The 57,671-nt window shown below is 60.4% G+C and carries 46 protein-coding genes and 4 tRNA genes (1 of these 50 running past the window's edge); 19 read left to right on the top strand and 31 right to left on the bottom strand.

Going from position 1 to position 57,671, the window contains the following annotated elements; all coding sequences use genetic code 11:
* The 5 genes from I2H81_RS08975 to I2H81_RS08955 form a co-directional block, all read right to left on the bottom strand.
* Positions 1-1,556: the 5' portion of a glycosyltransferase family 2 protein gene (locus I2H81_RS08975; RefSeq protein WP_195645314.1), read on the bottom strand. 931 nt of this gene lie to the left of the window's left edge; only the first 1,556 of its 2,487 coding nucleotides appear in the window; its start codon is at positions 1,554-1,556; the stop codon falls past the left edge of the window.
* On the bottom strand, positions 1,557-2,624 hold the full coding sequence (locus I2H81_RS08970) for a glycosyltransferase (protein WP_195645313.1): 1,068 nt from the start codon (positions 2,622-2,624) through the stop codon (positions 1,557-1,559).
* Positions 2,625-2,636: 12 nt separating this feature from the next.
* The gene (locus I2H81_RS08965) at positions 2,637-3,755 is read right to left on the bottom strand and encodes a glycosyltransferase family 2 protein (protein ID WP_195234479.1); all 1,119 of its coding nucleotides are present in this window, start codon (positions 3,753-3,755) and stop codon (positions 2,637-2,639) included.
* A 74-nt stretch (positions 3,756-3,829) separates the two neighbouring features.
* Positions 3,830-4,870, bottom strand: coding sequence for a glycosyltransferase family 2 protein (locus tag I2H81_RS08960; protein ID WP_195645312.1), 1,041 nt, complete (start codon positions 4,868-4,870; stop codon positions 3,830-3,832).
* A 6-nt stretch (positions 4,871-4,876) separates the two neighbouring features.
* On the bottom strand, positions 4,877-5,980 hold the full coding sequence (locus I2H81_RS08955) for a glycosyltransferase (protein ID WP_195645311.1): 1,104 nt from the start codon (positions 5,978-5,980) through the stop codon (positions 4,877-4,879).
* A 112-nt stretch (positions 5,981-6,092) separates the two neighbouring features.
* On the opposite strand from I2H81_RS08955, the gene I2H81_RS08950 reads away from it, so the two are divergent.
* Together I2H81_RS08950 and I2H81_RS08945 are read left to right on the top strand one after the other, a co-directional pair.
* Entirely contained in the window at positions 6,093-7,208 is a 1,116-nt protein-coding gene (locus I2H81_RS08950) for an acyltransferase family protein (protein ID WP_195645310.1), read from the top strand.
* A 185-nt stretch (positions 7,209-7,393) separates the two neighbouring features.
* A complete protein-coding gene (locus I2H81_RS08945; RefSeq protein ID WP_195645309.1) occupies positions 7,394-8,413 on the top strand; it encodes a glycosyltransferase in 1,020 nt (339 codons plus the stop codon).
* 24 nt (positions 8,414-8,437) lie between these two features.
* Here I2H81_RS08945 and I2H81_RS08940 read toward each other — a convergent pair whose 3' ends face one another.
* The 5 genes from I2H81_RS08940 to I2H81_RS08920 all read right to left on the bottom strand — a co-directional run bounded on the left by I2H81_RS08940 (position 8,438) and on the right by I2H81_RS08920 (position 13,495).
* Entirely contained in the window at positions 8,438-10,234 is a 1,797-nt protein-coding gene (locus I2H81_RS08940; protein ID WP_195645308.1) for an AAA family ATPase, read from the bottom strand.
* 202 nt (positions 10,235-10,436) lie between these two features.
* Entirely contained in the window at positions 10,437-12,233 is a 1,797-nt protein-coding gene (locus I2H81_RS08935; protein ID WP_195645307.1) for a VgrG-related protein, read from the bottom strand.
* 128 nt (positions 12,234-12,361) lie between these two features.
* Complete coding sequence (locus I2H81_RS08930) at positions 12,362-12,781, bottom strand: HI0074 family nucleotidyltransferase substrate-binding subunit (RefSeq protein WP_055286557.1); 420 nt, start codon at positions 12,779-12,781, stop codon at positions 12,362-12,364.
* Positions 12,768-13,055 carry a nucleotidyltransferase family protein gene (locus I2H81_RS08925; RefSeq protein WP_022094823.1) on the bottom strand — a complete coding sequence of 96 codons (288 nt, stop codon included), beginning with the start codon at positions 13,053-13,055 and terminating at the stop codon, positions 12,768-12,770. The genes I2H81_RS08930 and I2H81_RS08925 overlap by 14 nt, the downstream gene beginning before the upstream one ends.
* Positions 13,056-13,063: 8 nt before the next feature.
* The gene (locus I2H81_RS08920; protein ID WP_195645306.1) at positions 13,064-13,495 is read right to left on the bottom strand and encodes an RrF2 family transcriptional regulator; all 432 of its coding nucleotides are present in this window, start codon (positions 13,493-13,495) and stop codon (positions 13,064-13,066) included.
* Positions 13,496-13,719: 224 nt separating this feature from the next.
* On the opposite strand from I2H81_RS08920, the gene sufC reads away from it, so the two are divergent.
* Genes sufC through sufU form a run of 5 tightly spaced genes read left to right on the top strand, consistent with a single transcriptional unit; the run spans position 13,720 to position 18,965 of the window.
* Positions 13,720-14,520 (top strand): Fe-S cluster assembly ATPase SufC, encoded by an 801-nt coding sequence (gene sufC / locus I2H81_RS08915; protein WP_117821353.1) that lies wholly within the window; start codon positions 13,720-13,722, stop codon positions 14,518-14,520.
* Positions 14,521-14,532: 12 nt separating this feature from the next.
* Complete coding sequence (sufB, locus tag I2H81_RS08910; protein ID WP_117854891.1) at positions 14,533-15,945, top strand: Fe-S cluster assembly protein SufB; 1,413 nt, start codon at positions 14,533-14,535, stop codon at positions 15,943-15,945.
* Entirely contained in the window at positions 15,945-17,216 is a 1,272-nt protein-coding gene (locus I2H81_RS08905; protein ID WP_195645305.1) for a SufB/SufD family protein, read from the top strand. Before sufB ends, I2H81_RS08905 begins: the two co-directional genes overlap by 1 nt.
* Positions 17,213-18,538 (top strand): aminotransferase class V-fold PLP-dependent enzyme, encoded by a 1,326-nt coding sequence (locus tag I2H81_RS08900; protein WP_229108148.1) that lies wholly within the window; start codon positions 17,213-17,215, stop codon positions 18,536-18,538. Before I2H81_RS08905 ends, I2H81_RS08900 begins: the two co-directional genes overlap by 4 nt.
* On the top strand, positions 18,531-18,965 hold the full coding sequence (sufU, locus tag I2H81_RS08895) for a Fe-S cluster assembly sulfur transfer protein SufU (RefSeq protein ID WP_006235557.1): 435 nt from the start codon (positions 18,531-18,533) through the stop codon (positions 18,963-18,965). Before I2H81_RS08900 ends, sufU begins: the two co-directional genes overlap by 8 nt.
* Before the next feature lie 659 nt (positions 18,966-19,624).
* Here the strand turns inward: sufU and I2H81_RS08890 are convergent.
* Positions 19,625-20,437, bottom strand: a complete 813-nt coding sequence (locus I2H81_RS08890; RefSeq protein ID WP_195645304.1) for a transposase — start codon at positions 20,435-20,437, stop codon at positions 19,625-19,627.
* 404 nt (positions 20,438-20,841) lie between these two features.
* On the opposite strand from I2H81_RS08890, the gene I2H81_RS08885 reads away from it, so the two are divergent.
* The 4 genes from I2H81_RS08885 (at position 20,842) to dinD (ending at position 25,403) form a co-directional block, all read left to right on the top strand.
* Positions 20,842-21,576: an iron-sulfur cluster assembly scaffold protein gene (locus tag I2H81_RS08885; RefSeq protein WP_006235554.1), complete on the top strand. Its 735-nt coding sequence runs from the start codon at positions 20,842-20,844 to the stop codon at positions 21,574-21,576.
* An 18-nt stretch (positions 21,577-21,594) separates the two neighbouring features.
* Positions 21,595-22,599, top strand: a complete 1,005-nt coding sequence (locus I2H81_RS08880) for a GGGtGRT protein (RefSeq protein WP_117800431.1) — start codon at positions 21,595-21,597, stop codon at positions 22,597-22,599.
* Between the two features lie 256 nt (positions 22,600-22,855).
* Positions 22,856-24,382, top strand: a complete 1,527-nt coding sequence (locus tag I2H81_RS08875) for an FAD-dependent oxidoreductase (RefSeq protein ID WP_195645303.1) — start codon at positions 22,856-22,858, stop codon at positions 24,380-24,382.
* A gap of 160 nt (positions 24,383-24,542) precedes the next feature.
* Complete coding sequence (gene dinD, locus I2H81_RS08870; protein WP_195645302.1) at positions 24,543-25,403, top strand: DNA damage-inducible protein D; 861 nt, start codon at positions 24,543-24,545, stop codon at positions 25,401-25,403.
* A gap of 260 nt (positions 25,404-25,663) precedes the next feature.
* Here dinD and I2H81_RS08865 read toward each other — a convergent pair.
* From I2H81_RS08865 to I2H81_RS08855, 3 genes are all read right to left on the bottom strand, one after another.
* Positions 25,664-25,739: transfer RNA gene (locus tag I2H81_RS08865), tRNA-Lys, on the bottom strand.
* 43 nt (positions 25,740-25,782) lie between these two features.
* Positions 25,783-25,858: transfer RNA gene (locus I2H81_RS08860), tRNA-Lys, on the bottom strand.
* A 22-nt stretch (positions 25,859-25,880) separates the two neighbouring features.
* A tRNA-His gene (locus tag I2H81_RS08855) sits at positions 25,881-25,957 on the bottom strand.
* A 166-nt stretch (positions 25,958-26,123) separates the two neighbouring features.
* Between I2H81_RS08855 and I2H81_RS08850 the strand changes: the two genes are divergently transcribed.
* Together I2H81_RS08850 and I2H81_RS08845 are read left to right on the top strand one after the other, a co-directional pair.
* The gene (locus I2H81_RS08850; RefSeq protein WP_195645301.1) at positions 26,124-27,305 is read left to right on the top strand and encodes a pyridoxal phosphate-dependent aminotransferase; all 1,182 of its coding nucleotides are present in this window, start codon (positions 26,124-26,126) and stop codon (positions 27,303-27,305) included.
* Positions 27,306-27,442: 137 nt separating this feature from the next.
* Positions 27,443-28,333, top strand: a complete 891-nt coding sequence (locus I2H81_RS08845) for an ROK family protein (protein ID WP_195645300.1) — start codon at positions 27,443-27,445, stop codon at positions 28,331-28,333.
* 114 nt (positions 28,334-28,447) lie between these two features.
* Here I2H81_RS08845 and I2H81_RS08840 read toward each other — a convergent pair whose 3' ends face one another.
* The 4 genes from I2H81_RS08840 to argS form a co-directional block, all read right to left on the bottom strand.
* Positions 28,448-28,897, bottom strand: coding sequence for a VanZ family protein (locus I2H81_RS08840; protein ID WP_195645299.1), 450 nt, complete (start codon positions 28,895-28,897; stop codon positions 28,448-28,450).
* A 7-nt stretch (positions 28,898-28,904) separates the two neighbouring features.
* Positions 28,905-30,305, bottom strand: a complete 1,401-nt coding sequence (locus I2H81_RS08835; protein WP_195645298.1) for a hypothetical protein — start codon at positions 30,303-30,305, stop codon at positions 28,905-28,907.
* A gap of 313 nt (positions 30,306-30,618) precedes the next feature.
* Positions 30,619-33,159, bottom strand: coding sequence for a transcription termination factor Rho (gene rho / locus I2H81_RS08830; RefSeq protein WP_271817514.1), 2,541 nt, complete (start codon positions 33,157-33,159; stop codon positions 30,619-30,621).
* A gap of 529 nt (positions 33,160-33,688) precedes the next feature.
* Complete coding sequence (gene argS, locus I2H81_RS08825) at positions 33,689-35,542, bottom strand: arginine--tRNA ligase (protein WP_117800437.1); 1,854 nt, start codon at positions 35,540-35,542, stop codon at positions 33,689-33,691.
* A 342-nt stretch (positions 35,543-35,884) separates the two neighbouring features.
* Between argS and I2H81_RS08820 the strand changes: the two genes are divergently transcribed.
* Together I2H81_RS08820 and I2H81_RS08815 are read left to right on the top strand one after the other, a co-directional pair.
* On the top strand, positions 35,885-36,370 hold the full coding sequence (locus I2H81_RS08820; protein ID WP_006235480.1) for a CarD family transcriptional regulator: 486 nt from the start codon (positions 35,885-35,887) through the stop codon (positions 36,368-36,370).
* Positions 36,371-36,725: 355 nt separating this feature from the next.
* Positions 36,726-37,484 (top strand): transposase, encoded by a 759-nt coding sequence (locus I2H81_RS08815; RefSeq protein WP_195645297.1) that lies wholly within the window; start codon positions 36,726-36,728, stop codon positions 37,482-37,484.
* 170 nt (positions 37,485-37,654) lie between these two features.
* Here the strand turns inward: I2H81_RS08815 and I2H81_RS08810 are convergent, their stop codons facing one another.
* Positions 37,655-38,254 carry an HD domain-containing protein gene (locus I2H81_RS08810; protein ID WP_195645296.1) on the bottom strand — a complete coding sequence of 200 codons (600 nt, stop codon included), beginning with the start codon at positions 38,252-38,254 and terminating at the stop codon, positions 37,655-37,657.
* A 171-nt stretch (positions 38,255-38,425) separates the two neighbouring features.
* Positions 38,426-39,712: a glutamate-5-semialdehyde dehydrogenase gene (locus I2H81_RS08805; protein ID WP_195645295.1), complete on the bottom strand. Its 1,287-nt coding sequence runs from the start codon at positions 39,710-39,712 to the stop codon at positions 38,426-38,428.
* Positions 39,713-39,824: 112 nt separating this feature from the next.
* Here I2H81_RS08805 and I2H81_RS08800 point away from each other — a divergent pair, with 112 nt between their 5' ends.
* Positions 39,825-41,243 carry an alpha/beta fold hydrolase gene (locus tag I2H81_RS08800; protein ID WP_195645294.1) on the top strand — a complete coding sequence of 473 codons (1,419 nt, stop codon included), beginning with the start codon at positions 39,825-39,827 and terminating at the stop codon, positions 41,241-41,243.
* 101 nt (positions 41,244-41,344) lie between these two features.
* Here I2H81_RS08800 and proB read toward each other — a convergent pair whose 3' ends face one another.
* The 5 genes from proB to I2H81_RS08775 form a co-directional block, all read right to left on the bottom strand.
* Positions 41,345-42,472 carry a glutamate 5-kinase gene (proB, locus tag I2H81_RS08795; RefSeq protein WP_195645293.1) on the bottom strand — a complete coding sequence of 376 codons (1,128 nt, stop codon included), beginning with the start codon at positions 42,470-42,472 and terminating at the stop codon, positions 41,345-41,347.
* A 79-nt stretch (positions 42,473-42,551) separates the two neighbouring features.
* Entirely contained in the window at positions 42,552-44,057 is a 1,506-nt protein-coding gene (locus I2H81_RS08790; protein WP_195645292.1) for a nicotinate phosphoribosyltransferase, read from the bottom strand.
* Positions 44,058-44,141: 84 nt separating this feature from the next.
* On the bottom strand, positions 44,142-44,600 hold the full coding sequence (locus I2H81_RS08785) for a hypothetical protein (protein WP_195645291.1): 459 nt from the start codon (positions 44,598-44,600) through the stop codon (positions 44,142-44,144).
* 64 nt (positions 44,601-44,664) lie between these two features.
* A tRNA-Ala gene (locus I2H81_RS08780) sits at positions 44,665-44,737 on the bottom strand.
* A gap of 147 nt (positions 44,738-44,884) precedes the next feature.
* Complete coding sequence (locus tag I2H81_RS08775) at positions 44,885-45,823, bottom strand: radical SAM protein (protein WP_006235472.1); 939 nt, start codon at positions 45,821-45,823, stop codon at positions 44,885-44,887.
* 523 nt (positions 45,824-46,346) lie between these two features.
* Between I2H81_RS08775 and I2H81_RS08770 the strand changes: the two genes are divergently transcribed.
* Positions 46,347-47,546: an MraY family glycosyltransferase gene (locus tag I2H81_RS08770; RefSeq protein WP_055310678.1), complete on the top strand. Its 1,200-nt coding sequence runs from the start codon at positions 46,347-46,349 to the stop codon at positions 47,544-47,546.
* A gap of 170 nt (positions 47,547-47,716) precedes the next feature.
* Positions 47,717-48,766 (top strand): tryptophan--tRNA ligase, encoded by a 1,050-nt coding sequence (gene trpS, locus I2H81_RS08765; protein ID WP_117716819.1) that lies wholly within the window; start codon positions 47,717-47,719, stop codon positions 48,764-48,766.
* Between the two features lie 393 nt (positions 48,767-49,159).
* Here the strand turns inward: trpS and I2H81_RS08760 are convergent, their stop codons facing one another.
* From I2H81_RS08760 to I2H81_RS08735, 6 genes are all read right to left on the bottom strand, one after another.
* The gene (locus I2H81_RS08760) at positions 49,160-49,480 is read right to left on the bottom strand and encodes an MGMT family protein (RefSeq protein WP_040359378.1); all 321 of its coding nucleotides are present in this window, start codon (positions 49,478-49,480) and stop codon (positions 49,160-49,162) included.
* A gap of 79 nt (positions 49,481-49,559) precedes the next feature.
* A complete protein-coding gene (locus I2H81_RS08755) occupies positions 49,560-50,414 on the bottom strand; it encodes a DegV family protein (protein ID WP_195645290.1) in 855 nt (284 codons plus the stop codon).
* A gap of 118 nt (positions 50,415-50,532) precedes the next feature.
* Positions 50,533-50,982, bottom strand: coding sequence for a MarR family winged helix-turn-helix transcriptional regulator (locus I2H81_RS08750; protein WP_022093866.1), 450 nt, complete (start codon positions 50,980-50,982; stop codon positions 50,533-50,535).
* Between the two features lie 170 nt (positions 50,983-51,152).
* Positions 51,153-51,872, bottom strand: a complete 720-nt coding sequence (locus tag I2H81_RS08745) for a B3/B4 domain-containing protein (RefSeq protein ID WP_138374922.1) — start codon at positions 51,870-51,872, stop codon at positions 51,153-51,155.
* A gap of 227 nt (positions 51,873-52,099) precedes the next feature.
* Positions 52,100-53,770, bottom strand: a complete 1,671-nt coding sequence (gene pckA, locus I2H81_RS08740; RefSeq protein ID WP_195645289.1) for a phosphoenolpyruvate carboxykinase (ATP) — start codon at positions 53,768-53,770, stop codon at positions 52,100-52,102.
* A 278-nt stretch (positions 53,771-54,048) separates the two neighbouring features.
* The gene (locus I2H81_RS08735) at positions 54,049-55,620 is read right to left on the bottom strand and encodes an L-lactate permease (protein ID WP_195645288.1); all 1,572 of its coding nucleotides are present in this window, start codon (positions 55,618-55,620) and stop codon (positions 54,049-54,051) included.
* Positions 55,621-55,800: 180 nt separating this feature from the next.
* Between I2H81_RS08735 and I2H81_RS08730 the strand changes: the two genes are divergently transcribed.
* Positions 55,801-57,375, top strand: coding sequence for a lipopolysaccharide biosynthesis protein (locus tag I2H81_RS08730; protein WP_229108147.1), 1,575 nt, complete (start codon positions 55,801-55,803; stop codon positions 57,373-57,375).
* Positions 57,376-57,671 lie beyond the last annotated feature (296 nt).

Below are 57,671 nucleotides of genomic sequence, written 5' to 3'. Positions count from 1 at the left end.
AAGTGACGCTGAAGCGCAAGGCGCCCGGCTTCAATAGCATACGGCTTGCTATCGGCAGAACCGTCGGCGGTCGATCCCGGATGCACGCGCCAGTGATACAGCACGTGCGCAACATGCTCAAACCGCGCGCCCGCCGCAAGGCAACGGAGCGTCAGGTCATAATCCTGGGCGCCCACAACGTCTTCTGGGGACGTACCAATGTGATCGATGAGCGCCTTCTCCACCACCAGGAAATGCGTCACGCAGTTATGGCTATAGAGCAGGTCGACGTTGAGCTGCGTCTTAAAGACCGGCTGGCCCCACTCCCCCGTTTTCTGGAACATGTCCTCGTCGCAGAACAGGACCTGGGGACGCTCTCCCTCGGCAGCCTTGTTCAGCGCAGAAACATAGTGGAATAATGCGTCCGGTTCCAGGATGTCATCGTGGTCCAAGAACGCGATGTAGTCGCCTGTCGCTTGCTCGATACCCGCGTTGGTGTTGAGCACAATGCCGCCGTTGCCGGAAAGCTCGATGCGGCGAACGCGCTCGTCGTTGGCGTCTGCCGCAAGAGTGGCCACCGCGTCCCATTCGGGCGAGGCATCCATGAGCAGCAATTCCCAGTTGTCATAGCTTTGGGCGAGCACCGAGTCCAGCAGCTCGCGCAGGTAGACCAGATCGGTCTTGTAGCACGGCACCACAATGCTCACGAGCGGTCTATAGGCAAAGGCCGCCGAAGCGACACGCTGGCACGCCAAATCGCCCGGCTTTGCGCGATGTTGCTCAAACCAACGTCGATAAGCTGCGTCGTCCGCACGCGCGTCCTTCATGCGGTTCCAACTGTCGTCGACCATGCCGTTGTACAGGCGACCATCCATGGCGCAAAACCCGCTCTGGATCTGCTCTGTGGGATCGCTCACAATCGCGACAAAATCCCGTATATCCCGAGGCATCTCAACGCTCAGATACGTTTTATTGACGCGGCATCCGTTCTGCTGCGGCACATCGACCTGCGATTCAAACACATGCACGGTGGCATCAATCGCATTCATATGCGTATCGAAGCTCTGGAACTCAGGGGAGCACTGGGGGTCTCCCGCCCAGGCAACCTCATAGCGCCACACCGCGCCGGCGTCTGTCGGCAAATAGCGAATGGCATCGATCTCGTAGCGACCGCAGCATTCGCCACGCTGCGCATCGCGGATAAGCGCGCACAGCGCAGGCTTTGCTTTGTAGTTAATCTTAGATTCCAGCTTGTCCACGCGGCTATCGAGGCGAATGGCGCCAAGCTTTTTGCCACCGGACACAAATGCAGCGTCGATCGCAGAGCCATCCAAAAACGGAAGCACCAAGACGGCGAGCTCGCGCTCGTAATCGGAAACGGAAGGGCAAAGCGCCAACACACGGCCATGATCGACTGGGAGCACCAGCGACGGCACACAAGAACCGCTCGTTGTCGCGTGGGCAAACGCTTGAGAACCCTCCCGTTCAATAAGCGCGGCGACATCCTGACCGGCAAAACGAAGCAGCACAAACAGACGGCCCTGACTGCGGCAAAGTGCCAAACGCTTGATACTCATCTACACTTCTCGCTTTCCCAGGGCGTTCGCTGCCATGCGTTTGCAGGCACCCAGGCGCCCAAACCTCAAGACGTCGTAATCGAACATGAGCTTTTTGCACAAACGAGCAGCAGGGGCCTTACCGATAAGTGCCGCGCGCACCATGGCGGCAACCGAAGGAGCACATTGTGCGAGCGCAGCATCGTTGTCCACGGCAGAACCGTTAAGCGCCGCGGCAACGGCAGCAAACACTTTGCCGCAGTCCGAACCCAGCAACCTCAGCGCATCGTACAGCACCAGATCACACAGGAAGTACGCCAGGTCATCAGCATGCTGTGCGTCGAGACCGTCGCGCTGCCAGTCAGCCAGCATAGCGAAGTAAATCTTCACGTGCTCCAGCAGACGTGTCTCGTCGTCGTAGCGCATGGTGTCCATGAGCGAACCCTTGCGAGCCACGCGATAGTCGTACAACTTGTTCGAGATAAGCGCGGTCTTGTGCGAACGACCGTACACGGCAAAGTCGAAGACCTGGTCCTCGCCATACTTAACGGTTTCGTCGAACACGATCCCGTTGCCCAGCAAGAAGTCGCGCTTGCAGGCGGTGCGCCATGCAAAGGGACGAGACGCTTCCTTAAACAGCAGGTCGGAGCTATAGCCCTCAAACGACACATCGCGCGGGCTAAGCACATAGTTAAGCCACGGATACCCCGCCTCCAGCGGATACGGGTTCGCGCCAAAGGTCAACACGTCGCAGTCCTCGCGCTCAAAGGCATCGACGATCACGCGGCATGCATCGGGCGTAAAGCGGTCGTCGGAATCCAAGAACGCGACAATTGGCGCCGTGGACGCGGCGATGCCTGCATTGCGCGCGCTCGACAGGCCCCCGTTCTCTTTATCGACCAACGTAAAGCGCGCGTCCTTTTCGCAATAGGCAGCCGCAATATCGCGCGAACCGTCCGGCGAGCCATCGTTGACCAGCACGCCTTCCCAATCGGGCATGTCCTGCGCAAGCAGGGAGTCCAGGCACCAGGCCAGGCACTCCTCCACCTTATAGATGGGAACGACAACGGAAATCTTGGGGGTAGTCATAGCCAAGTGCTCCTACTGTGCGGCCGGCACGTCATCGGGATGCGGATTATCGCCGTAGGTGCGCTGATACGTCAGCACGCGCCAGACCAGCGGCAGGCCGCCAATCTTAAAGTAGTGCTTAAACGTATTGAGCTTGCCGGGCTTCTTAAAGTCAAAGCGCGAATCGATATAAGCACGGGGCGACTTGACCATCAGGCGCAAGTCGGTCTCGCCGCGCGGATCGAACAGCGACAGATCAAAGCGACCGGCATCCCAATCGGCCTTGAGCTCGGGCGAAGCCTTCTCCCAAAACTGCTCGCGCAGCTCATCGACCAGACGCTCGTCATTCCAGCGATACGTATCGACCTTCATGCGCATTAAAATGCCCTGGAGCTGAACCTTGAGCTCGGGACGTTCATCCAAAAAGCGCTGCATCTCGGCGTATTCGTCGCACACGCAAAATACCTTGTTGGGCGAATTAACTGAGCTCTTCTCGTTGTCTTGGCGATAGCACAAAATGGGGTCCGCGATAAACGCTGCACGCTCGGCGCATGCCCAAACCTTAAAGTTAAAGCCTGCGTCCTGATACGAGGCGCCCGGCGTGGGAAGGAACCGAATCTGATTGTCGTTGAGGAACTCGCGCCGATAGATGGCCGACCAAATGGAAGGTTTGCGGTAGAAGATGCCCGGGCGATCGACGGGGCGATACGCGGCGCCCGTCATATACTCGCCGATGATCCCAAACAGCTCACGGCGCTCGCTGGGCGTGGACCAATACAGATAAAAGTCGCCCTTTACCACATCGGCATGCTCAGCATCGGCCTTGGCGACCAGCTTTTGGAGCGAATCCTCAAACATAAAGTCGTCGGACTCAAGAATGCCCACGTACTCACCGCGCGCCATCTCCAGACCGCGGTTCATCGAGTCGCCGTAGCCGCTGTTGGCTTTGTCGATCATCTTTACACGGGGGTCGCGCTCCATGTACTCGCGGATGATATCCGGCGAGCTATCGGTGGAACCGTCATTGATACAGATGATCTCGATGTCCTTGAGCGTCTGCGCCACGGCGGAATCGAGGCACTCGCGCAGATAGCGCTCGACATTGCAAATGGGGACAAGCAGCGAAACTTTAGGGGTATCAGAGTTCTGCAAGAGAACCTCCTGTTGAATAGCGTGTAACAGGGTTATTTTAGCAGCCGGGTTGCGGCGGGCGGCAGCGCTTGGAATTAGATAAAGCGCTCCAGACAGGCTTTGAGACCGCGAGTCGAAAGATAGAACAGCGTGGCGTCTGCCATCGAAACGCCCGAGGTCGCCGCAACGAGCTTGTGGGCAACACGCCGAACGGCGCCCTTAGCAGGCATATCCGCCCACGCCGTTCCCAAAAACGTCGTGAGATCCATGTTGACGCGAGCCGCCACGCGATGGAAACCATCGGCATCCAAGCGCGCTAGGTCGAACACAATTAGGTCTAAAAACCAAGTTATCAGCTCGCCGGGGCACAGGTCCAAAAGACCGTAGGCCGCCCAGTCCTCCAAGACCTCCTCGAGCATCCTCATGTGGGCGTCAAGCTTTTTGGCGCGAGCATCGGCACTGTTGAACTCGTGCGTCGCCGATTCACTCTCCATCACGTAGTGGTAGAACTTGTCCGGCATGACGACGGTCTTGCGGGCAAGCGCATAAGCCGCAAATTGGAAGACGACGTCCTCGCCCAAAGCCAAACCGGGGGCGAAGCGAATGCCTTCGCGATTGAGCAGCTCGCGCGAAAAAGCCGCACGGCAGGCATAGGGCTGCGCATTCGAATGGAACAGCAGTTGGGGATCACGGGCGCCGAAGGTACCGGCTTTGGGGCTCATGAGTTGCTGGACGCGTTTGGGGGCAGCATCGACGGGTTCACAGACACCGCCAAAAACGGCAGCCTCGGCATCTGCAGACTCCATGGCATGCAGCACGCGCTCGACCGTCTGGGCATCGATGTAATCGTCGGCGTCCACAAAAAAGACGGTCTCGCCCACGGCGGCATCGATACCGGCATTTCGAGCACACGAGACGCCCGCGTTTTCCTGGTCAATCACCAGTACGTGATCGTCGGCCTGCGCGATCTGGCGCAACACGTTCAACGAATCATCAGTCGAACCGTCGTTGACGCAGACAACCTGAATCGAGCGCTCGGACTGGGCCAACAGCGAATCGAGACATCGCTGAATGGAGTGCGCAGAGTTGTAAACGGGGACGACAATGGTAGCTTTAGGACACGAGGCCTCTCCCATGCCGACCTACCCCCTTAGCGATTCGATGAGGAAAGCGGCGACCACGCCTGGGCCTCCAACCGAGGCGTAATACTTAGCACGCCCCAAGGCACCATCCGTCGCAAAGCTCGGATGCTCGTCAACCCAGCCCTCAGGATCTTTGAGGATAGCAGCGAGATTTGCGCGCTTCCACGGCTTGAGGTCGTCAAGCGAAAACTCCCCGGCGTCCAAGGCAGCTTGGAACTCCTTGGCCATCTGAACCAGGAACTCCTTATAGAACTTGGGCGCCAGGCGCACGTAGTTCCACATGTACGAATCGTACTTAATGAGCTGATTGAACTTGAGCATGCGCGCGACGTCATCACTTGCGTGATCACGGGCATAATCCTCTCGAATCCAACGCTCAATCTCGGCATACTCGGTATTGACGCAAAAGACCTTAGCCGAAGAATTGACCGAGGAATTCTCGTTGTCCTGGCGATACGACAACACGGCATCATGCAGGTAAACAGCCTTATCGGCACACGCGATAACCTTAAAGGCGAATGACGTGTCCTGAAAGGATGCCCCTGGAGTCGGCAAGAACTTGATGCCGTTGCGCTCAAGAAAATCGCGACGGTACACGGCCGACCAAATCGACGGCTTTTGCTTAAAGAACTGCGTCGTGTCGCTCGGGTGCACCGGCTTGTCGCAGTCCTTGGCCTTAAACATCTCGTGCAGCGAACGGCGCTCCTCGGGCTTGGACCAGTAGAAATCAAAGTTCGCCTTCGTAAAGTCGGCATTATTGCTATCGGCGGCCGAGACAAGCTTTTCGAGTGCGTCGGGCGCCATAAAGTCATCGGACTCCAAGATGCCAACGTACTTGCCACGCGCCATCTCCAGGCCGTGGTTCATCGAGTCGCCGTAGCCGCTGTTGGCCTTGTCGATCATCTTGACGCGCCCATCGCGCTCCATATACTCGCGGATAATCGCCGGCGAGTTGTCGGTCGACCCGTCGTTAATGCAGATGATCTCGATGTCCTTGAGCGTCTGCGCCAGGGCGGAATCGAGGCACTCGCGCAGGTAGCGCTGAACATTGTAAATGGGAATAAGCAGCGACAGAACAGGGCTGCCAGAGGCGTTAGTAGACAAATGTGCTCCTTAGGAAATACCTGTCGTTTCATGGTATCAAAGGGTCAGCGCGCTAGCGGGCGTTTATATAATCTATGGAGCTCGCAGAGGCAAACCGATAAGAAAGGACGTCATGCAGCCCAAAGCCGCACGCAACATACCCATCGAAGCACTGCGTTTGGTCGCGGTCGCCGGCATCGCGGTGTTTCACACCTTTCAGTGGACCTTCCAAGCGACCTGCGTCGGCTTGCCGGAATACGCGCCGCTTGCCGCCTTCCCCCATTCCGGCGTGCTCGGTTTTATTAACCTGCTGGGCTGCTGGGCCAACAAGGTCTTCTTTATGATCTCGGGCTATTTTCTCATCGCCTCAGCCGCGCGTGCTTGGGACGGTGGGGCAACGTGGAAGTCGCAAATGCAACGGACGGCGCAGCGCCTAGGCAAGGTTGTTATGCCCGCTGCGTTTTATTGTGTCGTGGCGCTCTCGTGGTCCACGGTCGTCTCCCCCATTCCCGATGTTACCCTCAGCACGCACTACTGGTACACGCTAGGCCTTGAGTTTATCTGGGTCTATGCCGCCACGGTCTTCATGGCGCCATGGTTTGGACTGGCTAAGAGTCGACTCTCCCAGAAGAGCTACACGACGACGGTCATCGCCGTTGGCATCCTCGCATTTGTTGTTAACGGGTATATAGCCGCCATGAGTACGACAAGCGCCGGCGAGTTTTCTTGGCTCCAGAAGCTCATGAGCGCTGCCACGTACGTAATCGCGTTTTTGATCGGCGGTCTGCTCCGCGACGTTACCGATGTCATGGATTCGGACAGGGCAGGCACCTTGGGCATGCGGTCGCTCGCTGCGATTTTGGCACTCGCCACCATCCTGGAAGGAGCACTCTCCTTCACCGGCAACCTCACGGCGATGGCAGTCCTCTCCTACAAATCGACCTCGTTGATCTCGTTTGCCCTCGCTGCAGCCTCCCTGCTCTTTGCGGCTACCCGACGCAGGGCCTTAGGCAATCCGCGGAATGCAGGTGTCATCGTCACCTTATCGACCGCCACGCTCGGTTTCTATGTGATGCAGTCGCTCACCAGTAGCCTGTGGCGTCCCGTCTTCAACACCCTGCTCGCAAACATACTGGTCAGCCAAAACAGCCCGGCAGCTATATGTATCGTCACGGGTACCGTCATTAGCATCGTCTTTGCTCTGGCGCTTCTCATCATCGATGCAGCTAGAAGCCTTATCGCTCGCTAGCTCAAGCGGCAATAGACACGCTGCCGTCAGACGCCAAAGCCGCTACACCCGTGGCAGGTTCCTGCGTTTTATTCAAAGCTTGCCGACAAGGTGCGGTGAGCCTTTACAATAGAACAGTCCCAAGGACGTATTCGATAGCTTCCGCGCAGCGCTCGCCCGCCGCGCGTGAAAGGATATATTGCCCCATGCCTTCAACCCTTCCCGCTCCCATCGATAAGCTCGCCATCGTTGTCGTTACGTACAAGCGCCAGGAACTCCTGGCCAACCTGTTCGACTCCATGACCGAGCTCACGGCAACGCCCTGGCGTATCGTGATCGTCGATAACGAGAATTCGCGCGAGACCGAGGCCATGTGCACCGCATTCAACGAGCGCCTGGCCAGCCTGTGGGGCATCGACACCGAGCAGCCCGACGCGCAGGGCGGCACCGACCGTGTCATCTACGCCCCGCAGCTCGAAAACGGCGGCGGTGCGGGCGGCTTCTCCGCTGGCACTAAATGCGCCTACGATCTGGGGGCCCAGTGGTTCTGGGTGATGGACGACGACGTGCTCGTCATCCCCGAAGGCATCGAGCGTCTTGCCAAGTGGACCGACCGCTACGATGTCATCCAGGGTTCGCGCCTGGACTTTGACGGCGGCGCCTTCTTTTGGCAATACCAACTCATCCTTTCGCTCGGCATTCCCAACCCTGTCGCCAAGTGGGACTTGGGACCCGAGGGCTACCGCACCATGAACCAACTGTGCTTTGAGGGCGGCATGTTCTCGCGCCGCGTGGTCGACAAGATTGGCCTGCCCGACGCGCGCTTCTTTATCTACGGCGACGATGCCTGCTATGGCTACGTGGCCAGCCAGCACTTCCCCGCCGCCGTTGTTGCCGACGTGGTTCTCAAGCGCGCCCGCGCTGTCTCTAACTGGGATATCGCCGGCAAGCGCCAGCTCAACTCTACGAGCGACACCAACCGTTACTACATCATGCGCAACCGCGGTTATCTGGCCCGCTACATGCAGATCTACGGCGACTATCACCCCGTGCTGTTCCGTCTGGGCAACGCCGCGACCTTCTGCAAGGAATTTATTCGCCTGGCCGCCGTTGACAAGTGCTTTAAGACCGGAATTCCGGCGCTGCGCCGCGGCATGAAGGACGCCCGCAAGATCATCAAGGACCCCAACTGGAAGCCCATGCCGCCCATGAAGGACACCGAGTAACGGAAGTCGGAAACACCTCGGCGCTTAAAGCCGCTGGCACACCGTAGCCACATGCTGCCCATCAAAACCGAACCCCCAGCGCATGCGACCCACGCCGGGGCGTGGCACACGGATTTCGTCGATGCCGTCGCGCTCTATGTCGAGTAGCGACTGCACGGCCAGCAATTCCAGGCCCAGCGCATCCACATCGGGGTCATACATCAAGTTAATCGTTATCAGCGGGCGCTCGTCCAGCATGCCAATCGTGTCTGCTACGTCGAACACGGCACCCGTAGGGAAAACCTGGATGTCCCAGCGACCCGCGCCACACTTTCGCCTCGAGGCAGGATTGGCATAACCCGGCAAGCCAAAGCAGAGCCCCTGCAAGAGCAGATGATATGGCAGCGGCTTATCTGGGTCGGTCTCACCGATTCCAGCATCCCCCAGGATGCGGCTTAGCGCCCGCCTCACGGTATCCTCGTTCCCACGGCACAGCCCGTCGCGAAACGCATCGACGTCTCGAATGTCTTCGGCAGCGCACTCAAACCACTCAATAATCACTAGACGCAAGGCCTGGCGAAGCTCGTTATTGGGCAATCGCAAAGCACGGAGGCGATCGCCATGCTCTGGCTCCTCAGTCATATCCGTCGTGAGAAAACCGGACAGATACAGCGCTGTCCACATGCCATCGTCAGGCGAGAAATCTGGCTCTGCAGTGCCCAAACAAAGCGGGACCTCAGCGCACCCATGGGCCTCGAGCAAATCAAACAAGACCGAAAGGCGGTCGAGATTCCACCCGGCAACTACCCTACTCAGGCAATCCGCATACCCATACAGATCGGCGCGCACAGGCGCCGTGCAGCCTCGGTCCAGAAAACCGATCACGCGCGCCGGACTCGAGCAATAGGCCCTGCCAAACCGATATCCCTCGAGCCATTCACGCGCATCCTCCAGGTATTCCTCGCGCCCAGCATGATTCAACAGAGCCTCGACCTCGGCATCCGAAAAACCGAACCAACGGTCACACCACGCCGACAGCGGCGTCGTCAGACAATACGAGCAGCCGCGCGAAGAAAGCGCCGCTTCGGCGGGACCGGAACACTCCCCCATCAGACACGTCAGCCGCAACGAATCGCGCGCAGTGGCAATGGCGTCAAACAGCGCACGGTCAAGTAGTTCTGCCGGATCGGCGTCGGAAGCGTCCCTCGCGCTCGCACGGCGAGACCACGCCGCATCGTACCCATCAACGAGCAATACAACCTGCTCATCGCAGGCAATCTCCAGCAGCTCTATGAGCACGCCAAGCACCGAGGCGACCTCATCCTCGCTCGCCGCGCCACGCGCAACGCGTTCGATGTGACGCACCTTGTCTCGAGCTAAATCCGGAGCCTCCAAAAGCGCCAGCAGACGAGCGCACTCGCCCGAAAGAGCATCGCGCACGACGTCGGCAATAGCGGCGCCACGCCTCGCAGCGCCAGAAAAGTCCAGCGATATCACCGGATAGCAAGCGTACTCATCCCGATAGCGCCCGCCGTCTGCATCCCAAATCTGAGCATCGGCAAACAAACGCTGACCAGCGCGACTGACCGCCGGACGCTCCAGAAAAGCCCTGAGCATCGACAAGTTCATGCTCTTGCCAAAACCCTCGGGTCGACAGCACACCACAACGGACGCGTCGCAATCCAACACATCTGCAATAAACATGGTCTTGTCGACCAGCGTGCAGCAACCAAGAGCCTCCGCATAGTCGTGCATGCCAATGGGTAAAGCCGCATCGTCGGCACAGCCGATCAAACGCACGCCAAAGCCGGCAGCACAACCATTATTTGCCTGTTCAGACACCAAAACGTTCCCCCTAAATCACAACACGGTGCCAATTGTAATGACCGCCTCGCGCGTACCGATGTCGCCGCGCAAACATATCGGGCAACGGTAGCAACAAGACGTGTGAGGGGGCACAACTAATCGTTGCACAACAAAACGGGACCCGATGCATTCGCACCGGACCCCGTCCCAACTCTTTAGTTATCTAGCAACCGAGAGGCTACTCCTCCGAGCCGTCCTCCCCAGAAGCTTTCTTCTGCTGATCGAGCTTATGCTTACCACTTACGATAGACGTAGCGCCCAGTGTGGCCAAGCTTGCACTGGCAAGGCTCGCCATCACAATCAGATCGCCCGTCTTGGGCATATTGCCGCCAGATGACTTGGTTGTGGTGGTCGTCGTGGTCGTAGTGGTCACCGTTTTGGAGTCATTTTGCTCCTGGACCTGGTTGTCAGCACCGCTCTTGTCGTCGTCTTCGGACTGTTTCTTTTCGCCCTCGGTCTTGCTCTCGTCCTTCTTCTGACCGGACTTGTCGCCCTTCTCATCAGAGCTAGGACCCTTATCGGATTCAGCCTTCTCGGAAGCCTTGTCCTTTGAGTCGCCCTTTGCGGCCTCGGTCTTTTCCATGGAAACCTGATCAGAGTTGTCCTTGTTCTGAGTCGAGCCATTATTGACGCCAGCCATCAGCGAAGAGCCCAACGTGGAACCAAGCTGCACAGAGAAAGAAGGCTTCTTGTCCGGCGAAGCAACGGGAGCGTCCGGCGCCTTATTCGAGTCGTCCTTGGAAGCATCGGAATCAGGGGTTGCGTCAGAGCCGGAGCCATTGTTAGAGCCGGTGCCAATAGACGAATCACTCGAGCCGGTAGATGAGTTAGAGGTGTCAGCGTCGGTCGAGCCAGAAGCGTCGCTATCCGTATTGCCAACAGAGCTTGAAGACGAATCGCCCGCAGCAGAGCCGTTCGAATTGGAGCCGTTCAAGGTAGAGCCGTCGTTGGTAGTGTCACCAGCAGAGCCACCGCCGTCAGCATCGGTCGAGGGCGCATCCATCCTGTCGTCGTTGGCATCGTCACTCGGGTCGTCATTCGAATCAGGCGTCGGTGCAGGTTCCGGCGCGGGTTCCGGCTGCTCGGGCTGCTCGGGCTTGTTGTCCTTCGCAGCGGCAGCCTCGTCCTCGGCGATATAGACCAGGCAGTCCTTGAGCTCATTGCGGTAGCGGTTCTTCCAGCCCTCGTGGTACTGGGGCTGGCTTGCATACTTGGTCGCCACGTTATTGACCACGCTGTTGGAAAGCGCCGTCACAAACTCGCGGTCGGACATATCGTTGGAAAGATTCGCCCAGCGGAAGAAGTCTCTGCAGCCACCGGTGCCGCACATGTTGGTGATGCTCCACACCATGCCCTTGACGCAATCGGCGCGGCCGGAGATGTCAATGCCAAGAGCACTCTTAAGCCACGCCTCGGTCACCGCATAGTACGAGTTGTACGCATACGCATCCTGCAGAGCCGAAAACTCAGCAGGATCGGTGTTATAAGCACCTTGGAAGGCATCCTGCGCGATATGGCCCAGCTCGGTGAGCTGGCCGTTCTCGTACATGGCATTGCTCGTGTTGGAAATCTCGCTGCCGCGATCAATCGCATCCTTGAGCATGCAGTATTTTTCGGGGTTGTAGTTGTAGGCCTGCTTCATAAACGGGATGAGCGACCAACGACGGTCGAACTGGTAATAACCCAGCGCGTTGTAGCCGTCGCCATACGAAAAGCCCTGGTTGTAGTTGCCATGGCTCTCGTACTTGGTAAAGTACTTCATCTCGGGAGTCACGTTGACAAACGAAACGCCCTGGACCGACCTCAGCACGCCCGAGAAGGACTGCTGGGTGTAGAGACCTTTGTCGATATCGGTGGCATCCGAGGCAACGCCCGGCGTGGGCTCCTCGGCAGCGGCGGGTGCCGGCGCGGAAACGGCGCCAAACGAAAGCGCCAGCGTCAGGCCCGCGACAATCGCGGAATGCTTGGGCTGCATAAAATCCTCCCTGCATTGGTGTAGTTAAAGTTCAGTTTGCAAAGATAAAAATAAGTATTGCAGCTCGCCCGTTGTTACACAACAACCCCTCGGTAAACGGCAACAACCCTCCGCGAAATCTTAAGGAATTAAACAAACTGGTCGTCGGGCGCCATCAGAAGCTCGCCGTATCGCTCCATCAGCCCGTCCCTCAACTGACAGAAAGCGGGAATATAGACGTTCAAGATGCGCTGAATCAAATCTTGAGCGAGCTTGTTGTCATAGATATGGACGTTCGTATTGCGGTCTCTGAGCATATCTAGCCAGGCCGCCTCATCAATAAAGTCGTAGAATCGGTACGACTCCTTCAAGATGGCACGAGGAGACCCCGATGCGGCAAGCGTGGCGCCCTCATACTCGAGCAGACGCTTAAGGAGCTTCCAGCTCAGTTCAAATTGAAGATTGAACTTATTAATCAAACCACTCTGAACAAAATCATTGTTGAGATCCTGATTGGGCGCATCCTCAAGATTCGCCAAGGCGCTGACAAAGTTCTCATATTTTTTCATACAGAATCACACCATCCCTGGCGATTTCATCGAGCAATTGCTGCGACAAGGACTCGTCGAGATTGACGACATCTACATCTAAAAGAGTATCAAGACGCTCCTCGATCAAATATGAGAAACGGCCGAAATCCCGACAACCTGCTACGGCGATGTCAATATCGCTCTTGGGTAAGTTGTCGCCTCGAGCACGAGAACCAAACAGCACAACCTTCTCGGCGTCACATTCCCGAGCAAAAACTTCGATTTGTTTGTACACCTTGTCGAGAGATGCCATTTGCAGCCCTACAGCTTAATGTCAAAGTTGATTTCGGGGACGGCGGCCAAGTCGACCAACGTCACGCCGTCGACGTACTTTTCAATCACGTCGTCCAGACCGCGCCAGAACTTGACGGTCGAGCACAAATCGCTGCGGGCGCAGCTGTTGTCGATGCCGTCGCACGCCACGGGCGCTGTGCTGCCCTCGACAGCGCGCAGGATGTCGCCGGCACGCACCTCGGCCGGGTCCTTGGCCATCATGTAGCCGCCGCCCTTGCCGCGCACGCTCTTAAGCAGGCCCGCCTTCATAAGCGGACGAACCAGCTGCTCCAAATACTTTTGAGAGATATGTTCGCGGTCGGCGACCTCGCGCAGGGCAATCTTGCCCTCGGCGTCACCAAGTGCTGCGATATAGATCATCAGTCGGAGGGCATAGCGGCCCTTGGAAGAAATGAGCATACCTACCCTCCCATCGCATCTGGGACAACATAACCAGGTTTGTTTGTCCCAAATTTAAAGTAAGTGGGACAAACACAACAGGTTATTTTGTCCCAGAATTTGAAAAGTCGAGTGGATTAGTCGGGTTTTCCCTTGACTAACGCCGAACCCATAGTAACTTTATTCCGAGAAGATTCCTAGGGTTTAGTACACCTATGAGTACACCATATACAGAGAGGGACAGCATGAGCGCAAATCCGCTGCTTTCCATCGAAGGTCTGACCGCCTCCGTGGACGAGAAGACCATCCTCCACAACGTCAACCTTAACGTCGCCGCCGGCGAGACCCACGTGCTGATGGGACCCAACGGCGCCGGCAAGTCCACCCTCGGCCACCTGGTCATGGGCGACCCCGTCTATACCGTCAACGACGGCCGCATCGTCTTTGACGGCCAGGACATCACCGAGCTCACCACCGACAAGCGCTCGCGCGCCGGCCTGTTCCTGAGCTTCCAGGCCCCGGTCGAGATTCCGGGCGTGCCGCTGTCGAGCTTTTTGCGCGCCAGCATCGCCGGCCGCCCCGGCCTGGAGATGAAGGGCAAGGAGTTCCGCCGTCGCGTCAAGGAACTCGCGGCCGAGCTCAACATGGATACCGCCTACCTCAACCGTGAGCTGGGCGTGGGCTTCTCGGGCGGCGAGAAAAAGAAGGTCGAGATGCTCCAGCTTTTGCTGCTGCAGCCCAAGCTCGCCATCCTGGACGAGACTGACTCCGGCCTGGACGTCGACGCCCTGTCCACCGTCAGCCACGGCATGGACGCGTATCGCAAGAGCTGCGACGGCTCCATGCTCATCATCACGCACAACACGCGCATTTTGGAGCACCTGGATGTCGACCGCGTCCACGTTATGGTCAAGGGCCACATCGTGCGCGAGGACGACGCCTCGCTCATCCCCTGGATCGACAAGAACGGCTTTGAGACCTTCGAGCGCGAGGCCGCCGAGCAGCGCGCCCAGGCCGAGTCTGCCGCTGCCGAGCAGCAGGCGTAAAGGGGCGACGCAATGACCAAGAACCGCACCGAGGTCGCGGACATCGACCGCAGCCTCTACGACTTCACCTATGGCGAGGAGGGATTCGAGCGCCTCGACGCCGGCATCACGCCCGACATCGTGCGCGAGATCAGCGCCAAAAAGGACGAACCGCAGTGGATGCTCGACCTGCGCCTCAAGTCCCTCGAGATCTTCAATCGTTTTCCCGACCCGACGTGGGGCCCCTCCATCGAGGGCCTGGACATGGACAACATCGTCACCTACGTCAAGCCCAACACCGACCAAAAGCACGACTGGGAGTCGGTGCCCGACGACATCAAGAACACCTTTGAGCGCTTGGGCATCCCCGAGGCCGAGCGCAGCTACCTGGCGGGCGTCGGCGCGCAGTACGACTCCGAGCTGGTCTACCACAACATGCAGGACACGGCGTCCAAGATGGGCATCGTCTACTCCGGTATTGAGGAAGCCCTGCACGATCCGCAGTGGGAGCCGCTCATCCACGAGAAATTCATGACGCTCATCCCGCCCACCGACCACAAGTTTGCGGCCCTGCACGGCGCCGTGTGGTCGGGCGGCTCGTTTGTCTACGTGCCCAAGGGAACCAAGTTGGACTTCCCGCTGCAGAGCTACTTCCGCCTTAACGCCAAGGGCGCCGGCCAGTTTGAGCACACGCTCATCATCGTCGAGGACGATGCCGACCTGCACTTCATTGAGGGTTGCTCCGCGCCCAAGTACAACGTGGCCAACCTCCACGCCGGCGCCGTCGAGCTCTTTGTGGGCAAGCGTGCGCACCTGCGCTACTCGACCATCGAGAACTGGTCCAAGAACATGTACAACCTCAACACCAAGCGTGCGCGCGTGGACGAGGACGGCGACATCGAGTGGATCAGCGGCTCCTTCGGCAGCCACGTGGGCTACCTCTACCCCATGAGCGTGCTCAACGGCCGCCGCGCCCGTTCGAGCTTTACCGGCATCACCTTTGCCGGCGCCGGCCAGAACCTCGACACCGGCTGCAAGGTCGTGCTCAACGCGCCCGATACCTCGGCAACCGTCGAGACCAAGGGCATTTCCAAGAGCGGCGGCATCCAGACCTTCCGCAGCTCCATTGTGGCCACGCCCAAGGCCGAGGGTTCCAAGGCAACCGTGAGCTGCCAGTCGCTCATGCTCGACGACCAGAGCCGCTCCGACACCATCCCCGCCATGGACATCCGCGCCAAGAACGTCGACATCGGCCACGAGGCTACCATCGGCCGCATCGGTGACGACAAGGTGTTCTACTTGATGAGCCGCGGCATCTCGGAGGAAGAGGCCCGCACCATGATCGTCAACGGCTTTGCCAACCCGGTCTCCAAGGAGTTGCCGCTTGAGTACGCCGTCGAGATGAACAACCTGATCAAGCTCGAGATGGAAGGGGCGATCGGATAATGAAACAGACCACGAACACCGCTGCGACCACGCTCGAGCAGGTTAATGCGATGCCAGCCGCCACTTGGGGCTGGCTCAAGATGAACCAGACCAAGCTCGAGCTTTCGGACGAGCTTACCGTCGCTCCCGCCGAGGCCGTAGAGGTCGAGGGACTGGATGAGCAGTTTGCCGGCGCGGCCGACGCCTTCGACACCGCTATGAACGCCATGGCCGAGCGCTTCCCCGAGCGCCGCGCCTTTGCCCCCGGCGACGCCGCCGACCGTGCCCGCATCACGCCCGAGACCGAGCTCGACGTGCCCGCCACCTCGGTCTACCAGGCCGGCGCCATCAAGCTCGAGGAGGAGCTCTCCCCCGCCGAGGCCTTCGAGACCGGCATGGGCGAGGCTGCCTACACCTATCTGGCAGACCATGCCACCAAGCGCATCGTTATTGATGTGCCCGCCTACCAGCACGCCACGGTTACCGTGCGCGTAAGCGGCGTCGTCGCTGCCGCGGCCATCGCCGCCATCGATGTCGTCGCCCGTCCGCAGGCAACGCTCGATCTGCATATCGCCCTGGACTCCCCCGCTACCGGCGAGGGCGTCGTGGGCTCCGTGCTGCGCGTGTGCGCCCACGAGTACGCCACCGTCAACGTAACCTGCACGCAGACGCTCGACGACAGCTGGATCGCGCTCGACGACACCGGCCTGTTCCTGGACGAGGGCGCGCGCGTCAACGTGCAGCACACCGTCCTAGGCGCCGGCGCCAGCGCCACCGGACTTGCCGGCGACCTGCTGGGCGACACCGCCAAGGTGACGATCGATACCGATTACCTGGGTGCCCGCGAGCAGGTGCGCGACTTTAACTACGAGCTGCGCCACCGCGGTCGCAAGACCGAGTGCGAGATCGACGCCAACGGCGTGCTGACCGGCACGTCCAAGAAGGTCTACCGCGGCACCATCGACCTCGTGCATGGCTGCAAGGGTGCAACCGGCACCGAGCGCGAGACGGTGCTCTTGGCCAACAAGGGCGTCGACAACAAGACCGTTCCCGTCATCCTCTGCGACGAGGACGACGTCGCCGGCAACCACGGCGCCACCATCGGCCATGTCCGCGACGAGCAGCTGTTCTACCTCGCCTGCCGCGGCCTTGATCAAAACGCCGCCGAGGACCTGTTCATCCGCGCCAAGCTGGAGGACGCCGCGCTTTCCGCCACCGACGAGCGCACCCGCGCCGCCGTCGTCCGCCTGGGCAACAACCTGATCGACAACTTTGAGGAGGAGCTCGCATGATCGATACCGAGCACGTTAAATGCGACACCTGCACTGCCCCCGAGCCCATGGAGCTCGACGCCAGCGACGAGGCTTCGCGCGGCTGGCCCACCGTAGATATCGAGACCAACCCCTACAAGGCGCAGTTCCCGCTGTTCCAGCAGCACCCCGAGATCGCCTTCCTCGATAGCGCCGCCACCGCGCAGCGCCCTGCCTGCGTGCTTGACGCCGAGCGCGACTTCTACCAGCGCATGAATGCCAACCCCCTGCGCGGCCTGTACTCGCTGTCCGTCGAGGCCACCGACGCTATCGCGAAGGTGCGCCAGCAGATCGCCGACGTCATCGGCGCCCCCAACGCCAACGAGGTCGTCTTCACCCGCAACACGAGCGAGTCGCTCAACCTGGTCGCCAAGAGCTTTGCGCCCACGGTGCTCGAGCCCGGCGATGAGGTCGTCATCACCATCATGGAGCACCACTCCAACCTGATTCCGTGGCAGCAGGTCTGCCGCGAGACCGGCGCCAAGCTCGTCTACCTCTATCCCACCAAGACCGGCCAGCTCACCACCGAGGAGGTTCTTGCCAAGGTGGGTCCCAAGACCAAGATCCTGGCCGTGGGACAGGTCTCCAACGTGTTGGGCGTCGAGAACCCAGTCAAGAACCTCGGCAAGCTCGTGCACAAGTACGGCGGCTACCTGGTCGTCGACGGTGCGCAGTCGCTGCCGCACATGCCGGTCGATGTGGCCGACCTGGGCGCCGACTTCTTTGCCTTTAGCGCGCACAAGGCCATGGGCCCCATGGGCATCGGCGTGCTGTGGGGCAAGATGGACCTGCTCAACGCCATGCCGCCAGTGCTTACCGGCGGTGAGATGATCGATTCGGTCACCGAGCAGGACGCCGTCTGGGCGCCCGTTCCCGAGAAATTCGAGGCCGGCACGCAGGACGCCGCCGGCATCTTCGCCACGGGTGCGGCACTCGACTACCTGGTCAACACCGTGGGTTACGAGAACATCCAGGCCCGCGAGCAGGCACTCGTCCACTATCTGATGGGCGAGCTCATGCAGCTCGACTTTGTCCAAATCATCGGTTCCATCTACTGGGACAACCACCACGGCGTTGTGAGCTTTAACGTCAAGGGAATTCACCCGCACGACGTCGCGAGCATCATGGACATGGACGGCGTCTGCATCCGCGCCGGCCACCACTGCGCGCAGCCGCTGCTCACCTGGCTGGGCGTCGAGAACCTTGCCTGCTGCCGCGCCAGCGTGGCCTTCTACAACGACAAGGCCGACATCGACAAGTTCGTCGCCGGCCTGCATCACGTTTGGAGCACGTTCAATGGGTAATCTGTACACCTCCACCACGTTTATGGAGCACAACTCGCACCCCGACTATAAGTACGAGATGGATGCTCCCACGCACGAGCACGACGGTATCAACCCCAGCTGCGGAGACGAGCTCACCTTGCAGCTGCGTGTCGAGAACGATGTAATCGAGGAAGCCTCGTTTACCGGGCACGGCTGCGCCATAAGCCAGGCCAGCGCCGACATCATGGCCGACCTCATCACCGGCGAGACCGTCGAGGAGGCGCGTCGCTTGGCGGGACTCTTCCTCGCCATGATCCGCGGCGAGAAGCTCTCCGAGGACGACCTGGAAGACCTGGACGAAGCCGCCCAGCTCCAGGACATCTCGCACATGCCCGCCCGCGTCAAATGCGCCGAGCTCGCCTGGCGCACCCTCGACGGCATGCTCGAGGGGCAAACAAACCAGTAGCTTATGCCCCGAATCCAAGGGTTTTAATTGCCGAGCCGCCCGATACGGGCGGCTCTGTTTTTACCTAATGAGCGCGGTGGCACAAAGTCCGCGCGTCCGGCGCCCCGTCTGACATTTGCCACACAGCCAGACACGAACACGGGCGTTTTCCACAGCACCAAAGGCCTGCGGCAGGGCCCCGGGCCCGCCAAGCAATGCGCCAAACCCCGTTCTGCGAAGCTCCGACTCGCTTCGCGCCTGCCGCAGACGGGTCCCATAGGGAGCGGCGTGCATTTTTGCGAGTATTCAGCACGCCAAGCTGTGTGTATACGCATCGAAAGCGTTAATCAACATCTTCAGGCGCATATATATTGTGTTTAGAACAAGCATCGCGGTCTGACGGGACGCAGACACGTGCTTCGGGGGCGCAACGGCAGGGATCAATAGCTTCGGGGTCCGCATGTTGCAAGATTGCGTCGGTGCCGACAGCACCACGATGCTGAAAACTCCGTTTTTTGCACGGCGCAGACGGGGGTAGGCACGGGCAAACCCGGACTGAGCCGTTATTTTATGCAAGATGGCGATTGTTCTATGCATATTAAGAAGTGCAGTTACCTCACCAAGCTTTTGAACGCTGGTTGCGGCGTATGGACGACCCCAGCTGCGGTGAAAAGGCGACCTTACATCACGTTTCCGCCAGCCCGCATCGCCGTTCGCGCGCGGGCGCGCACGATACGAGAGACGGTACTTTTGCCAATCCCGGTATACCGCTCAATCTGGCGCACCGTAAAGCCGGCATTGTTCAATCCAACAATAACAGTATCGCGCTGCGCCGGCGGTGCAGTTTTAACCCCGTTGAGCGGAACCCCGAGGCTCTTCGCCATCTTGTCGGCAAAGGCGTGGCGTTCCCATTCCGTCTCTTTCATATCGCACAGCGCTGGCTCACCGCCGTCGGGCGTCGAAAGCGAATAGGCAATAAAGCCCTCGGCAGAACCAAAAAGCTCAAGCACGCAAGAAGGATCAGAAAATCCCCTCGCGACATCAGCCGTGTCACCGTCGTAAGCGCATAAATACTCCGCAAAGCTACTCCAGGGATAACGCTCGATTAGGCCAACGCCCGCCTCCTGCGGATCGGCGTGTACGGAGCGAATAGCCTCCATCACCTGCCAGTCGGTATCGAGCGAGCGCCGGTCAAAACGGTTCTGGAACAGATGGCCTGTGCGCCCCGCGCGTTTATTAAACCGCCGCGCGTGCGTCAAAAGCAGCCGGTGCATCGCCGCGCTCATCCTGTCCTCGTAATCTGCAAGCACCAAATGCACGTGATTGCCCATAAGGCACCAGGCGATAACCGTCACACCCTCCTCGCGGCAGCACGCGCGCATCAGCTCCAAAAACTCCCATCGGTCTTCATCGCCCTCAAAGATGAGCTGCTTGCCCGTACCGCGAGTACAGACATGGTAAAAGCCGGTAACCGTTCTCCAAACGCGCTGCATAGCGCTCCCTTCGCCGGGATCTGCTTGCCATCCAATACAGCACGATTGAAGCGTGCCATCAAAACATTCACGCAAAACAATACACTCGCGCGGCCAAAGGCAGTAAACAGGCGGCGAACGGCACCGTTGCAACAGGTCAACCCCTGCAACACTTACAAGAGCCGACCAAAAGCTTGCCCAAGACGGACCCCCCTCTACGGAAGTTCGCGACCACAGAACATAGCGTTAAACCGTTTCAATTAAAACTTCCGGACTTCTCGCTACGAAAACTGAGCCGTTCGCCGAATATTCCGTGCAATTCGCGGTATTATAGGGGCTGCATGTCATGTCCCTTTCGAAGGGTCGCCCGGCAATCGCCAGCCACGACCCCCAGACGGGACGCCAACACGATAGAGAGGAGAGGCATGCAGTACTCACAGGAAGTGGAGAACATGTGCCCCGTTGCCAAGGGTGCATACCACGGCCCCGCACCCATCCCCGAGGAGGGCAAGTGGGTCCAGGCTAAGGAGATTTCCGACATCTCCGGTCTTACGCACGGTGTGGGTTGGTGCGCACCTCAGCAGGGCGCCTGCAAGCTCACGCTGAACGTCAAGGACGGCATCATCGAGGAGGCCCTCGTTGAGACCATCGGCTGCTCGGGCATGACCCACTCTGCCGCCATGGCTTCCGAGATCCTTCCCGGTAAGACCATCCTCGAGGCCCTCAACACCGACCTCGTCTGCGACGCCATCAACGTTGCTATGCGCGAGATCTTCCTGCAGATCGTTTACGGCCGCAGCCAGACCGCGTTCTCCGAGGGCGGCCTGCCCGTGGGCGCCTCCCTCGACGACCTCGGCAAGGGCCTTCGCTCTCAGGTCGGCACCATGTTCGGCACCAAGGCCAAGGGCGCTCGTTACCTCGAGCTCGCTCAGGGCTACGTCACCCGCATGGCTCTCAACGACAAGAACGAGATCATCGCATTCGAGTTCCTGAACCTCGGCAAGTTCACCGACGCCGTCAAGGCCGGCAAGACCCCCGAGGAGGCCATCGCTGGCGCTATGGGCCACTATGGTCAGTGGGAGAACGCTGCCAAGTACATCGACCCGCGCACCGACGAGGAGACTCACTCCGTCGCCAGCGTGTTCCCGGTTCACGAGTAGAAAGGGAGGGAAATAACTATGACTGTTACGTTCGAAGGTTACGAGCGCCGCGCTGACAAGATCAACAAGTGCCTCGCCGACAACGGCATCGCCTCCCTCGAGGAAGCTCTGCAGATCTGCACCGACAAGGGCTTCAACCCGCGTGAGATCGTCAACAACACCCAGTCCATCGCCTTCCAGAACGCCGAGTGGGCCTACACCCTCGGTTGCGCTCTCGCTGTCAAGCGTGGCGCCAAGTCCGCTTCTGAGGCTGCCGCCATCATCGGCGAGGGCATCCAGGCCTTCACCGTCCCCGGCTCCGTCGCCGAGGACCGCAAGGTCGGTCTGGGCCACGGCAACCTGGGCGCTATGCTGCTCTCCGACGACACCGAGTGCTTCGCCTTCCTGGCCGGCCACGAGTCCTTCGCTGCCGCCGAGGGCGCTATCGGCCTGGCTCTGAACGCCAACAAGGCTCGCAAGAAGCCGCTGCGCGTCATCCTCAACGGTCTGGGCAAGGACGCTGCTCAGATCATCGCCCGCATCAACGGCTTCACCTACGTGAAGACCCAGTTCGACTACTACACGGGCGAGCTCAAGGTCGTCGAGACCATCCCCTACTCCGATGGTCCCCGCGCTGCCGTTAACTGCTACGGCTCCGACGACGTCCGCGAGGGCGTTGCCATCATGTGGCACGAGAACGTCGACATCTCGATCACCGGTAACTCCACCAACCCCACGCGCTTCCAGCACCCCGTCGCTGGCACCTACAAGAAGGAGCGCCTCGAGGCTGGCAAGAAGTACTTCTCCGTCGCTTCTGGTGGCGGCACTGGCCGTACCCTGCACCCGGACAACATGGGCGCCGGCCCTGCCTCTTACGGCATGACCGACACTATGGGCCGTATGCACTCCGACGCCCAGTTCGCCGGTTCTTCCTCCGTGCCTGCGCACGTCGACATGATGGGTCTCATCGGCATGGGCAACAACCCCATGGTCGGTGCCACCGTCGCTTGCGCTGTCGCCGTTGAGGAGGCCCTCAAGGCCTAATTGCGCCCGCGCGATGCTCATATAGTTGAGCTTTGGAGCCGCTATCCACTCGGGTAGCGGCTCTTTTTGTTTGCGTTGGTGCAGGGTAGCTAATGCCGGTATATCAGCTGGGGCGAAATACGAGATGTGAAGAGATGGAGCGTCAGAGCGTCCATGACGCCCACCTGCCATATGTGCCCTTTACCGATTTGCCGAGTCTTTCCGGCCCCATTGCCGATCACCCGTGCGACAATGCGCCGGACGAGAAAGGAATCCAATGGAATCGACTGATGTACTGGTAATTGGATCTGGCATTGCGGGCCTTTGCGCCGCCATCGAAGCGGCACGCACGGGTGCAACCGTCACTGTGGCAAGCGCCGGCAAGATTATGAGTGGATCGAGCTTCTTCCCCGGAACCTGGGGCCTGGGGCTTATCGGACCCGTTAACGAAGACGACGAACAAGACCTCATCGACACCATCCAGACCGTGGGTGACGGCGTCGCCGACCCCGAGCTTGTCCAGACGTTTGTCCACGGCATTCCCCAGGCAATTGAATGGCTCGAGCAAAACCTGGGCGTTGAGCTCCAGCGTCCGCAAAGCGCTGAGAGCGCTCAGCAAAAGCAGTTTATCCCCTGCTTTGACCACAAAACGCGCATGTGGCGCGGCCTCACCCGCAAGCCCCTTGAGGACGCTCTGACGGCCCGGATCGAGTCGCTCGGCATTCGTCTGCTCCCCCGCCATGAGCTTATCGACCTTGTTGAGGACACGAACGGCAGAATAACCGGAACCGTGCTCTACGACCTCACCGAAAATCGAATCGTGCCCTTTGCTGCCAAGGCCACGATCATCGCAGCCGGTGGCACAGGCGGCCTGTTCGAGCGCAGCCTTACGTCGGCTGATGTGCTCAGCTCCTCGCAGGCCATCGCGCTGGCGCACGGCGCAACACTTACTAATATAGAGTTCATGCAGATGATGCCCGGCTTCATCGAGCCCAAGCGCAACCTGGTCTTCAACGAGAAAACCTGGCGCTACGTACATGTAGACCAGCCGGCAGATATTGCCGCTGACAAGCTGGACGACCTGCTCGAGCAGCGCTCTGGATATGGTCCTTTCACGTCACGCTTGGCCTCCCGCGCTATCGATCTCGTCATTGATCAGGCAGGTGCCGAAGGCCTGGCACTCCACTACGACTTCCCCCGCGAGGATGTCCCAGAGTTTGTGCAGACCTTTGCCACCTGGCTACAAGACGAGCACGGCATCGCGCCGACCGACGAGATGCGCGTGGCGATGTATGCCCACGCCGCCAACGGCGGCATCAGGATCGACAAGACCGCGTACACGGGCGTTGAGGGCCTCTACGCCTGTGGCGAGGCAACAGGCGGCATGCACGGCGCCGACCGCATCGGAGGTCTGTCGAGCGCCAATGGCATCGTGTTCGGGCGCATTGCGGGCGCATCGGCAGCCCAAGCAGCGCTGGACGCTCCTGAGGCGGCCGCACCGATGGATATCGCCCTCCCCCAGCATGGCATAGCTACAGCAGACGCCGAGCGCCTGACCCGCTGCCTCAAACGCACAATGAGTACCTACTGCATGATCAACAGGACCGAAGCAGGCCTTTCCGAGGCGCTGCAAGAGCTTGAAAACATTCAAGATGATGCCACAGCTCTAAATAAGCCGCATGCCAACGACAGCGAAATCGCTGCGCTCGCCCGCATACAGTCGCAGATTCAGCTAGCACAGAAAATGGTCAAAGCCATGTGCAAACGAACCGAAAGTCTCGGATCGCACTATCGAGCGGACTAAGTCGAACACCCATCTAAAACAGAACACAGCTAATCGATATCTATAGGCCCCGTGAGCTCGAAATGACACGGGCTCATTCGTGTCCGCACGGCAGCGTATCCTTATTCTGAATACAGAGCGGGCAAAGCCCGCATAGACAATAGACCAGCGAGGAGGAGATATGGACAGTAGAGATATCGAGAAGTGGCGTGTCAAACTTGATAGCTACGCCAATGTGGAAGACGGCGTTGAGTATTGGCTCGCACGAGATTTAATGGAACCCATGGGATACACTCGATGGGAGAACTTCGCCGAAGTTGTTAAGAGGGCAAAGGTCTCGTGCGAAACAAACAAAACTCCAGTTGATTCCCATTTTCGTGACACCACGAAAATGGTAACTGCCGGTGTCGCCGCTCGCGCGGTTAAAGACTACAAACTTACGCGCTATGCATGCTATTTAATCGCCCAGAACGGAGATTCAAACAAGCCAGAGATCGCGCTCGCCCAAGCATACTTTGCCGTGCAGACGCGCCGCCAAGAGCTCATAGAGCAGCGCTTCGCAGAGATTCAGCGCTTGCAGGCGCGCCACTCACTATCCGATTCAGAGAAACAGCTCTCGGGTATTGCGTTCAAACGCGGCGTGGACTCCAAAGGATTCGCGATCATCAAGTCGAAGGGCGATGAAGCGTTATTCGGCGGCAGAAGCACGGCGGAAATGAAGCAGCAGCTCGGCGTATCCAAAAGCGCGGCATTGGCGGACAGGTTAGCCGATGTCCTCATCAAAGCAAAGGACCTTACGAACTCGATGACGGCCTTCAACGCCGAGGAACACGATCTGTACGGCCTGGACCAGATCAAGCAAGAGCACATCGAGAACAACACAAGCGTGCGTGGTAGCCTCATCGACCGCGGAATTGTCCCCGAGAACCTGCCGCCTGCCGAGGATACAAAAAAGCTCGAGCGTCGCGTGAAGGCAGACGAGAAGAAACTCAAGGAAGGTACCGACGGTTTTACCGATCCCCAGGGTAGACTCGATCTGTGAAAGCGGCCGTGCCCTTTCGGGTTCGACCACATTCGAGGTTAACAAAAAACGACCAGCCTAAGCCAGCCGCTTTAACATGCTTTGGTGGGCCGTCAGGGGGTCAGCCTGCTGCGCAGGCGGCCGCTGCGACGCTTCGCGCCTTGCGCGCTGCGCTGGCAAATGCTCGCGCATTTCCTCAGCACCGCGCCCTTACGGGTTCGACCCCATGTACTGTTAACAAAAAAAGACGGCCAACTTTCGTTGACCGTCTAAACATGCTTTGGTGGGCCGTCAGGGGGTCGAACCCTGGACCTTGGGATTAAGAGTCCCCTGCTCTACCAACTGAGCTAACGACCCAAAGCTAAAGTCCGTTGTGGCGGACTTTAGAGGAGATATCGTGTGGTGGGCCGTCAGGGGGTCGAACCCTGGACCTTGGGATTAAGAGTCCCCTGCTCTACCAACTGAGCTAACGACCCGATATCAACACGAAGCAAGAACTGGGGTGGGTAAAGGGACTCGAACCCTCGACCTACGGGACCACAACCCGTCGCTCTAGCCAACTGAGCTACACCCACCGTGTCCTGTGCGCTTCGCGCTCGACTATTATTGCAAGGAACGCCACGCGATGCAAGCCCCAATTTTCAAGAATTTTGAAAAGAGTTTTTCGAGACCATTTCGAGCATTTCCCACCGGTTTCATAGGAGTAAACTTGCCCCACTGCAAATGCTCGAAAGGACCGGCATGAAAGAACTCTCCAACCGCACGGCAACGTTTACCGATTCGGTCATCCGCCGCATGACGCGCATCTCCAATAAGTACGGCGCCGTCAACCTGTCGCAGGGCTTCCCCGACTTTGATCCCCCGGCGCAGCTGCTCGATAGCCTCAGCACCATCGCCACCGACCCCAAGCCGCTCTACCACCAGTACTCCATCACCTGGGGCTCCCAGGCCATGCGCGAGGCGCTTGCCGCCAAGCAGGAGCACTTTATGGGCATGCCGATCAACCCCAACGAGAACATCGTGGTCACCTGCGGCTCCACCGAGGCCATGATGGCCGCCATGATGACGGTCACGAACCCCGGCGACAAGGTCGTCATCTTCTCGCCATTCTACGAGAACTACGGCGCCGACACGATCCTTTCGGGTGCGGAGCCCATCTACGTGCCGCTCAACCCGCCCACCTTTGACTTTGACCGTGAGGTCCTGGAGGCGGCCTTCCGCGACAACGATCCCAAGGCGATCGTTCTATGCAACCCGTCCAACCCCTGCGGCAAGGTCTTTACCCGCGAGGAGCTCACCCTTATCGCCGACCTGTGCAAAAAGTATGACGCCTACTGCATCACCGACGAGGTCTACGAGCACATCGTCTACGCGCCCCACGAGCATGTCTATATGGCCACGCTGCCCGGCATGTTCGAGCGCACCATCAGCTGCAGCTCGCTGTCCAAGACCTACTCCATCACCGGCTGGCGCCTGGGCTACACCATCGCTCCTGCCGAAATCACCGAGCGCATCAAAAAGGTCCACGACTTCCTCACCGTGGGCGCCGCCGCTCCCCTGCAAGAGGCCGTCGTCACCGCCCTCAACTTCGACGACAGTTATTACCAGGAGGTCCTCGACCTCTACACCGCCAAGCGCGACCTATTCTGTCAGGGACTCGACAGCATCGGACTCACGCACAACGTGCCGCAGGGCGCCTACTACGTGATGATGGATATCTCGGAGTTTGGCTATAACAGCGACCTCGACTTCTGCGAGGACCTCGCGTCCAAGGTGGGCGTGGGCGCCGTGCCCGGCTCAAGCTTCTTCCGCGAGCCCGTCAACCACCTCATCCGCTTCCACTTTGCCAAGCGAGACGAGACGCTTAACGCCGCGCTGGAGAACCTCAAGTCCCTGCGTGATAAAATCGAGCCACGCGGGTAAGGACGGCCAGTAACTAAAGGCACTAAAGAAACCTCGTGAACCCGTTGGGCTACGAGGTTTCTTTTTATAGCGACCTCATTTATTTTTTAGAGCGCTATACTTTGGTCACAGAGCAACTCGTCCCAGAGAGGAATACTATGGCAGAGCAGCAGCTTATCGGAGCGCTCGAGGCCGGCGGCACCAAGATGGTCTGCGCCACGGGCTATGCAGACGGCACGGTCCTGGAACGCGAGCAGATTGCGACCACGACCCCGCGGGAGACCGTTGAGGCCGTCAACGCATGGTTTGCCGACAAGGGCATCGCCGCGCTGGGCATCGGCGCCTTTGGCCCCACCGCAGTCAACCCCGCCTCGCCCCAATACGGCAAGATCCTGGAGACGCCCAAAACGGCATGGCGCTACTTCGACCTGCTGGGCACCATCCAAAACGAGCTCAATATTCCCTGCGGCTACGACACCGACGTCAACGTCGCCTGCCTGGGCGAGGTCACCTTTGGTTGCGCCCAGAGCCTCACTGACGTGGTGTATCTGACCATCGGTACCGGCGTGGGCGCCGGCGTGCTCTCGGGCGGTAAGCTCGTGCACGGCATGATGCATCCCGAGGCCGGCCACATCCTGGTCACGCGCGACCCGCGCGACACCATCGGCGAGCACAGCGGCTGCCCCTTCCACGACAACTGCCTCGAGGGCCTCATCGCCGGCCCCGGCGTCAAAAAGCGCTGGGTTGGCAAGAGCGCCGGAGAGATGGCCGACGACCCGGAGGCCATGGACCTGCTTGCCGGATACCTTGCGCAAGCGCTCATGACCTACATCCTGTGCTACGCACCGCAGAAGATCGTCATCGGTGGCGGCGTGGCCGACCACACCCCCATCGTGCCGCTCGCGCGCAAGAAGTGCGCCGAGATGCTCAACGGCTACATCGTCACGCCCGAGGTCAACGACATCGACACCTACATCGTCAACAACAGCCTCGAGGGCAAACAGGGCATTATGGGCTGCCTGGCCCTGGGCGCACAGGCGCTTCAGTAGCAAACGCACCCGCAGGGCGTGGCGTGCCCGGCAAATCCGACCTACGGAACGACGCCACCATGCCTCATATAAGCCCTCAAATAAAAAAGGCCGCCTAGGACCAAACAATACGTCCTAGGCGGCTTTTTTGGCGCACATCAGCGACCGTAAGAGATATCGGAGCACAACGCCCGTTGCCGCTCCACAGCAGTCGATCATCACATCGGTGATCATGCCGGCGCGTCCCGGCACAAAGAGCTGAATCGTCTCGTCGATCGAGGGAATCAGCAGCAGGTACACTGCCGTGGGCAGCAGCACGTCAAAGGTGCGTCGGCCCTCAAAATCAAAGGCGTGCGTTGCCAGGATGCCGAGCACCATATACTCGGTAAAATGCGCGCACTTGCGAACAACAAAGTTGGTCACCCATTCATATGGAAGTCCCACGCCGTGCAAAAATCCACGGATGGCCTCCATGACCGTTAGGCTCAGCGAGCCCGACCCCGAACCGGGAACCAGCGAATTGCCCCAGATCAAGAGCGCCATCAGGCAGGTCACGACCGCCCATTTTCGATTTATCTTAACCATGCAGAAGTTATGCCTCCGCGCGGAGCGGCGCGAAGCTGGCGGTACCGCCCTCGATAACGCTCAGATAGGCACGGCCCGTACGCTTGGCGGTAGAGGACTGCAGGCGCTCGATCTCTTCCTCGAGGATCTGATTGACGCGCTCGTGACGACGATTTTCCATAATGCCGGCGGCAATAGCCTCGGCCCGCTCGATGCCCTCGCGCGAGATACGGGCGGTATCCTCGGGGAACACAGCGCTGTGACGGCCGACATAGGCGGGGGCAGCAGGCTGAGGGGCAGCGACGGGAGCGGGGGCTGCAACAGGAGCAGGCTCGTCAATCTCATCCAGAATCGCGGTGGCGGCGGCCCACATGTCCTCGTGGCCCGAGTAATCGGCCATGGGGACATCAACCTCGAGCGAGGCATCCGGAAGGTCGCCGGTGTCGATGCGATCTTGGGCATCAATCGATGCGGTGATGGCTGCAGGCTCATCGAGGTCATCGAGATCGATGTCCGCGGCACCGGAAATGATAGGCATGCTGGCGAGGTTTGCGTTGTACGGCGCAGCCTCAGCCGCCTGCTGCTGGGCAGGAGTGCCCCAAAGCGAGCTTTCGGCGGCACGGCGGGCGGCAACGGCCTCCTCGTCCGCGGTCATGTCTTCATCAACGTACGAATTATCGGCAGAAGCGTTCGCGTCCGCCGAGGTAGCGCTGTAGGCGTTATTGGCTGCCGCGTTGGCAACGAGTGCCACGAAAGCCGCCGTGCTGCCCGCAGGGGCGGCCTGAGAGCCCGACACGGCACGCGCCGCGGCAGCGATGTCGTCGCGATTGAAGGAGCCGGTCTGCCCGCCGTTGGTGAGCTCGTCGATGGCGACTTGATAGACGTCGCGCGAGCGCGCAGGGTCGCAGCTAACCGGCGAATCGTCGTCGAGCATGCTGTCGATCATGGACCAAGCCTCGGCCTCGTCCATAGCATCTGCGGCTCGAGCGATGGTAGGAACACCATCGTCGGCATGACGGCGCTGGAACGCACCGGTCAGGCCGGAAAGGAATGCCGAGGTAGACTGCTCCGACTGAGCCTGAGAAGCAGAAGTCGCAGCGTAAGGAGTCGCATCCTGCTGCTGAGCTGGAATCGAGGCGGTCTTGAACTCGCTTTGATGCTGATTGAGATTGGCGGCACCGCCCATGGCATCGGGCTGGAACAGACGCTCTTCACGCTGTTCACGATACTCGGAGATACCCAGCGAGGCGGCATAGATGCCCACGCCCGCCACCGCGCCCACGGCGAAGGGAACCGCACCCGCCACGACCGTCTCGTTCACCGACGAAAACGGCAGCGTCGCGGCATACATAACCACGGGAGCGGCAAGGCCGATCCCGCACGAAAGTCCGGCAAGGACTGCTCGTTGTGTTGCATCAGAAGAAGCCATGAGCTCTCCCCATCTTCCAGCACCCAAATCGCATCATTCAGTTGGCTGCGCGAGAGAAGATGAAGCGGGGCTATGCCCCAAAGCAACGGTATATGGTTCGTTTCATCTGCGTTTTCCGTCGCGAAGCTTAAAAGCTATTATGCGAAACCGCCCTGCCGATTGCAAGCGACGATGTCGGATTGAAACGGGAAACCTGCTGCTCGTCGGTCTTACGGTCAAAAATAAGCGCGGAGCGGCGCTATGGAAAAGGGCCGAGGCTCAAAGCCCCGACCCTTTATCGCATTGATGACTATCGCTGCGCGTGGATGACAACCTAGAACGTCTGCTCGTAGTCGCTGTGTTTTTTGGCCGAACGCACCAGGAACTCCTGGTTGGTGTTGGTGCCCTTAAGACCCTTGATAAACGATGCGGCTGCGCGCTCGGTGTTGTTCATGCCGGCAAGAATGCGACGCAGACCAAAGACAAACGGGCGCATCTGCTCGTCGACCAACAGGTCCTCGTTACGTGTACCGGAGGCAACGGGGTCGATAGCCGGGAAGATGCGGCGGTCGGCCAGGTCGCGGTCGAGCTTAAGCTCCATGTTACCGGTGCCCTTGAACTCCTCGAAAATGACCTCGTCCATCTTGGAACCGGTGTCGATGAGGGCAGAGGCCAGGATGGTGAGCGAGCCACCGTTTTCGATATTGCGGGCTGCACCCAGGAAGCGCTTGGGCGGATATAGGGCCGCCGAATCGACGCCGCCCGAAAGGATGCGGCCTGAGGCGGGCGCCGCCAAGTTGTAGGCGCGGGCGAGGCGCGTGATGGAGTCGAGCACCACCACGACGTCGCCACCCAGCTCTACGATGCGCTTGGCGCGCTCGATGACGAGCTCTGCCACGCGAGTGTGGTTGTCGGCAGGCATATCGAAGGTCGACGCCACAACCTCACCCTTGATGGAACGCTGCATATCGGTGACCTCTTCGGGGCGCTCGTCGACGAGCAGGCAGATGAGGTGCACCTCGGGGTTGTTAATCGAGATAGACTGGCAGATCTTCTTGAGGATCGTGGTCTTGCCGGCCTTGGGTGGGGACACGATCAGGCCACGCTGACCCTTGCCGATCGGTGACACGATGTCGATGGCGCGACCGGTGATGGAATCCTTGCCGTGCTCCATGCGCAGCGGCTCGTTGGGATAGACCGGGGTGAGGTCGCCGAACTTGGGACGGTTGCGAATCTGCTCGGGGTCAAGACCGTTGATGGTCGTGATTTTGGCGAGGCCGGCGCGCTTGTCGCCGCCGCGCGAAGGACGCAGCGAGCCCTCGATGACGTCGCCCGTGCGCAGGCGCGCGGAGCGGATGAGGTAAGCGGGCACGAAGGCGTCGTCATTGGACTTCATGTAGCCATGGGCGTGGATGATGCCGGAGCTGTCCGGGCGAATCTGCAGAATGCCCTTGATGTCGCGGAAGCCCTCGGCCTTCGCAGCGGTGACGTAGATTTCCTCGACGAGCTCGGCCTTCTTCTTGCCGGTCGTCTCGATCTCGAACTCCTTGGCCTTCTCGCGAAGTTCGGCGACCTTCATGGCAGCGAGCTCCTCGCGCGAAAGCGTGGGCTCGGTGGGAGCGGCATTACGCTCCTTGTTGCGTTGTTTGCGATCGCGCTGGCGGTTGCGACGGTCGTTGTTGCGCTCGTCCTTGCGCTCGTTGCGCTCCTCGTTGCGCTTGTGCTGGCGACGGTTGGGGCGAGTGCCGTCTTCGCCCTCGGCGGGGGCGGCACCATCGGTTGCGGCGGTGTCAACATTGGCCGCAGCGGCGTCATTGGCCTCGGCGCCAGAATCGACCCGCGCTTCGACATCAGCCTGCTGCTCAGCGGCCTTGGCCTTAACGGACTTCTTGCGACCGCGCTTGGGCTTCTCGGGCGCAGGCTGTTCGACGTCCTGGGGCTCGGCGGAATCCTCGGACGTACCCTTCTTGGCAGCCTTAGCCTTGGACGTGCGCTTAGCAGCAGTACGACGGCTGCGACCGGGACGGACGTCGGCGGAATCGACATCGGCTGAAACGGCCTCGGAAGTCATAGCATCCTGGACAGGCGCGTCGGCAGCGGTTGCAGACTCGGCGGTCGCCGCAGCATCCCGAGCGGCGGCGGCTGCGGCTGCGGCCTTCTCGGCCTCGACGAAGGCCTTGGGCTTGCGACCGCGACGGTGCGGGCGCAAAGCCGGATCGACAACGGGAACTTCGTTGGCCTCGACAGGCGCAGCGGGCTCAACAGGCGATGTGCCCTCCCCTGCCGCGGAACGGACCGAAGCCTCAGTGAGCTCGGGGGCTACCTGTTCCGCAACCTGCTCGGCCTTAGCAGCCGTGCGGCGGCGTGTGCGCGGTGCCGGCTTCTCGGTCGGCTGGTCGGCGGAAGGCGTCTCGGTGGCGGCAGGCGTCTCGGGCACAGACGGAGCTGCAAGCTCGGTCAGAGCCGCGGCCTCGCGCTCGGCAGCACGACGGCGGGCGCGCACCACCTGAGCCTCGCTAATCTGCGCCAGCGCACGTGCCTGCGCGACCTCATCGGAAATCGGCGCCGAAGAGTCAGCTGCAACGGTGCGCTTGGCGCGCGTCGTGCGCGTGGTACGGCGCTTGGGCTTGGTGACCTCCTCGCCGTCTGCAGCAGGCTTGGCCGTGCGGCGCGTGCGCTTGAGCTTTGCCGGAACAGCCTCCTCACCAGTTGCAGGCACGGCCTCCTCACCAGTTGCAGGCGCAGGCGTCGAAGCAGCCTTAGGCGTCTCGGGAGCCGAGGCTTGCGCGGGCGCCGCGACCTGGTCCGACGCAACCGGTGCAGCGGGAGCGGCTTGCGTCGTCGTTATTTCGTTTTCTTGCTGTTGATCAGACACAGTGTTTGCTCAACTTTCTTTTCAAGCCCTGTGATCACATGCTCCCTGCATAAACCTTCAGGGCGGCTAAACAGTCTAGTTCCGTTCGAAACGACGGACATCATTGATCTGTATCGAGATGATTGCGTCAACTACGCAGCGTTAGTGTAACACAACCGCCGCCACCTGCAACTTAGCCATCGGGGACGTTCTTAAACGACCAGTCAAAAGGTACACTCTTTGATTTACCGCCCACAGATCTGACCGCCTCCGCCAAAACTATGGCGGTTTACTACGATGAATCGCTCAACCGCGACTACTCCGAAACCGGTTGAACTAAAACCGCAGGTAGATGCCTTGCGCTTTTTTGCGAAAAGCCAGCGTGGTTGGAATTCCTCAATTCATCGTAGTAAACCGGCATAGTTTCGTATTTCCAGCAGTTCCAAATTCGTCAATACGTCGGCGTTTGCGAAAAAAGCCCGACCTCCGTGGGAGATCGGGCTTATAGGGCTCAGTTAAACCAAACCTACACGGTCAAATGACCCGCAGATTACATCTGCTCGGGCGCGGAAACGCCAACGAGGGTAAGCACCAGGGCGAGCGTCACGCGGACAGCGTCGCAAGCTGCCAGACGGGCGCGCGAAAGCTCGGGGTCGACGGGACGGCCCTCGCTCGGCAGCACCTGGCAGGCAGCGTAGAAGCTGTGGAAGTCGCCGGCGAGCTCCTCGGCAAAGTGGGTCAGACGGAACGGGGCGCGATCGCGAGCGCAGCTGGCGATCAGGTCGGTGAGCTCATTGAGCTTGCGCGAAAGGGCGAGCTCGGTCGGGTCGGTTAGCAACGAGTAATCGACGTTCTCACCGATGGCCTTGGCGGCAACGGCCTTCATGCCCATCTCGTCGGCCTGCTCGGCGGTAACGTCGGCGGCACGGCGCAGGATGGAGCACACGCGGGCGTGAGCATACTGCACGTAATAGACCGGGTTGGAGTTGTCGCGCTTCTTAACGGCCTCGATGTCGAAGTCGACCATCTGGTTGGAGCTCTTGGAGATGAGCGTGTAGCGAGCGGCATCGGAGCCGACCTCGTCGACGAGCTCCTGCAGGGTCACCATGGTACCCTTGCGCTTGGACATGCGGACGGGCTTGCCGTTGCGCAGTAGGTTGACGAGCTGGCCCAGCAGAACCTCAAACTTGCCGGGATAGCCAAGAGCGTCGCAGACGCAGCGGACGCGCTCGATGTAGCCGTGGTGGTCGGCGCCCCAGATGTCGATGACGTGGTCGACGCGCTGGAACTTATCCCAGTGATAGGCAACGTCGGAGGCGAAGTAGGTATACTCGCCGTCGGACTTAATCAGGACGCGGTCCTTGTCGTCGCCCAGATCGGTGGAGCGGAACCACAGGGCGCCGTCCTTGGTGTAGAGGTAGCCCATCTTGTCGAGCTTCTCAAAAGCGCGGTCGACGGCGGAGGTGCCGGCGGTCTCGCCCTCGGTGTCCTTCACATACAGCGAGCGCTCGGAGTACCAACGGTCAAAGTCGCAGTTGACGGCGTGGCAGAGGTCGCGCATGTTGTCGACCATCTTCACATAGCCGCGCTCACGGAAGCTCTCCATACGCTCCTGCGGATCGGCGTCGACCCACTTATCGCCGTCGGTGCGCCAGAACTCGGCGGCCTCGTCGATGATGTAGTCGCCGCCGTAGGAGTCCTTGCCCAGAGTCTCGGCAAAGTTGTCCTGATACGGATGGGTCTCGGGATGCTCGTCGTTCTCGTCGGCAACAAAGGCGTCACGGTCGGCGATCAGCAGCTTGTGAGCCTCGTCGATATCAACGCCCTGCTTGGCGATGATGTCGGCAAGCTGCATATAGCGCGTGCTGATGGAGTTGCCGAAGGTGTTCATCTGAGAGCCGTGGTCATTGATGTAGAACTCACGCTGGATCTCATAGCCGGCGTGGTCCATAACGCGGCAGAGCGAATCGCCCAGCGCGGCCCAGCGGCCGTGGCCGATGTGCATGGGGCCGACGGGGTTGGCGGAAACGAACTCGACCTGGGTCTTCAGGCCACCACCGACGTTGGACTTAGCGAAGTCCATGCCCTTCTCGCGAGCCTCGCCAAAGATGGCATTCTTGACGGCAACGGAGAGGTAGAAGTTGATGAAACCGGGGCCTGCGATCTCAACCTTCTCGATCGCGGGATCCTCGGGCATATGGGCAACGATGGCCTCGGCGATCTTGCGCGGGGCGCAGTGGGCCAGCTTGGCGGACTTCAGGGCCATGGTAGAGGTCCACTCGCCATGAGAAGTGTCAGCCGGTCGCTCGATAGCGCAATCGTCAAGTTCAAATGCGGAAAGGTCGCCGGCCTCCTGGGCCGCAGCAAGCGCAGCGCGTACCAGCTCTTCAATCTTCTCGGGCATAGATCCTCCTTGTGTTAAAGCCCCCGAGCTCTTGGTCACTCGTAGGGTAAAAGCCAGAGTTTGTAGCACTCTATCACAAGCGACGGGCACTGTCGCAGGGTAAAGCCAATCGAAATTGCATATGCACAAAATTGACTACAGCTTGTATGGAGTCACTCAAAGATGCCGGTCTGCCTGCAGATTATGCACGCGTTGAAAATGCATAAAGGTGTGAATGAGCTGTGTCTTTTATCGAATACTCTTACCTATCGAAGTTGTGTGCTTTTCCTGCATAAAGTAAGGGTTTCCGCACGTCAGCGTGGTATTCTAGACATACGCAAATTCGTATAAGTTGGAGGTAGCATGTTCTCAATCGGTCAACACGTCATTCATCCGGGTCAGGGAGTCTGCACCGTCGTCGGTTTTAGGGACGACACGCCGCAGCCCATGCTGTTGCTCGAGACCAAGCAGGGACATGCGCAGACGATCCTCATGTACCCCGTGGCGCAGGCCGATCGTTTGCATGCCGCCATCTCCCAGCAAGATGCCGAGCACCTGCTGAGCCACTATGACGAGCTGGAGTGCGACACCTTTACCGAGCGCAACAGCTCGCTTGAGGAGACGCACTTTAAGCAGCAGCTCAAGCTGGGCGCGCCCGAGACGGTCCGCGTGGCAAAGACCATGATGCACCGCATTCGCCAGGCCGAGGAAGCCGATAAAAAGCCCAGCTCTTACTACATGCGCGTACTCAAGGAGGCCAAGCGTCGCTCCATCGAGGAGTTCGCCGTGGCCTTGGGCGTCACCGAGGAGGCCGCCGAAGCTCGCCTAGCCCAAGCCGCCCTCAACTAACCTGCCAAAAAGGGACAGGTTTATTTTGGCAGGTTTTATCTGGCCAAACGTCAACAAACAATCAGTAAATGCCGGGTGCTCCGTTTTGTTTGTGAGCGCCCAGTCATTTTTCTATCGCCGTAGAAATGCGTGAAGCCCATTTGCGATGACATCACGCGAGGACCATCCAGATCGACGCAACCAACACCCACATCCACAACAAGCGTGCCCGTCTTGCTCAGCTACCATTAAAAAGCATCAATTTGAAAACGCAATAACATTTCGGCAGGTAGCAGCTATTGTCGGTGAACTGAATCTCGACAACCGATGCCTGCGAATGAGGTATCTTCAGCCCATCCGAGCTAAAGGAGGGGCCATGCCGAGAAAACCTCGTTCAAAGTCACCAACCGGTTATTTCCACGTCACGTTGCGTGGAAACGGAGGGCAATTGCTGTTTGACGATGCCGAGGACCGAATCGCCATGCTTCAGATCCTCGATGTGATCCTCCCTAAACACAATATTGAGCTTATCGCTTGGTGCCTTATGGGAAACCACATTCATCTCCTCATCGACGATCCGGACGACCGCAAGAGCGACGCGATGCACGCGATAGCCGTGTCGTTTGCGGGTAGATACAATGCGCGGACAGGGCATATCGGCCACGTGTTTCAGGAGCGGTTTTGGGATTCGCCTATTAAGTCGGAAGTATATTTACTTGAGGCAATTCGATACATTCATCTGAATCCACAAAAAGCAGGACTGGCGGCATACGACGAATATCCCTGGAGCAGCCATCGCGAGTATCTAATGAGTGCCAGGTCACGGCCGCGTGTCACCGGCAGCGTTGTCGGCGTTTTATTCCCAACACCTCGCTCATACCTTCAGCTCATGGAAAGTGCGCCGTCGCTTCCCTATCGCCCCAGCGCAACAGCCAAGGTTCGTGAGGAAGATCTATGTGAATTTGGCACGGCAATCGTGCAGAGTGTCGTAGGATGTGCTCCGACGGAGCTCAAATCCGTCTCCAAAGCACTTCGCAATGAGGCGATACTCGCGCTTCGAAAAGAAGGGCTGACAATTAAGCAGGTTCAGTTGCTAACCGGACTGGGGGTATGGATTATCAAGAACGCCGCTTAGCAATGCGCATGCCGAATTACGAATACGGCAAAGCATGGCCGTCTGCCGCGAAGCGCCGCCATTCGCCGGCATCACCGCGTCAAAAAGAAAACGATTCCGCTGAATAACGTCCAACGGAAGCGTTTTCCCAGATAAAACCTACCAAAATAAACCTGTCCCTTTTTGGCAGGTTAGGCCTGGAAGGTGTCGCGGTCAGGCGCGAAGGACTGCATGGCCGCGATGGTGCGGTCGAAGAGCTCGGGAAGCTCCCAGCCCAGCATCTCGGCGCCCTGCGAAATCACGTCGCGCGAGCAGCCGGCGGCAAAGCGCTTGTCCTTGAACTTCTTCTTGAGCGACTTGGTCGTAAAGTCCATGACGCTCTTACTCGGACGCATGATGACGGCAGCGCCGATCAAGCCGGTGAGCTCGTCGCAGGCGAACAGGATCTTCTCCATCTGCAGCTCGGGCTTGGGCAGCGAGGTGTTGAAATCGGACGCGTGCGTCTGGATGGCGCGAATGAGCTCGGGCGATGCGCCCTCGCCCTCGAGGATCTCGGCCGCATAGATGGTGTGGTTCATGGGATCGTCCTCATGCTCCTCCCAATCCAAGTCGTGCAGCAGGCCGACGATGCCCCAGAACTCCTCGTTCTCGGGGTCGAACTCGCGCGCAAAATAGCGCATGGTGCCCTCGACGGTCTCGCCGTGGGTGATGTGGAACGGGTCCTTGTTGTGCTCGTTGAGCAGTTCGAACGCACGGTCGCGGGTGATTCCGGCGGAAAGCGTCTGGGACATGGCAATACCTCCTGGTGATTCTGTGCTAGGACACGGTGTCACTATCGTATATCGCCGCGGCTCAAGCCGAAAGGCAGAAAAGGTTTGCGGAGGAAAAAGCCGGGCGAGCGTGTCGCCCGGCAAAACCGCAGATAAAACCTGCCAAAATAAACCTGTCCCTTTTTGGTAGGTTTAGGGGCGAACCTGACCGGTGCCTCGGAGCTTGTATTTGTAGGTGGTGAGGGCCTCGGCGGCAAAGGGGCCACGGGCGTGGAGCTTTTGGGTCGAGATGCCGATCTCGGCGCCCAGGCCAAACTCACCGCCGTCGGTAAAGCGCGTGCTGGCGTTGGCATACACGGCCGAGGCATCGATTGCGTCCAGGAAGCGCTCGCAGGCGTCCGCGTCCTCGGCGATGATGGCCTCGGAATGCATGGTGCCATAGCGGTTGATGTGCGCGATGGCCTCGTCCTCGTTCGCAACGACCTTCACGCTCATCTCGAGCGCCAGGTACTCGCGGCCCCAATCCTCCTCGGTCGCGGCCACGCAGTCGCCGCCCTCGGCAAGACCGGCATCGGCGCATGCGGCGCACGTGGCCTCATCGCCGTGAATAAGCACACCGTGGTCGTGCAGCACAGCCACGGCCGCGGGCAAAAACGCGTCGGCCACGGCGCGGTCCACAAGCAGCGACTCGGCAGCATTGCACACGCCCGCGCGCTGCGTCTTGGCATTGACGATAATATTGAGCGCCTTATCAAAGTCGGCGGATTCATGGACGTAGATGTGGCAGTTGCCCGTGCCCGTCTCGATCACCGGAACGAGCGACTCGCGCACGCAGCGCTGGATCAGGCCCGCACCGCCACGCGGAATGAGCACATCGACGACGCCGCGGAGCTTCATGAGCTCGCCGGTGGCCTCGCGGTCGGTAGACTCGATCATCGACACGGCCTCGCGCGGGAAGCCCTTGGTCTCGAGCGCATCGGCCAGCAGCTCAGAAATCATGGCGCACGAGTGATAGGCTAGCGAACCGCCGCGCAGAATGCAGGCGTTGCCGGTGCGGATGCAGATGCCCGCGGCGTCGGCCGTCACGTTGGGGCGCGCCTCGTAGACCATAGCAACCAGGCCCAGCGGCACACTCACGCGCGTAAGGTCCACGCCACTCGCAAGCACACGGTGATCGAGCACGCGGCCCACGGGATCGGGCAGCTCGGCGAGCTTCTCCAGGCCGGCGGCCATGCTCTCAACGCGCTCGGGCGTCAGCAGCAGACGGTCGAGGAGTCCCGCCGAGGTGCCCGCATCGCGCGCGGCGGACATATCGAGCTCGTTAGCGGCGACGATGGAGCCGACACCGTTGCGCAGCGCTGCGGCCATGGCGCGCACGGCCTCCTGGCGCTGCTCGTCGCTCGCCGTGGCAAGCGAGGCCGACGCTGCCTTGGCGGCAACGGCAAGATCGTGGACATACGTGGCTATAACGACCGACATGGGCGGCCCTTTCTCCTAGAAGTTTGCAACCATGGTAGCCGATTTGCGCATGACCTCACCCGCGGCGGTAGAATTGGTCAACCCGAAACACCGCAACGAACGGAAGTATCACATGGCGCTCATCACTTCGTACCACGTCCCCGGCCTGTATGTCGAGGACCACAGCATCGATGTCCCCCTCGACTGGCGCGGCCTGGAGCCGATGCTCCTGGCCGTCGGCAGCACCATGCGCCGCGGCGCTATGCCGGCACCCATCGCCGGCGCGCCCGAGAGCATCAAGCTCTTCTATCGCGTGGTTTGCGCGCCCGACCGCATCAACGACGATCTGCCGCTGCTCCTGTTTTTGCAGGGTGGCCCCGGTGGCGAGAGCCCGCGTCCGCTGTCGCCCACAAGCGATGGCTGGATCGAAGAGGCCGTCAAGCATTTCCGCGTCGTGCTGCCCGACCAGCGCGGCACCGGACGCAGCAGCTGTGTTGACGGACGCACGATCGCGGCCTTGGGCGAGCGCGCCGAGGCAGCCGGCGCCGATGCGGCCCGCTCGCAGGCGGACTTCCTCAAGCGCCACCTCGCCAGCTCCATCGTGCGCGATTTTGAGTACCTGCGCCTAGTGGGCTTTGGCGGCAAGCCCTGGGTCACGCTCGGCCAAAGCTACGGCGGCTTTTTGACGCTGAGCTACCTGTCGCTCTTCCCCGAGGGCGTGGCGGCGAGCTTTACCTGCGGTGGCATTCCGCACGTCCCGGCGAGCGCCAGCGAGGTCTACGCGCACACCTTCCCGCGCATGGCGGCTAAGACCCAGCAGTATTACGATCGCTACCCCGCCGACATCGAGCGCGTGGCGGCCCTGGCAGATGCCCTCGAGGAGCAAAAGCCCGTGCTGCCCGACGGCTCGCCGATGACGGTCGAGCGCCTGCAGCTCATGGGCAGCGACTTTGGCATGAAGCCGAGCTTTGAGCGCATGCACTGGATTATCGACCACGCGTTTGTTGGCGGCGACGGCACGCTAAGCTGCGGCGCCTCGGTATCTGACGGCTTTTTGATGCGCGCCTTCGAGCGCACCAATACGCGCACCAATCCGCTGTACTGGACGCTGCAGGAATTCATCTACGCCGACGGCGACACCCTGCCGATTCGCTGGGCAGCAGCCGGGGAAAAGGCCCATCGCGCCGAGTTCGACACGCTCGCGCGCCCGCTCATGTTTACCGGCGAGGCCATGTTCCCGTGGATGTTTGAGCAGATGCCAGAGCTCAAGCCATTTAAGCCCGCCATGGACCTGCTGATGGAAGACACCAGCTGGGACAAGATTTACGACCCGCAGCGCCTGGCATGCAACGAGGTGCCGCTGCAGGCTGCGGTGTATTTCGACGACATGTACGTGGATTCGGGCCTGCAGCTCGATACGCTCAGCCGCGTGGGTAACTCGCATGCCTGGGTAACCAACGAGTTCGAGCACGACGGGCTGCACGGCAGCGTGGTGTTCAAGCACCTCTTCGACGAAGCCCTCAACCGCGGAGACCTACGCCATATCTTCTAGCAAAGGAGTGTCCCCATCTGCCGGCACTTAAGGAACGTCCCCAAGTGCCGGAAAAGGAGAGGCAACACTGCTGGCAAAACGAGCCGCAGCGCTGCCTCTCTTTATGCGAACACTATCAAGTTGTCCCTATGGATCGCGGGCTTTTCGGTCAGGTCTGCCAGCAGGCGGTTGCCGGCAATCTGGTCCTGACGGCGTCCGGCTGCAAGCTCCAGCACGTCCGAATCGGCCTCGGCGATACCGCGGGCGACGACCATGCCGCTCGGGTCGCACACGTCGAGCACATCGCCCTCGGCAAACGCGCCATTGACCTCGCGAATACCCACCGCGAGCAGCGACGAGCCTCGGCTGACCAGCGCCTTCGCAGCACCGTCATCAACCGTCACCGACCCATGTGCCTTGTCGCCCAGCGCGATCCACAGCTTGCGGGGCGCGATGTCCAGACGCTCCGCCGGCTGATCGAACAGCGTGCCCACGCTCTCGCCGCGGGCGAGGCGCACGAGCGCATCGGGCTCCTCGCCCGAGCAAATCACGCTCTGAATGCCCGCGGTCATGAGGATGCGACTCGCGCGGATCTTGGTAATCATGCCGCCCGTGCCCACCGATGTGGAAGAATCGCCCGCCGAGGCAATAATCTTGGCATCGATCTTATGCACGACAGGAACAAACTCGGCCGTGGGGTCCTCATGCGGATTGGCAGTATAGAGACCATCGATGTCCGAGAGCGTCACGCACAGATCGGCAGATACCAGGCAGCTCACGAGCGCCGCCAGTGTGTCGTTGTCGCCAAACTTGATCTCGTCGACGGTAACGGTGTCGTTCTCGTTGACGACCGGCACCACGCCCAGCTCCACCAGACGCAGCAGGGCGTCGCGCGCGTGCAGGTAGGACGTGCGACGCGCCGTGTCGTGACGCGTGAGCAGCACGAGCGAGGTGAGCAGGTCGCGCGCATGGAACTCCTCGTCGTAGGCCGACGAGATGATGCACTGACCAGCCGAGGCGCAGGCCTGCAGGCTCGGAAGGTCGCCGACCGGCTTGCGGTCGAAGCCCAACACGGGATAGCCACAGGCAATAGCGCCCGAGCTCACCACGACCAGACGCCAGCCGAGCTTGCGCAGCGCTGCGGCTTGATCGGCAAGTCCGCCGATAAAGGCGCGGTTGACCTTGCCATCGGCGCCCACCACCGTGGACGAACCGATCTTTACCACCATCGTTTTATAAGAAGTCGTCATACGTCAAACCAATCAACTGTTCAGCGAACGGCCGAGCTGGCGGCCAAGGGAGCGTGACTCGCCCCTACCGCCCAAGGAATCATTTTGCCCAGGGGAAAGCCGAGGCCGCGGCCATATTCTTGCGCACGAGCTCGTCGCGCACCTGGGCCAGGCCCTGTTCCATACCCACCACGTAGGTCTGCGGATACAGGAAGCGCTTGAAAGCCGCATCCAGATGATTGAGCGCCCAAACACAGCGCTCGCGCGCGTCCTGGATGCTCTCACGCGGAGCCACCGCACTGCCGTCGCGCACGATCGGCACCAACAGCTCACGATACTCAAGTTCGGACACGTCGGTCACCAGGGCGGCATCATTCACGGCCACGAGGGTATTGCCGCGCGCGGCGCCCTCCCCCGCCAGATGGTCCTCGTCGTAGATCATGTCGCAGACCGGGCCGCCAAAGCCGTCGTAATAACGGCGCACGCGCTGTACGCCCGGGATCGTGCGCTTATAGGGCTGTTCGGAGAGCTTGACCACCGGCGTCCACGGGTCGGCCTCGCTCGCACGGCGGGCGGAAAGCTTGTACACGCCGCCCAGCGCCGGCTGGTCGTAGCAGGTCGCGAGCTTGGTACCCACGCCAAAGCTATCGATGGGCGCGCCCTGGTCGAGCAGCGACTGAATCGTGTACTCGTCCAGGTCGTTGGACACCGAGATACCCACATAGGGCAGGCCCTCGGCATCAAAACGGCCGCGAACATACTTGGAGAGCTTGGCAAGGTCGCCGGAGTCGATGCGAATAGCCGACAGGCGCTCGCCCACCGCCTCCATCTCCTTGGCAACCGTAATGGCATGCTCGCAGCCCTCGCGCACGTCATAGGTGTCGATGAGCAGCGTGCAGTTCTTGGGGCTCGACTTGGCAAAGGCGCGGAAGGCCTCGAGCTCGGAATCGAAGCTCATCACCCAGCTGTGCGCATGCGTGCCAAAGACGGGAATACCGTAGCGGCGGCCGGCGAGCACATTGGACGTAGAGGAGCAGCCGGCAACGTAGCTCGCGCGCGCAACAGCTAGGCCGCCATCGGGGCCCTGGGCACGGCGCAGGCCAAACTCCGCCACGGGGCGACCGTCAGCGGCGAGCACCACGCGCGCCGTCTTGGTGGCGACAAGCGTCTGGAACCCGACGATGTTGAGCAGCGCCGTCTCGAGCAGCTGGCACTCCAGCGCGGGGCCGGTGACGCGCACCATGGGCTCGCGCGGAAAGACGAGCTCGCCCTCGGGCACGGCGTCGATGTTTACATGCGCACGAAAATCGCGCAGATAGTCGAGGAATGCGGACTTAAACATCGCGCCGCCGGCCGGGGCCTCAAGCGATGCGAGGTAGTCGATATCCTCGGGCGTAAAGCGCAGGTTCTCGACCAGCTCGGGCAGCTCGGCGGTGCCGCACATGACGGCATAGGCGCTGCCAAAGGGATGGTCGCGGTAAAACGCGGTAAAACAACCCTGCTCATTGGCCTTGCCGCTCTCCCACAGGCCCTGGGCCATAGTGAGCTCGTACAGATCGGTGAGCATTGCAATGTCGGTGGGATGCGAGATGTCGGTCAAAGCCATGGGGCGACCTTTCGGATGTGTGGTACAGAATTTGAGGGTTAGACGAGAGCAGAGGATGCGGACATAACGCCCGATGCAAATAGGTTAGAGCAGGCCCATGCTGGTCAGGATCGTGTAGCCCATAAAGATGACAAACGCAATGAGGGCAAGGACAATGATGATTTTTTGAGCCGGCGCCATGCCAGGGATCTCGTTCTCGCCCGTAGGTTCCTTGGAGGTAACCATGCGCTGGGCAAAGGTCATCTCGTCACGGCTCGGCTTGGGCTCGACGGACTTGGGACGAGCGGCCTTTTTAGGCTGAGGTTTGGGCGCGGCAGGTGCAGGCTTCGCAGCAGCGGGCTTGGGTGCGGGCGCGGGCTTGCGCTCGGATGCGGCGTTCGAGGCGACCTCCTCGGCCTTCGCACGCTCGGCGCGCAGGGCAGCCAGCTCCTCACGCTCGCGACGGGCCTCTTCCCGAGCCTCGCGGCGGGCCTTCTCAGCGCGGAGCTCTTCCAACTCGGCGCGCTCCTCGTCGGACAATGGTTGGGACTCAAGCTCGGCCATGGTATAGCCCTTTCTTTTAAAAAAAGCCGCCGACACAATGTCAGCGGCTTATCAAATCCAAGGGTGGAGACGAAGGGAGTCGAACCCTCGGCCTCTGCCATGCGACGGCAGCGCTCTCCCAACTGAGCTACGTCCCCAGGACAAGTCGATATTTTACCTACGACTCGCCAACTGTCAACGCCCAATAACCAGTCTTTTTGGGGCGCGGCTATTTTGGCAACTTTTCGAACAGGCAATCCTCTCGATGATTTTTTATCCCCCCAGAAAAATCATCGACGAACGCACTACTTTGCGCTGGTAAGAACACCGGTGGTGTCGAAGGCCGGGGTGAAGCTCTCGTCTACCGCGCCGCCCTCTTGCCAGAACATCGTCGTAAAACCCAGGTCGTCGGCATGGTCGAGCACCTGCTCGTACTCCTCACGCGTCACGGCGCGTGCCAGGTCGCCGCCCTGCTCGCGCATGAGCGCATTGGGCGTGTACTGGTTCATAACCGAGATCGGCACGTCGCCCACCGTCTGCCACACCAGGTCCAGCACGCGACACGAATCGTCTGCATGCCCCGGAAGCACCAGGTGACGCACGATCATGCCACGCTTCATAAGCCCGTCCTCGTCCACCAACTCTCCCCCGCGGCGCTCGATCTCGCGCGCCATCTGGGCCAGACCCGACACGGCCACACGCGGGTAATCCTTTATATGGGAGAGCGACTGCGCAAGCCCGGCATCGGCATATTTAAAGTCGGTGAGCCACACATCGACCAGGTCGCCCAGCGCCGCCACGGCACTCGCGCGCTCGTAACCACTCGTGTTGTAGACGATTGGGATAACCAGTCCGCGCGCCCGCGCCGCGGCAATCGCGGCAGGCAACAGGTGCGCATAGTGCGTCGCCGTCACCAAATTGATGTTGTTGGCACCCTGGTCCTGCAGTTCCAGCATAATCTCGACCAGGCGCTCAGGCGAAATCTCAAGGCCAAAATTGCCGGTCGAGATCTCGTGGTTCTGGCAGTAGATACATTTGAGCGAGCAGCCGCTAAAGAAGATCGTGCCCGAACCGGCCTCGCCCGAGATAGGCGGCTCCTCCCACATATGAAGCGCGGCGCGGGCCACCTTGAGCGTGTCGTTAGCACCGCAGACGCCGTGCGCGCCCTCATCGCGCGCCGCACCGCAACGGCGCGGACACAAATGGCAGGCGGGCGAAAAAAGTTCGGTCAACGACGTCGGCATAAAACCATGCTCCAAAACAACGATTCAGCAGCTCAAACGTAAAGGGATCAACCCCACAGACGGCTCGAGCCCAAGGCGCCGTAATCGTCCGACACGATTTTTGTAATGTCAAGACTGGAATCGATAAAGTGCCGCTTTATGATGTAGGTATTCCGCCCCCCGCGGAGCAACTGGGTGAACCGTCGCGTTTATTTAGGGAGCCCACACAGTCGTACCTAGTACAGGTATCCTTCGTTGTTAAGGACGCTGGAACAGTCGATGAGGGCACCCACCTGTTTTAGGTGGGTTCATTTTCGTAACGTGGGGGGTGGTTTTCTTTTGCCGAAAATCACCATACAGTCCATATGGATCCCCGCCGGCATCCCGACAAGCCATCGACAACATCCCAATATCTGGTAAGCGCGTGATTATCGCTGCGTGCAATTACATGCACCCCCCTCGGTCGAGTATCATGGGACAGCTATGCCATTTCCGCGTAGCAACCTTTGACCTTTTCCTTCGACGCTTGGCGGTTTTTAGATTCATGGCTTCATCCCCGAGCTACATACCGTACCTATGCGTGGCAGCGGCGGCTTTTATCACGACCTTCCTCGCGGTGCCCCTGGTCAAGCGCTTGGCAATTAAGCTCGATGCCGTCGACTATCCTTCTAAGCGCCGCATCAACACCAAGCCCATCCCGCGTTTGGGCGGAACGGCGGTGTTTTTGGGCCTGGTCGTTGCCTGCATTGTGCAAATCCTAGGCACCTGGTACCTAGGCTGGCCACCCGTCCTGGTGCCGCACCCGCGCCTTCACATTAGCTATCCCATGCTGGCGCTCTCCTTTACCGTCATCTTTGCGACCGGCGCTATCGACGACGTCTTCCAGCTCACGCCCAAGCAAAAGCTGGCCGGACAGGTCCTCGCCGCGCTTATCGCCTGCATGGGCGGCCTAAAAATCGGCGTCATCGTCAACCCGTTTGCTCCCGGCGAGATCATGCTCGGATGGCTCGCCTACCCCATCACCGTAATCTATCTGGTGGCATTCACCAACATCATTAACCTCATCGACGGCCTCGACGGCTTGGCCACGGGCATCTGCGGCATCGCGTCGTTCACCATGTTTTCGATGGCCGTTCTCTCGGGCCGCATCGACGCCGCCGCGCTCTCCATTGCGCTCTTTGGCGCCTGTCTGGCCTTTTTGCGCTACAACTTCAACCCCGCAAGCATCTTCTTGGGCGACTCGGGGTCGCTGCTTCTGGGCTTTGCGCTAGGCTCCATCTCGCTGCTCAACGTGAGCCGCACCGCCGCACTCACCTCGCTTATCATCCCGCTCATCGTTGCCGGCGTGCCCATCATCGACACGTTTAGCGCCATTGTGCGCCGCAAGCGCGCCCACATTAGCATCGGGCAGGCCGACAAGGGCCACATCCACCACCGCCTGATCCAAGAAGGCTACAACCAAAAACAGGCCGTGCTGCTCATCTATGCCTGGTGCATCATGCTTTCGGCCGGCGCCGCCGCGATTAACCAGGTCGAGGTGCCCATGCGTGTGCTCATCTTTACCGTGCTCGCCATTGGCTCGGCCGCCTTCGCCAAGCACCTGCACCTGTTTGAACCCGTGCTGCGCCACCATTACAACAAGCGCACGCACGAGGACGAGCTGGTCACCCCCGACGACCCCGCTTTTAAGCAGGAGGAGCAGGCAGCCGAGGAGCGCAAAGAAGAGCGCCACCACAAGCTCTAGGGCAAGCTGCCGAGGATGTGCCAAGGCACCGTTAGCCAAGCGCGGCCGCGCCGCACCCATCGCACATGCCGCACCACGCGCGTCCCTCTCCCGCCCCTCGCCTACTTACGCACCACCCCTCCAATAAACGCGTTATCATCTTGACCCATGAACATACGTTAGGAGCAATCATGCCAAACGAGAACAGCTACGAAGTCGCGCTGCAAAAGAGCAACGCCATTCGCGAGGGCCTGACCAAGACGCCCGAGAAGTTCACCATGCTCACCGGCGACCGCCCCACCGGCCGTCTGCACCTGGGCCACTACTTCGGCACCCTCAAGGGCCGTGTTGAGCTGCAGAACATGGGCGCCAAGACCAACGTGCTCATCGCCGACTACCAGGTCATCACTGACCGCGACACGACCGAGCACATCCAGGACAACGTGTACAACATGGTCATGGACTACCTTGCCTGCGGTATCGATCCCGACAAGACCATGATCTACGCGCACTCCGCCGTGCCCGCCGCCAACCAGCTCATGCTGCCGTTCCTGTCGCTGGTGTCCGAGGCCGAGCTGGCGCGCAACCCCACGGTAAAGGCCGAGATGGAGGCCTCGGGCCACGAGCTCACTGGTCTTCTGCTCACCTACCCGGTACATCAGGCCTGCGACATCCTGTTCTGCAAGGGCAACGTGGTGCCCGTCGGTCGCGACCAGCTGCCGCACATCGAGCTTACCCGCACCATCGCTCGCCGCTTTAACAACCGCTACGGCAAGGTGTTCCCCGAGGTCGACGCGCTGCTGTCCGAGACCCCGCTGCTGCCGGGCCTGGACGGTCGCAAGATGAGCAAGAGCTACGGCAACGCCATCAATATTTCGATGACCGCCGAGGAGACGGCCAAGCGCATCAAGAAGAGCCAGACCGACTCCGAGCGCATGATCACGTTCGACCCCGAGAACCGCCCCGGCGTGTCTGGCCTGCTTTCGACGGCCGCCATCTGCACCGGCCGTTCCGAGGTCGAAATTGCCGAGGAGATTGGCATGGGAGGCTCCGGCCAGCTCAAGAAGTACGTGACCGAGGCCGTCAACGAGTACTTCGCACCGATCCGCGAGCGTCGCCAGCGCTACGAGAACGATCTGGACTATGTGAAGGACGTCCTGCATGAGGGCAACCGTCGCGCCAACGAGATCGCCGAGCAGACCCTGGCCGAGGTTCAGGACGCCATGGGCATGGTGTACTAGACCGATCTGCTGGCTTGAGCTTTCGATTGCTATAGGGCGGGCGCTACGGCGTCCGCCTTTTTTGGAGCCGGACCGCTTCGGCTCCGTCCATCGCACCCCCTCGACAAACAGGAACAGGCCCGCCGGCAGCTAGTTGCCAGCAGGCCTGTTCCCGAAGTACACCGTTGAATCGCACAGAGGGGAGGAATGCGAATCAAACTCAACAGGGCAGGCTTTTTCATCGCCTATTGCCTGCTCCGTTGCTGAAACCAATATAGTTCACCGTGGTTTACTTTCTGACGGCAAAGTACGCCACCACACCTTCTCCATAAGTTAGCTCTGGTAAACCTACAGCGTAAAACCACCACAAAGGGGACAGGCGCCTTTGTGGTGGTTTTCGCCACGGCAGAACCGCTAGAGCCCGGCAGGCCAGCGACAGGCGGCCAAGTCGACGTGCATGTCGTCCTTAAACGCCACACCTTCCCCTAGCAAAAGCTCACGTTGAGCATCGGGACCGCCAAAAGCGAAGCCCTCGCATATGTGCCCGTCGGCAAACACCACACGATGGCAGGGAATCTGGCCGGGGCGCGGATTACTATGCAGGGCATACCCCACGTACCGCGCACTTCGTGGACGACCGGCAAGCAGCGCCACCTGACCATACGTGGCGACCATCCCCTCGGGGATCTGCTCGACCACCTCGTACACCCGTTCAAAAAAGCCCTCAGACGCCATTGCTCGCTCCCTTCCACCCGGAAAAGCATAAACCACCACAAAGGGCCTGTCCCCTTTGTGGTGGTTTATGGCAGGTCGGTTAGTTAGCGGGCTGGAAGAAGGCTACGGCTACGGCGCCGGGGCCTACGTGGGTGCCGATGGTGGCGCCGATGGTGTGAACGGGCAGTTCGCCCTCGGTGTGGCCAGCCCACAGTGCCGCGCTGTCCTCGACATACTTCTTGAGCACCGCATCCGAAAGACCCGTATAGCCGAGCGCCAGCGGCATGGAAAAGTCGATGCCGCCTGCCTTTTCGACCTTCTGGTTGAGCAGGTTCCGGCCGTTCTTGGAGCCACGAGCCTTGCCCAGCTGCACGATCAGACCGTCCTCCGCTGCCACAACGGGCTTCACATTGAGCAACGTGCCCACAGCACCAGCCGCAGCAGACAGGCGACCGCCGCGAACGAGGTACTCAAGCGTCTCGAGCAGGCCGATGACGACTACACGGTCGCGCACGGCCTCGACAGCCGCCGCGATCTGAGCCGCGCCCTGGCCCTCGTCCACCAAACGCAGCGCGTACTCAACCAGCACGCGCTCGCCCAGGGTAACGTTATTGCTATCCACCACATACACATCGCCGCCCGGCGCCTCGGCAAGTGCGGTGCGGGCACTTTGGTTGGTGCCCGAAAGCTTAGCGCCCACGGTAATAATCACTGCCTCATCGCCGGCCTCACGCGCCTCGGCAATAGCCTGCGAAAACGCGTACGGGTTGACCTGGCCGGTCTTAGGCAGCTCATCGCGCTCCACGAGCATCTCGTAAAAGCGCTGGTGATCGATGTCGACGCCATCCATGTACACATCGGTGCCAAAGGTGACGGACAGCGGCAGAACACGCAGAGCGGGGTGCTCAGCCGGCGACATATCGCTCGCGGAATCGGTAATAATACGAATGGACATAGCGAATCCTTTCTTGCGCGGACCTCTCGCAGGGAATTTTGACAGCAAGCCCCGGCACGGCATACGCGCTCAAACGGGACTATGCAGTTGTTAATTGGAAGCAAATGCCTTGGCGGCCTTAGATCTCGCGCAGGGTGTTGAGAATCGTGCGTAGCGACGCATACATCTGCTCGCGCTGCTCCACACCCATAGCCTTACCGGTGGTATCGAGCACCTCGCGAATGATGCGGTCCGCCTCGCTCATACTCTCGCCGCCCAGAGCGGTCAGGCGCACCGGAGCACGATACTTAACGGCGGCATCGCCCGAATCATCGACCTCGACGTAGCCGCCCTCCTCCAGATGCGCGAGCGTGCGCGAGACGGCGGCGCGGGTCACGCCTGCCATGCGAGCGAGGTCGGCGCCAGTCAGGCCGTCCTTGCTGCGCTCAAGATAGTACAGGCACATAACGTCGGAGCCCTTGAGGCCCAGCCTTGCGCCCTCGGATGTCTTAATGCGCTGGATCTCCTTGTAGAGCCCGCTGATCAGTCCGACAAAGTCCTCGAAACGTGTCTCGTCGTTCTGCTGCATGGGAGACGACCGCCTTTCGCTTGCATAATGCTAACGGGTAAACATCTTAACCGTACTTATCGGCCGCCAGCCCTGCGCACCCTATTTGTTAACCCATCAACATAAAAACCACCACAAAGGGGACAGGCACCTTTGTGGTGGTTTGGGGCATCAATAGGTTCTAGGCGCCGCTACAGCTCCACGCAAGGATTGTCGCGGGTCACAAGCGTCTTAATGACAACCGTCGCTCCCAGATAGCGCTCAAGCAGCTCGGCTAAGCGATCGATCGCAGCCTGGCAATCCCCCATCCGCTCGGGCTCCACGCACTCAATCGCCAGGAACGCATCGGCCGAATCATCGGACAGCGCCGTTCGAACGCCGTCGCGCCAGTTCCAGCAGCGGCACACAGCGCCCGCATCGTCGATGTAGGCGAGCTCGCCGGGCAGCGTCGGATCGTCCGCCTCCTCGCCAAGCGGCAAGAACGCATCGCCACCGTCGGTCACCTTCAGGCGAAGGTCCCCCTCGATCGCATGCAGATCCTCGCCTCCCACGGGCAGCGCATAGGTCAGCGACACCGTGTTGTAAATATCCACCGCGGGCGTAATGTGGCCCACCGGCTTGCCTTTGAGCACGCGTTTGAGCAAGTTCTCGATCGAGCAGCGCGCGCCTTTCTTGGTCTTGAACAGACGATAGGCCTCGCGCCATGCCTTGACCGGTGCGTTCTCGCTGATAGTGTCGCTGGTCAGATGACGCTCCGCATCGATATTGGCGCGGTCGAGCAACGCCGCAATCGCATCCACGTCCTCTTGAGGAATCTGAGCCGTGGGCTTCATGCCCTCCACGACCACAACACCGACCGCTGCCTGCGGAAACAGCTCCCAGAATGAATCCTCGGCAATAAAGCTCTTCATACGCTCTCCCTTCATTGTGCGCGCCCGAGTGAGGGCGCCTAAACAAAAAGCGCCCTTACAACGGCCACCTTCAAAGTCCTACGGTGCCGTCACAAGAACGCTTGCGCTGTCCCCATCCGGAGAAGGGGACGATATGTCAGGCGTATTGTAACCCGAGTCATCCACGCGAGCAAAACCACCACAAAGGTGCCTGTCCCCTTTGTGGTGGATATGGACTCACGGCGAAGCTAGTGGCGAAGTCCCAGCAGCCCGCGGCCGCGATGACGGGCGTCGGCGTGTACTTGAACGTGCGGGCCGGCGGCTTTGACGGACTCGGGCAGGTGCGAGTACTTCTTCTCGAAGTTCTCCTCGAACATCACCGCCAGGTTGTGCGCGGCCTCGTCGTAGCGCGCGGTGCTCTGCCAGTACTGGCGCGGCACCAGGATGCCGTCGGGCACACCGTGGCACGTCGTGGGAATGTCGACGTTAAAGATATCGTCGTGCACGAACTCGCTGTCCTCGATGGTGCCGTCGAGGGCGCGCGCGACCAGCGAGCGCGTGTAGGCCAGCTCGATGCGATGACCCACGCCGTAGCCGCCGCCGATCCAGCCGGTGTTGACCAGGTACACACGCGTGCGGCCGTCTGCAATGCGCTCGCCGAGCATCTTGGCGTAAACCATGGGGTCGAGCGGCATAAACGGCTCGCCGAACAGCGAAGAGAACGTGGGCGTGGGCTCGGTGACGCCGACCTCGGTGCCGGGAATCTTAGCCGTAAAGCCCGTCACAAAGTGGTACATGGCGGCATCGGCCGTCAGGCGTGAGATGGGCGGCAGCACGCCAAAAGCGTCGCAAGTCAGGAACAGCACGACACTCGGAGTGGTGCCCATGCCCTTAGTCCACGCGTTAGGAATGTGCTCCACGGGATAGGCCACGCGCGTGTTGTGCGTGATCGAGATGTCGTCGTAGTTGGGCTTGCGGTTCTCGTCGAGCACCACGTTTTCGCAAATGGCGCCAAAACGGACGGCGTTGAAGATCTCGGGCTCGTGGAAGGCGTCCAGACCCTCGCATTTTGCGTAGCAGCCACCCTCGATGTTGAAGATGCCCATGTCGGACCAACCGTGCTCGTCGTCGCCGATCAGCAGGCGCGTGGGATTGGCCGAAAGCGTGGTCTTGCCGGTGCCGGACAGGCCAAAGAACACGGCGGTCTCGTGCGTGACGGGGTCCATGCTGGCCGAGCAGTGCATGGGCAGCACGTCGTCCTCGACGGGCAGTAGGTAGTTCATGACGCTAAAGATCGACTTTTTAATCTCGCCGGAGTAGCCGGTGCCGGCGACCAGAATCACGCGTTCCTGGAAGTTGATGACTACGGCGGCGCTGGAGTTGAGGCCCTTGATGGCGGGGTCGCACTGGTAACCGGGCGCTGCGAGCACGCAGAAGTCGGGTTCGCCGGTGCGCGCGATTTCGCGGGCAAGCGGGCGGGCGAGCATCTGCTTAATAAAGAGTGCCTGGCTGGCACGCTCGCAAGCAACGAGCAGGCGACGCGTGTGGTTGCGGTCGGCGCCCGCCATGCCGCGGGCGACGAACACGTCGCGCTCGTTGAGATAGTCGACGATGCCGGCCTTGATGGCCTCATAGCTCTCGACGGACAGTGGGCGGTTGACCGCACCCCAGGCGATCTTGTCGTGAACATCGGGGGTGTCAACGATAAAACGATCGTTGGGCGAACGACCAGTGCGCTCCCCCGTCTCGATCACGAGCGCGCCATTAGAAGCCATACGGCCCTCTTTGCGACGAATAGCGTGCTCGACAAGCTCCGCGGCGGGTAGATCGACCAGCAGACGGGGTTGATTCTCGGCGGGATCTTCAACGAGCGTAATACCAAAGTTGGACAGAACTTCTGCAGGGGTAACACCAGGCATGGGGCCTCCTTTAAAAACGCGACACGTGGACGCGACGCGCACTTTACTCACGTAAAGCCCGTTGTACCCGATATGCAAAAACGTTTTTGCGGCAAGGGCGGCAAGCCCGCCCAACGGTCAAAAATCGCAGGCAAGCGGCCTAGTCATTGGGGACGTTTTTAAACGCCTAGTCATTGGGAACACTCTTGAACAGGCAACATTCAAGGAGCGCCCCCGGATGCCGGCACTTAGGGACGTTCCCAAAGTGCCGGCACATAAGGAACGTCCCTAAGTGCCGACTACAGCGGCAGGTTTTGGCCGAGCATGGCTATGGCGCTCATCAGGACCAGCATGCCGGCAGCGTAGGGCAGCACCGCGCCCAGGAGTTCGGCATCCTTACCGCGCACGTGCACGGCGGCAAGACCAATGGCGAGGGTCTGCGGCGAGATCATCTTACCAGCGGCGACGCCCAGGGCGTTCAATGCGACCATCCAGTAGTCGCTCACACCCAGCGCAGTGGCGGCCTGGCTCTGAATGGGACCAAACAGCATGCCCGAGGACGTGCCCGAGCCGGTCACGAACGCACCGACTGCGCCGATCCACGGAGCCAGAATCGGGTAGAGACCGCCGGCGACCGCAATGCAAAACGCACTGATCGACGAAATCATGCCGGCATAGCCCATCACCTTGGCGCAGCCCAGTACCGAAAGCATCGTGATCACCGTCGGCGTCATCTGCTTCACAGTCGCGGCCAGCACCTCGCCCATCATGCGTGGCGAAGCACCCTGAATGGCACCGCCGACAAACGCCGCCAGGAAAATCCAGACGCCTGGCGTGTTGATCCACGAAAACGTAAGCATACCGGGATTCTCACCGCAATACACCTGCACATGGCTCGCAAACGGCGCGAGCGCAGCATGTACAGCGGGCACCAGATTAGACGTGCCCAGCAGCAACACAAAGATCAGGATGAAGCACGACCAGGCCGAAAGCGCCGACTTAACGGTGAGCTTCTCCCCCGCCTCGATATTCATGTGAAAGCGTGCGTCCAGATGCCCCGACTTCTCGGCACGCATGGCAAGCGCAGCTGTCAGCGCGAGCGAAACGATGGATCCTACGACCACGGCCAGCTCGGGGCCCACAAACATGGCAACGACCAGAGCCGCGCCGACAAACGACACGCCGGAGAGCAACGCCACGCCGGCAACACCGTGCAGACGCTCGCCCACACTCGCGGCATTGCCCTGGTCATCGGCAACACGGCCCGCAACCAGCACAATAAATAGCGGCATCACCACAAAGAACGGTGCGAGCTGCACCAGCTGAACGGTCGCTAGGTGAAGGGAATCCAAACCCACCAGGTCGGCAACGGACACCGTGGGGATGCCGATGGAGCCGTAGGGCGTGGGCACGCCGTTGGCCAGCAGGCAGATGAGCACGGCAGGCACGGCCTCAAAGCCCAGGCCCGCGAGCATGCCGGCGGGAATGGCGACAGCGGTACCGAAGCCGGCCATGCCCTCCATAAAGCCACCGAAGCACCAAGCCACGAGCAGCGCCAGCAGACGGCGGTCGCTGCTGATGGAGGTGATCATGCTGCCGATCACGTCCATGGCGCCCGTACGAACGCACAGGTTATACGTGAACACCGCGGCGATGATCACCAGGACGATGGGCCACAGAGCCATCAAAAAACCTTCGAGCGAGGCGGTCGCGATCTGCGCTGCCGGCAGGTGCCACCATGCGAAGGCAAGCAAGCACGAAAGGACAAACGATCCGATAGCGGCCTTCCAAGCTGGCCATTTAAAGCACAGCAGCATCACGACCAGCCAAATAATCGGCACAAGAGCCAGTAAGAATGCGGCGACGTCCATAGGTAGAAGCTCCTTGGTACCGCGTGGGCGGCATCGGGGGTGTCACAAAACTTCAACAGGATACCGCACGTTTACCGACAAATTACAGCCGCCCGCCGAAATTATTGAACAATCCGTTCAAAAACACGAGCGAACACCGTCGCGTCTATACTAAAGCGCAGCAATAGAAAGGACTCCGCTTTGAGCATCACGCCCCTCGATAGCATTCGCCGCGCCATCGCCCGCCGCAACGGCGTCGCCGACCCCACCGTATCGGGCGGGGCACCCAGCCAGGGCGGTCGCATCGAGAACGGCCTGTTCCCGGCCTCGCACACCGCCGAGGAGCTCGCTCGCATCCAGGAGCTGAGCCAGCGCAACGCCGGCGGGCCCGATAGCAGCCAAGCCACACGTCGTCGGCGCGAACGCGATCGGGAGCCCGGCCCCGTTCGCCGCATGGTCAACGCTTGGTGGAACCGTCTGCTCGGCGCCGTCTACGGCGGCGGCTTCTCCATGCAGGAAGCGGAATACGAGGAGCACGCCACCAGTCGCGACTATCTTTGGAACACCCTCGGCACCGCCGTGTGGGGCTTGGCGTTTCCGCTGCTCACCATCGTGTCTACGCAGCTCGTGGGAGCAGAAGAAGCAGGCAAATTCTCCATCGCCTTTGTCACCGGCACGCTCATCATGATCGCGTGCAACTATGGCGTGCGCAATTTTCAGGTCTCGGACATCGACGAAACGACGTCCTTTGCCTCCTACCAGCTCAACCGCTGGCTTTGCGGAGCGCTCGCCCTAGGCTGCGGCCTCATGTACAGCAGCGCCCGCGGCTATGACGCGCAGATGGCGACGATCGGCCTGGGCGTCTACCTGTATAAGGTGATAGACGGCGTCGCCGACGTGTACGAAGGCCGCCTGCAGCAGGCCGACAAGCTCTACTTGGCTGGCATGAGCCAAACGCTACGCTCCGTCGGCGTCATCGCGGTCTTCAGCGTGGCGCTGCTCCTCACGCGCAGCATGCCCATCGCGGCCATGGCCATGGGCGTCACCGCGATCGCCTCGCTCGTGCTGGTCACCGCGCCGCTTGCCCTGCTCGAGACCGAAAAATCGCGCCGCGTGAGCCTGCGCGAGGTCGGCCACCTGTTTGTCCAGTGCGCCCCACTCTTTGGCGCGCTATTCCTGTTCAATCTTATCGAGAGCATGCCCAAGTTTGTGATGGAAGGAACACTGGCCTACAAATACCAGTTGTACTTTAATGCCCTGTTTTTTCCAGCTCAGGCTATTCTGTTGAGCATTGGATTTGTCTATAAACCGCAGCTCCTGCGCTTGTCGAGCATTTGGGCTAATCCTCGCAAGCGTCGTCGCTTTGACCTGATTATTGTTGCCGTTATGGCGCTGATCGTGGTCATCACCGGCGTGTGCGCCGCATTTATGGCAGGTCCCGGTATTCCCCTCATGAGCTTTATGTACGGTCTCAGCTTTGAACGCTACCGTACGCTGGCGCTGCTGATGGTCGTCGCCGGCGGCGTCACCGCGGCCATCGACTTTATCTACGCCATCATCACGGTGCTGCGCCACGCTGGAGACGTCACCAAGATCTACCTGATCTGCTTTGCCATGAGCGTGGTGCTCCCGGTGATTCTGATCAATCTGCTCGGCCTGATGGGCGCCATCGTGAGCTACCTAGCCATCATGGCCCTACTGCTGGTACTGTTGATTATCGAGTACGCCCGCATCCGCCAACGCATAGAGAGGGACCGGAATCCGTACGGCGCCTAATTGCGGCGATGGGAGAAGCTAATTTGCGGTGGAATCACCCCGGCTGGAGTCTCGTTGCGGACACGCAAAACTAAGTGAGTAGACTTTTACCGAATCCCGGACCACACCGACAAAGCACAAGTCCGTGACCAGCGGTTTTATTGAGGCAAATATGTTGGGTGCTCGGCATTTCCAAAAAAGTCTACTCACTTAGCCGGCGGGCAGCCAAATGATTATTTAAGGCTCTGTTAGACCAGGATTGACATTCCGCCCCGTCATCTTCTTGCGATTGCACAATGGTCGCCCCTTGTCGAATC

It is taken from the genome of Collinsella aerofaciens, assembly GCF_015561195.1.
GTDB classification, from domain to species: domain Bacteria; phylum Actinomycetota; class Coriobacteriia; order Coriobacteriales; family Coriobacteriaceae; genus Collinsella; species Collinsella aerofaciens_AC.
This window is presented reverse-complemented; position numbering and strand designations above follow the sequence as displayed.

Coding starts and splice junctions, on each gene's coding strand:
- I2H81_RS08970 (WP_195645313.1), bottom strand. CDS start 2,624: ATGACTACCCCCAAGATTTCCGTTGTCGTTCCCATCTATAAGGTGGAG.
- I2H81_RS08960 (WP_195645312.1), bottom strand. CDS start 4,870: ATGGGAGAGGCCTCGTGTCCTAAAGCTACCATTGTCGTCCCCGTTTAC.
- I2H81_RS08950 (WP_195645310.1), top strand. CDS start 6,093: ATGCAGCCCAAAGCCGCACGCAACATACCCATCGAAGCACTGCGTTTG.
- I2H81_RS08945 (WP_195645309.1), top strand. CDS start 7,394: ATGCCTTCAACCCTTCCCGCTCCCATCGATAAGCTCGCCATCGTTGTC.
- I2H81_RS08935 (WP_195645307.1), bottom strand. CDS start 12,233: ATGCAGCCCAAGCATTCCGCGATTGTCGCGGGCCTGACGCTGGCGCTT.
- I2H81_RS08930 (WP_055286557.1), bottom strand. CDS start 12,781: ATGAAAAAATATGAGAACTTTGTCAGCGCCTTGGCGAATCTTGAGGAT.
- I2H81_RS08925 (WP_022094823.1), bottom strand. CDS start 13,055: ATGGCATCTCTCGACAAGGTGTACAAACAAATCGAAGTTTTTGCTCGG.
- I2H81_RS08920 (WP_195645306.1), bottom strand. CDS start 13,495: ATGCTCATTTCTTCCAAGGGCCGCTATGCCCTCCGACTGATGATCTAT.
- sufC (WP_117821353.1), top strand. CDS start 13,720: ATGAGCGCAAATCCGCTGCTTTCCATCGAAGGTCTGACCGCCTCCGTG.
- sufB (WP_117854891.1), top strand. CDS start 14,533: ATGACCAAGAACCGCACCGAGGTCGCGGACATCGACCGCAGCCTCTAC.
- I2H81_RS08905 (WP_195645305.1), top strand. CDS start 15,945: ATGAAACAGACCACGAACACCGCTGCGACCACGCTCGAGCAGGTTAAT.
- I2H81_RS08900 (WP_229108148.1), top strand. CDS start 17,213: ATGATCGATACCGAGCACGTTAAATGCGACACCTGCACTGCCCCCGAG.
- sufU (WP_006235557.1), top strand. CDS start 18,531: ATGGGTAATCTGTACACCTCCACCACGTTTATGGAGCACAACTCGCAC.
- I2H81_RS08890 (WP_195645304.1), bottom strand. CDS start 20,437: ATGCAGCGCGTTTGGAGAACGGTTACCGGCTTTTACCATGTCTGTACT.
- I2H81_RS08885 (WP_006235554.1), top strand. CDS start 20,842: ATGCAGTACTCACAGGAAGTGGAGAACATGTGCCCCGTTGCCAAGGGT.
- I2H81_RS08880 (WP_117800431.1), top strand. CDS start 21,595: ATGACTGTTACGTTCGAAGGTTACGAGCGCCGCGCTGACAAGATCAAC.
- I2H81_RS08875 (WP_195645303.1), top strand. CDS start 22,856: ATGGAATCGACTGATGTACTGGTAATTGGATCTGGCATTGCGGGCCTT.
- dinD (WP_195645302.1), top strand. CDS start 24,543: ATGGACAGTAGAGATATCGAGAAGTGGCGTGTCAAACTTGATAGCTAC.
- I2H81_RS08850 (WP_195645301.1), top strand. CDS start 26,124: ATGAAAGAACTCTCCAACCGCACGGCAACGTTTACCGATTCGGTCATC.
- I2H81_RS08845 (WP_195645300.1), top strand. CDS start 27,443: ATGGCAGAGCAGCAGCTTATCGGAGCGCTCGAGGCCGGCGGCACCAAG.
- I2H81_RS08840 (WP_195645299.1), bottom strand. CDS start 28,897: ATGGTTAAGATAAATCGAAAATGGGCGGTCGTGACCTGCCTGATGGCG.
- I2H81_RS08835 (WP_195645298.1), bottom strand. CDS start 30,305: ATGGCTTCTTCTGATGCAACACAACGAGCAGTCCTTGCCGGACTTTCG.
- argS (WP_117800437.1), bottom strand. CDS start 35,542: ATGCCCGAGAAGATTGAAGAGCTGGTACGCGCTGCGCTTGCTGCGGCC.
- I2H81_RS08820 (WP_006235480.1), top strand. CDS start 35,885: ATGTTCTCAATCGGTCAACACGTCATTCATCCGGGTCAGGGAGTCTGC.
- I2H81_RS08815 (WP_195645297.1), top strand. CDS start 36,726: ATGCCGAGAAAACCTCGTTCAAAGTCACCAACCGGTTATTTCCACGTC.
- I2H81_RS08810 (WP_195645296.1), bottom strand. CDS start 38,254: ATGTCCCAGACGCTTTCCGCCGGAATCACCCGCGACCGTGCGTTCGAA.
- I2H81_RS08805 (WP_195645295.1), bottom strand. CDS start 39,712: ATGTCGGTCGTTATAGCCACGTATGTCCACGATCTTGCCGTTGCCGCC.
- I2H81_RS08800 (WP_195645294.1), top strand. CDS start 39,825: ATGGCGCTCATCACTTCGTACCACGTCCCCGGCCTGTATGTCGAGGAC.
- proB (WP_195645293.1), bottom strand. CDS start 42,472: ATGACGACTTCTTATAAAACGATGGTGGTAAAGATCGGTTCGTCCACG.
- I2H81_RS08790 (WP_195645292.1), bottom strand. CDS start 44,057: ATGGCTTTGACCGACATCTCGCATCCCACCGACATTGCAATGCTCACC.
- I2H81_RS08785 (WP_195645291.1), bottom strand. CDS start 44,600: ATGGCCGAGCTTGAGTCCCAACCATTGTCCGACGAGGAGCGCGCCGAG.
- I2H81_RS08775 (WP_006235472.1), bottom strand. CDS start 45,823: ATGCCGACGTCGTTGACCGAACTTTTTTCGCCCGCCTGCCATTTGTGT.
- I2H81_RS08770 (WP_055310678.1), top strand. CDS start 46,347: ATGGCTTCATCCCCGAGCTACATACCGTACCTATGCGTGGCAGCGGCG.
- trpS (WP_117716819.1), top strand. CDS start 47,717: ATGCCAAACGAGAACAGCTACGAAGTCGCGCTGCAAAAGAGCAACGCC.
- I2H81_RS08760 (WP_040359378.1), bottom strand. CDS start 49,480: ATGGCGTCTGAGGGCTTTTTTGAACGGGTGTACGAGGTGGTCGAGCAG.
- I2H81_RS08755 (WP_195645290.1), bottom strand. CDS start 50,414: ATGTCCATTCGTATTATTACCGATTCCGCGAGCGATATGTCGCCGGCT.
- I2H81_RS08750 (WP_022093866.1), bottom strand. CDS start 50,982: ATGCAGCAGAACGACGAGACACGTTTCGAGGACTTTGTCGGACTGATC.
- I2H81_RS08745 (WP_138374922.1), bottom strand. CDS start 51,872: ATGAAGAGCTTTATTGCCGAGGATTCATTCTGGGAGCTGTTTCCGCAG.
- pckA (WP_195645289.1), bottom strand. CDS start 53,770: ATGCCTGGTGTTACCCCTGCAGAAGTTCTGTCCAACTTTGGTATTACG.
- I2H81_RS08735 (WP_195645288.1), bottom strand. CDS start 55,620: ATGGACGTCGCCGCATTCTTACTGGCTCTTGTGCCGATTATTTGGCTG.